This is a genomic window from Paenibacillus sp. W2I17 (assembly GCF_030815985.1).
GTDB lineage: Bacteria > Bacillota > Bacilli > Paenibacillales > Paenibacillaceae > Paenibacillus.
The window spans coordinates 5,532,303-5,589,973 of record NZ_JAUSXM010000001.1; the positions used below are offsets into that span (position 1 = coordinate 5,532,303).

Annotated in this window: 54 protein-coding genes, 1 pseudogene and 1 riboswitch (2 of these 56 cut by a window edge); of the genes and pseudogenes, 37 read left to right on the top strand and 18 right to left on the bottom strand. The window is 45.5% G+C overall.

What is annotated here, in order from left to right; genetic code table 11:
• The 7 genes from QF041_RS24630 to mmuM form a co-directional block, all read left to right on the top strand.
• Window positions 1–366, top strand: the 3' portion of a protein-coding gene (locus tag QF041_RS24630; RefSeq protein WP_307415989.1) for a VOC family protein. Its footprint begins 159 nt before the window's first position; 366 of the gene's 525 nt are visible here — the last part of the coding sequence; its start codon lies beyond the left edge, outside the window; it ends in the stop codon at window positions 364–366.
• A gap of 447 nt (window positions 367–813) precedes the next feature.
• Window positions 814–1,734 (top strand): methyl-accepting chemotaxis protein, encoded by a 921-nt coding sequence (locus QF041_RS24635; protein ID WP_307415990.1) that lies wholly within the window; start codon window positions 814–816, stop codon window positions 1,732–1,734.
• Window positions 1,735–1,882: 148 nt separating this feature from the next.
• Window positions 1,883–3,595, top strand: a complete 1,713-nt coding sequence (locus QF041_RS24640; RefSeq protein ID WP_307415991.1) for a spore germination protein — start codon at window positions 1,883–1,885, stop codon at window positions 3,593–3,595.
• 34 nt (window positions 3,596–3,629) lie between these two features.
• Window positions 3,630–4,730, top strand: a complete 1,101-nt coding sequence (locus QF041_RS24645) for a GerAB/ArcD/ProY family transporter (protein ID WP_307415992.1) — start codon at window positions 3,630–3,632, stop codon at window positions 4,728–4,730.
• Window positions 4,727–5,929: a Ger(x)C family spore germination protein gene (locus tag QF041_RS24650; protein ID WP_307415993.1), complete on the top strand. Its 1,203-nt coding sequence runs from the start codon at window positions 4,727–4,729 to the stop codon at window positions 5,927–5,929. Before QF041_RS24645 ends, QF041_RS24650 begins: the two co-directional genes overlap by 4 nt.
• Window positions 5,930–5,999: 70 nt before the next feature.
• Window positions 6,000–6,101: riboswitch (SAM riboswitch) on the top strand.
• 92 nt (window positions 6,102–6,193) lie between these two features.
• Window positions 6,194–7,606, top strand: coding sequence for an S-methylmethionine permease (gene mmuP / locus QF041_RS24655; protein WP_307415994.1), 1,413 nt, complete (start codon window positions 6,194–6,196; stop codon window positions 7,604–7,606).
• Window positions 7,584–8,651: a homocysteine S-methyltransferase gene (mmuM, locus tag QF041_RS24660; RefSeq protein ID WP_307415995.1), complete on the top strand. Its 1,068-nt coding sequence runs from the start codon at window positions 7,584–7,586 to the stop codon at window positions 8,649–8,651. The genes mmuP and mmuM overlap by 23 nt, the downstream gene beginning before the upstream one ends.
• Window positions 8,652–8,803: 152 nt before the next feature.
• On the opposite strand, the gene QF041_RS24665 is transcribed toward mmuM, so the two are convergent.
• From QF041_RS24665 to QF041_RS24705, 9 genes are all read right to left on the bottom strand, one after another.
• Window positions 8,804–9,955, bottom strand: coding sequence for an outer membrane protein assembly factor BamB family protein (locus tag QF041_RS24665; protein WP_307415996.1), 1,152 nt, complete (start codon window positions 9,953–9,955; stop codon window positions 8,804–8,806).
• Window positions 9,956–9,988: 33 nt separating this feature from the next.
• Window positions 9,989–10,522 (bottom strand): hypothetical protein, encoded by a 534-nt coding sequence (locus QF041_RS24670; RefSeq protein ID WP_307415997.1) that lies wholly within the window; start codon window positions 10,520–10,522, stop codon window positions 9,989–9,991.
• 275 nt (window positions 10,523–10,797) lie between these two features.
• Complete coding sequence (locus tag QF041_RS24675; RefSeq protein ID WP_307415998.1) at window positions 10,798–11,169, bottom strand: hypothetical protein; 372 nt, start codon at window positions 11,167–11,169, stop codon at window positions 10,798–10,800.
• A 35-nt stretch (window positions 11,170–11,204) separates the two neighbouring features.
• Complete coding sequence (locus QF041_RS24680; protein ID WP_307416000.1) at window positions 11,205–11,438, bottom strand: hypothetical protein; 234 nt, start codon at window positions 11,436–11,438, stop codon at window positions 11,205–11,207.
• 139 nt (window positions 11,439–11,577) lie between these two features.
• On the bottom strand, window positions 11,578–13,983 hold the full coding sequence (locus tag QF041_RS24685; RefSeq protein WP_307416002.1) for an ABC transporter permease: 2,406 nt from the start codon (window positions 13,981–13,983) through the stop codon (window positions 11,578–11,580).
• Window positions 13,984–13,985: 2 nt separating this feature from the next.
• Window positions 13,986–14,744, bottom strand: a complete 759-nt coding sequence (locus QF041_RS24690; RefSeq protein ID WP_307416003.1) for an ABC transporter ATP-binding protein — start codon at window positions 14,742–14,744, stop codon at window positions 13,986–13,988.
• Between the two features lie 103 nt (window positions 14,745–14,847).
• Complete coding sequence (locus tag QF041_RS24695) at window positions 14,848–16,290, bottom strand: HAMP domain-containing sensor histidine kinase (RefSeq protein ID WP_307416004.1); 1,443 nt, start codon at window positions 16,288–16,290, stop codon at window positions 14,848–14,850.
• 20 nt (window positions 16,291–16,310) lie between these two features.
• The gene (locus QF041_RS24700; RefSeq protein ID WP_127546675.1) at window positions 16,311–17,012 is read right to left on the bottom strand and encodes a response regulator transcription factor; all 702 of its coding nucleotides are present in this window, start codon (window positions 17,010–17,012) and stop codon (window positions 16,311–16,313) included.
• A gap of 235 nt (window positions 17,013–17,247) precedes the next feature.
• Entirely contained in the window at window positions 17,248–18,078 is an 831-nt protein-coding gene (locus QF041_RS24705) for a helix-turn-helix domain-containing protein (protein ID WP_307416005.1), read from the bottom strand.
• Window positions 18,079–18,491: 413 nt separating this feature from the next.
• Between QF041_RS24705 and QF041_RS24710 the strand changes: the two genes are divergently transcribed.
• Both QF041_RS24710 and QF041_RS24715 read left to right on the top strand, forming a co-directional pair.
• Window positions 18,492–19,268 carry a sugar phosphate isomerase/epimerase family protein gene (locus QF041_RS24710; RefSeq protein ID WP_036606781.1) on the top strand — a complete coding sequence of 259 codons (777 nt, stop codon included), beginning with the start codon at window positions 18,492–18,494 and terminating at the stop codon, window positions 19,266–19,268.
• Between the two features lie 55 nt (window positions 19,269–19,323).
• Entirely contained in the window at window positions 19,324–20,343 is a 1,020-nt protein-coding gene (locus tag QF041_RS24715; protein ID WP_124118195.1) for a Gfo/Idh/MocA family protein, read from the top strand.
• 126 nt (window positions 20,344–20,469) lie between these two features.
• Here QF041_RS24715 and QF041_RS24720 read toward each other — a convergent pair whose 3' ends face one another.
• Window positions 20,470–21,417, bottom strand: coding sequence for an aldo/keto reductase (locus QF041_RS24720; RefSeq protein ID WP_307416006.1), 948 nt, complete (start codon window positions 21,415–21,417; stop codon window positions 20,470–20,472).
• Window positions 21,418–21,437: 20 nt separating this feature from the next.
• Window positions 21,438–22,442, bottom strand: coding sequence for a Gfo/Idh/MocA family protein (locus tag QF041_RS24725; protein WP_307416007.1), 1,005 nt, complete (start codon window positions 22,440–22,442; stop codon window positions 21,438–21,440).
• Window positions 22,443–22,560: 118 nt separating this feature from the next.
• On the opposite strand from QF041_RS24725, the gene QF041_RS24730 reads away from it, so the two are divergent.
• The 6 genes from QF041_RS24730 to QF041_RS24755 all read left to right on the top strand — a co-directional run bounded on the left by QF041_RS24730 (window position 22,561) and on the right by QF041_RS24755 (window position 27,206).
• Window positions 22,561–23,400: an AraC family transcriptional regulator gene (locus tag QF041_RS24730; RefSeq protein ID WP_307416008.1), complete on the top strand. Its 840-nt coding sequence runs from the start codon at window positions 22,561–22,563 to the stop codon at window positions 23,398–23,400.
• A gap of 106 nt (window positions 23,401–23,506) precedes the next feature.
• Window positions 23,507–23,914 carry an RrF2 family transcriptional regulator gene (locus QF041_RS24735; RefSeq protein WP_017692155.1) on the top strand — a complete coding sequence of 136 codons (408 nt, stop codon included), beginning with the start codon at window positions 23,507–23,509 and terminating at the stop codon, window positions 23,912–23,914.
• 165 nt (window positions 23,915–24,079) lie between these two features.
• Complete coding sequence (locus tag QF041_RS24740; protein WP_307416009.1) at window positions 24,080–24,529, top strand: nuclear transport factor 2 family protein; 450 nt, start codon at window positions 24,080–24,082, stop codon at window positions 24,527–24,529.
• 304 nt (window positions 24,530–24,833) lie between these two features.
• Complete coding sequence (locus tag QF041_RS24745; RefSeq protein ID WP_307416011.1) at window positions 24,834–25,280, top strand: LytTR family DNA-binding domain-containing protein; 447 nt, start codon at window positions 24,834–24,836, stop codon at window positions 25,278–25,280.
• 12 nt (window positions 25,281–25,292) lie between these two features.
• The gene (locus QF041_RS24750; RefSeq protein WP_307416012.1) at window positions 25,293–25,721 is read left to right on the top strand and encodes a DUF3021 family protein; all 429 of its coding nucleotides are present in this window, start codon (window positions 25,293–25,295) and stop codon (window positions 25,719–25,721) included.
• Between the two features lie 177 nt (window positions 25,722–25,898).
• Window positions 25,899–27,206 carry an alpha/beta hydrolase family protein gene (locus QF041_RS24755; RefSeq protein WP_307416013.1) on the top strand — a complete coding sequence of 436 codons (1,308 nt, stop codon included), beginning with the start codon at window positions 25,899–25,901 and terminating at the stop codon, window positions 27,204–27,206.
• 497 nt (window positions 27,207–27,703) lie between these two features.
• Here QF041_RS24755 and QF041_RS24760 read toward each other — a convergent pair whose 3' ends face one another.
• Window positions 27,704–29,083 (bottom strand): MFS transporter, encoded by a 1,380-nt coding sequence (locus QF041_RS24760; protein ID WP_289390426.1) that lies wholly within the window; start codon window positions 29,081–29,083, stop codon window positions 27,704–27,706.
• Window positions 29,084–29,288: 205 nt separating this feature from the next.
• Between QF041_RS24760 and QF041_RS24765 the strand changes: the two genes are divergently transcribed.
• The 6 genes from QF041_RS24765 to QF041_RS24790 all read left to right on the top strand — a co-directional run bounded on the left by QF041_RS24765 (window position 29,289) and on the right by QF041_RS24790 (window position 33,631).
• Complete coding sequence (locus QF041_RS24765; RefSeq protein WP_047841634.1) at window positions 29,289–29,612, top strand: ArsR/SmtB family transcription factor; 324 nt, start codon at window positions 29,289–29,291, stop codon at window positions 29,610–29,612.
• A gap of 312 nt (window positions 29,613–29,924) precedes the next feature.
• Entirely contained in the window at window positions 29,925–30,113 is a 189-nt protein-coding gene (locus tag QF041_RS24770) for a hypothetical protein (RefSeq protein WP_074096524.1), read from the top strand.
• An 83-nt stretch (window positions 30,114–30,196) separates the two neighbouring features.
• Window positions 30,197–31,117, top strand: coding sequence for a helix-turn-helix transcriptional regulator (locus QF041_RS24775; protein ID WP_307416014.1), 921 nt, complete (start codon window positions 30,197–30,199; stop codon window positions 31,115–31,117).
• Between the two features lie 28 nt (window positions 31,118–31,145).
• A complete protein-coding gene (locus QF041_RS24780; RefSeq protein WP_307416016.1) occupies window positions 31,146–32,144 on the top strand; it encodes a cysteine peptidase family C39 domain-containing protein in 999 nt (332 codons plus the stop codon).
• Window positions 32,145–32,171: 27 nt separating this feature from the next.
• Complete coding sequence (locus QF041_RS24785) at window positions 32,172–33,191, top strand: hypothetical protein (protein WP_307416018.1); 1,020 nt, start codon at window positions 32,172–32,174, stop codon at window positions 33,189–33,191.
• Between the two features lie 248 nt (window positions 33,192–33,439).
• Window positions 33,440–33,631 carry an aspartyl-phosphate phosphatase Spo0E family protein gene (locus QF041_RS24790; RefSeq protein ID WP_076328857.1) on the top strand — a complete coding sequence of 64 codons (192 nt, stop codon included), beginning with the start codon at window positions 33,440–33,442 and terminating at the stop codon, window positions 33,629–33,631.
• Window positions 33,632–33,676: 45 nt separating this feature from the next.
• Here QF041_RS24790 and QF041_RS24795 read toward each other — a convergent pair whose 3' ends face one another.
• Entirely contained in the window at window positions 33,677–34,555 is an 879-nt protein-coding gene (locus QF041_RS24795) for a carbohydrate ABC transporter permease (RefSeq protein ID WP_017692164.1), read from the bottom strand.
• 12 nt (window positions 34,556–34,567) lie between these two features.
• Window positions 34,568–35,488, bottom strand: a complete 921-nt coding sequence (locus QF041_RS24800) for an ABC transporter permease (RefSeq protein WP_307417047.1) — start codon at window positions 35,486–35,488, stop codon at window positions 34,568–34,570.
• 318 nt (window positions 35,489–35,806) lie between these two features.
• Here QF041_RS24800 and QF041_RS24805 point away from each other — a divergent pair, with 318 nt between their 5' ends.
• From QF041_RS24805 to QF041_RS24815, 3 genes are all read left to right on the top strand, one after another.
• A complete protein-coding gene (locus QF041_RS24805; protein WP_307416019.1) occupies window positions 35,807–37,567 on the top strand; it encodes a sensor histidine kinase in 1,761 nt (586 codons plus the stop codon).
• Window positions 37,542–39,134, top strand: a complete 1,593-nt coding sequence (locus tag QF041_RS24810; protein ID WP_307416021.1) for a response regulator transcription factor — start codon at window positions 37,542–37,544, stop codon at window positions 39,132–39,134. The genes QF041_RS24805 and QF041_RS24810 overlap by 26 nt, the downstream gene beginning before the upstream one ends.
• Window positions 39,135–39,276: 142 nt before the next feature.
• Window positions 39,277–40,929, top strand: a complete 1,653-nt coding sequence (locus QF041_RS24815) for an extracellular solute-binding protein (RefSeq protein WP_307416023.1) — start codon at window positions 39,277–39,279, stop codon at window positions 40,927–40,929.
• Between the two features lie 122 nt (window positions 40,930–41,051).
• On the opposite strand, the gene QF041_RS24820 is transcribed toward QF041_RS24815, so the two are convergent.
• Window positions 41,052–41,294 carry a DUF7662 domain-containing protein gene (locus tag QF041_RS24820; protein ID WP_124118181.1) on the bottom strand — a complete coding sequence of 81 codons (243 nt, stop codon included), beginning with the start codon at window positions 41,292–41,294 and terminating at the stop codon, window positions 41,052–41,054.
• A 299-nt stretch (window positions 41,295–41,593) separates the two neighbouring features.
• Between QF041_RS24820 and QF041_RS24825 the strand changes: the two genes are divergently transcribed.
• From QF041_RS24825 to QF041_RS24835, 3 genes are all read left to right on the top strand, one after another.
• Window positions 41,594–43,309: a DUF6138 family protein gene (locus QF041_RS24825; protein ID WP_307416025.1), complete on the top strand. Its 1,716-nt coding sequence runs from the start codon at window positions 41,594–41,596 to the stop codon at window positions 43,307–43,309.
• 84 nt (window positions 43,310–43,393) lie between these two features.
• Window positions 43,394–44,446 (top strand): hypothetical protein, encoded by a 1,053-nt coding sequence (locus tag QF041_RS24830; RefSeq protein ID WP_307416026.1) that lies wholly within the window; start codon window positions 43,394–43,396, stop codon window positions 44,444–44,446.
• Window positions 44,447–44,481: 35 nt separating this feature from the next.
• Window positions 44,482–45,138: a hypothetical protein gene (locus QF041_RS24835; protein WP_307416027.1), complete on the top strand. Its 657-nt coding sequence runs from the start codon at window positions 44,482–44,484 to the stop codon at window positions 45,136–45,138.
• 122 nt (window positions 45,139–45,260) lie between these two features.
• On the opposite strand, the gene QF041_RS24840 is transcribed toward QF041_RS24835, so the two are convergent.
• Both QF041_RS24840 and QF041_RS24845 read right to left on the bottom strand, forming a co-directional pair.
• Window positions 45,261–46,370 (bottom strand): stalk domain-containing protein, encoded by a 1,110-nt coding sequence (locus tag QF041_RS24840; RefSeq protein ID WP_307416029.1) that lies wholly within the window; start codon window positions 46,368–46,370, stop codon window positions 45,261–45,263.
• Window positions 46,371–46,570: 200 nt separating this feature from the next.
• Window positions 46,571–46,777: a hypothetical protein gene (locus QF041_RS24845; RefSeq protein WP_017692174.1), complete on the bottom strand. Its 207-nt coding sequence runs from the start codon at window positions 46,775–46,777 to the stop codon at window positions 46,571–46,573.
• 335 nt (window positions 46,778–47,112) lie between these two features.
• On the opposite strand from QF041_RS24845, the pseudogene QF041_RS24855 reads away from it, so the two are divergent.
• Window positions 47,113–48,734, top strand: a pseudogene (locus tag QF041_RS24855) (copper amine oxidase N-terminal domain-containing protein).
• A 62-nt stretch (window positions 48,735–48,796) separates the two neighbouring features.
• On the opposite strand, the gene QF041_RS24860 reads toward QF041_RS24855, so the two are convergent.
• Entirely contained in the window at window positions 48,797–49,429 is a 633-nt protein-coding gene (locus QF041_RS24860) for a nitroreductase family protein (RefSeq protein WP_307416034.1), read from the bottom strand.
• 125 nt (window positions 49,430–49,554) lie between these two features.
• On the opposite strand from QF041_RS24860, the gene QF041_RS24865 reads away from it, so the two are divergent.
• From QF041_RS24865 to QF041_RS24905, 9 genes are all read left to right on the top strand, one after another.
• Window positions 49,555–49,905, top strand: a complete 351-nt coding sequence (locus QF041_RS24865; protein WP_307416035.1) for a winged helix-turn-helix transcriptional regulator — start codon at window positions 49,555–49,557, stop codon at window positions 49,903–49,905.
• 126 nt (window positions 49,906–50,031) lie between these two features.
• Window positions 50,032–50,481: a disulfide oxidoreductase gene (locus QF041_RS24870; protein WP_124118173.1), complete on the top strand. Its 450-nt coding sequence runs from the start codon at window positions 50,032–50,034 to the stop codon at window positions 50,479–50,481.
• Window positions 50,482–50,500: 19 nt separating this feature from the next.
• Entirely contained in the window at window positions 50,501–50,944 is a 444-nt protein-coding gene (locus QF041_RS24875) for a FixH family protein (RefSeq protein WP_307416036.1), read from the top strand.
• A 92-nt stretch (window positions 50,945–51,036) separates the two neighbouring features.
• Complete coding sequence (locus QF041_RS24880; RefSeq protein WP_307416037.1) at window positions 51,037–52,017, top strand: LacI family DNA-binding transcriptional regulator; 981 nt, start codon at window positions 51,037–51,039, stop codon at window positions 52,015–52,017.
• A 161-nt stretch (window positions 52,018–52,178) separates the two neighbouring features.
• Window positions 52,179–53,504: an ABC transporter substrate-binding protein gene (locus QF041_RS24885; protein ID WP_307416038.1), complete on the top strand. Its 1,326-nt coding sequence runs from the start codon at window positions 52,179–52,181 to the stop codon at window positions 53,502–53,504.
• Window positions 53,505–53,652: 148 nt separating this feature from the next.
• Entirely contained in the window at window positions 53,653–54,537 is an 885-nt protein-coding gene (locus QF041_RS24890; RefSeq protein ID WP_307416039.1) for a carbohydrate ABC transporter permease, read from the top strand.
• Window positions 54,537–55,364, top strand: a complete 828-nt coding sequence (locus tag QF041_RS24895) for a carbohydrate ABC transporter permease (protein WP_307417049.1) — start codon at window positions 54,537–54,539, stop codon at window positions 55,362–55,364. Before QF041_RS24890 ends, QF041_RS24895 begins: the two co-directional genes overlap by 1 nt.
• Window positions 55,365–55,406: 42 nt before the next feature.
• Complete coding sequence (locus tag QF041_RS24900; RefSeq protein ID WP_307416040.1) at window positions 55,407–56,969, top strand: glycoside hydrolase family 32 protein; 1,563 nt, start codon at window positions 55,407–55,409, stop codon at window positions 56,967–56,969.
• Window positions 56,970–57,053: 84 nt separating this feature from the next.
• A protein-coding gene (locus QF041_RS24905) for an alpha/beta hydrolase family protein (RefSeq protein WP_307416042.1) crosses the window boundary here: on the top strand, window positions 57,054–57,671 show its 5' end (the start). It continues 870 nt past the right edge of the window; 618 of the gene's 1,488 nt are visible here — the first part of the coding sequence; its start codon is at window positions 57,054–57,056; its stop codon lies beyond the right edge, outside the window.

Consider the following 57,671-nt stretch of genomic DNA (forward strand, 5'->3'; position numbering starts at 1 on the left):
CTGCGTTCAGGAGCAAAGGTTATTCATATTCGGATGTTATCGCTTGGGGAGAGCGCCAGTATAGAGCTATTTCAGTACACGAATACAGCACAATCTGAGCCAGTTAGGGCATCGGATTACGGATTGCAGCATATGGCATTGTATGTGGACGATATGCAAGAAGCTGCACGACACTTCAAAGAAGCGGGCGGGGTGTTACTAACAGAGCCTGGGGCGTTGTCCGGTCATATTGAAGGCGGGGAAGGCAATCAGTTTGTGTATGGAAGAGCACCTTGGGGGATGCTGATCGAGCTGATCTCCTACCCTGCGGGCATCCAGTATCCGAATCACAGTGAAGCGAAGCGCTGGACACCACGAAAAAAATAATAAAGATGAGACTGGATAAGAAACAGGACGACGCACGACAAATCGTTCTGTTTTTCTTGTATATAGGGGCTAAACGGTTACTAAAAAAACAGAAATTATGTTACAAATACGTTACAAATACAGAAGTGTATACTGGTTTGCCTTATGTTACGATACGTACAAGTAGATACAGAGATATTTTACGGATAAGATAAGCTATAACGTCTCTTTTCTGGATGATGAACATACTCCGAAAGTATGTTGACGGATGCCTTTTATCCAGGATATTGAAGAAACATTGAAACGAAGATTTTCTTAAAAAAATAAATGACAACAGATGATCCAAAATGCTGCAAATCGGGTATCAATAGTAGAGCCATCTAGAACCTGATGGATACATATGTTGTTATGATCGTTTTTTTGCTAGTTAAAGCTGTCTATTATGGAATGAACTGTGGGGGTTATCATGTGTCTATATTAGATATGGAAAAGAAAGATGTTGTCACCGATGCAATGGTCATCAAGGCGATGGAGAAAAGTCTTGCTATCATTCGATTTGATCTGGATCGCCGGGTAACCTACGTGAATGAAGTCTTTGCCCAGACGATGGGATATACGGTAGATGAGATGTACGGCATGAAACATCAGCAACTATGCTTCGGTCAATTTGCAAATACCCCGGACTATGATGCTTTTTGGAATAGCATATTTAATGGTGTCAGCTTCCAGGACAAGGTTGAACGCAAGGATGCAAAGGGGAATTCCGTATGGCTTGAGGCGACATATATGCCGGTGTACGATGAGACGAATCAGAAGATACTGGGTGTCTCCAAAATCGCCACCAACATTACCAACCGTCAGAACAACATTTCGGTCGTAGTGAATGAGCTGAAAACGATGTCTCATGAACTAAATGGGCAGGCAGATGTAGGCATTGAACGCAGTCAGGAATTGATGTCAAGTATCTCCTATATTTCTGAGGTGTCCACTTCTAACCGTGCAACGTTGACTCATTTGCAGGAACAAGCCGGATCGATTCAGGGGGTGGTACGAACGATACGCGAGATTTCGTCTCAGACGCAACTGCTCGCGTTGAATGCTGCCATTGAGGCTGCACATGCAGGAGAATACGGACGAGGATTCGATATCGTGGCCAAGGAAGTTAAGAAACTATCCGCAATGGTGGAGAGTTCGATTAATGAGATTCGAGATAGCGTGACTGGAATAACCAAGGAAATTGGTAATATTACAGGCGGTACCAAAAAAGTAGAAGAATATGTGGAGCAGAGCCAGAAGCAGATTGAGATCGCATTGAATGATTTTACAGCAATTGCTGCTTCAGCTCACTTGTTGGATGCCAAAGCGGAGCATGTAACAAGAATCGTATAACAATATATAGTAATAGCGGTTCCTTACACAGGAACCGTTTTTTTTGTCGTTCAGTACACAAAAAACGGGAATTATTGTGATCAAACGGGGACACAATACTTGGGAATACCTGCAGCTTCATCATGCAGAGAAATGTTGGGGTGGGAACATGTGGTCAAAAATTGTATCCTACGTACCGGATTGGACTATATGGATTCAGGCATTTTTGGTCCTTATCGTACCAATCGGCATTACAGTAACCATGCGGTGGATCAATGCCGCCATTAAGCGTGGAACCTTCTCTCGTTCCAAAAAAACCTCCATATCCTCGAAAGATATTTCTCCTGCTACCGCGGGTCAGGGACAGGGAACCGAAACGGGCCACTATGCCAATATTAAAATAACCGGCAAGTACAATACGGATCTGATTAGCGTAAGAGAAAGCTTTGGTCAAAATGCTGATGTGCATATTCGGGAGTTTACCATTAGAGGTACCAATACACGGGCAGCTGTCATATATACCGAAGGCCTGGTAGATCAAGACTTAATCGATGATCACCTGATTTCACCGCTAATGTTGGAAGGCGTTCCAGAGCTTAAGCGGGAGGGTTTCCTCCATCCGGATAATGCGCATTTACTGTCGGCCTACCTACAAAATCAATTACTACCTGTCAGTCTGGTTGAGGAGACCAAGTCCCTCCAAGAGGTCGCAGTTGGCGTGCTTTTTGGCAAAAATGCACTGTTGGTCGATGGATTGCCGGGGGCGCTGTTAATTGGAGCTCATAAGATCAAAACACGTGGTGTGAATGAACCGGTGTCAGAGGGGTTGCTCCGTGGCCCCCGAATTGGTTTTACAGAACAGTTAAGTGATAACACAGGTATTTTACGTCGGTATGGTAGTGATCAGAGCCTCTTTATTCAGAAGTATGAAGTAGGTTCACGGATCAAAAAAGATTTGGCTGTTGCCTATATTCAGGATATTGCTGATCCTAATCTCGTGGCGGAAGTCGGAAAGCGAATTGAAGCGATGGATATGGATTCCATGTTGGAATCCGGGTATGTTGAACAGCTCATCGAAGACAATACGCTCAGTCCGTTTCAACAAGTGTTGAATACAGAAAGGCCAGACCGGGTGATGGGTGCTTTGCTGGAAGGGCGAGTGGCTATTTTATTGGATGGGACGCCATTTGTCTTAATTGTGCCAGTGACTTTCAGCATGTTGCTCCAATCTCCCGAGGATTACTATGAACGATGGATTCCTGGAACATTCCTGCGAATGCTGCGCTTTATGTCCGCCATGCTGGCCTTGCTAGCTCCTGCGCTCTATATCTCGTTTATCTCGTTCCATCCGGGACTTATCCCAACCAAGCTGGTATTGACGATCATTGAAACGCGGACGGGAGTGCCGTTTCCTTCAATTATCGAAGTACTGATCATGGAACTTTCAATTGAGATTCTGAGGGAAGCCGGGATTCGTCTACCTAAGCCGATTGCACCAGCGATGGGTATCGTTGGAGGTCTGATTATCGGCCAGGCTGCTGTACAGGCCGGGATTATCAGCCAATTCCTGGTCATCGTTGTTGCAGTTACCGCCATATCCTCCTTTACGATCCCTGTCTATAGTGCCGGCATCACACTGCGAATTCTGCGATTTGCTGCCATGTTTAGCGCGGCTGTACTCGGATTGTTTGGCGTGGTTATGTTCTTTCTCCTTATATGTACCCATCTTGCGAGACTCTCGAGCTTTGGCGTACCTTATGTTGCACCGGCCGTTCCTTATCACTTTGGGGAATGGAAGGATTTCTTTATCCGTGCTCCGCTAAATATGATGAGGAAGCGTCCCGAGATGTCTAGTCCAATAGATAAAGACCGAAAAAAATAAATGAAGTAAATCACGAGGTATGAGGTGGGATGAAGTGAACGGTTCCGAAGGAAATATTAGCACAAGGCAGGCCGTCGTAGTTATTGTTAATTACATGCTTGGCGCTGGGATCCTGACACTCCCTCGAACGACGAGTAAAGCTGTCGGAACGCCAGATGTCTGGATATCCATCATTCTGTCTGGACTGATTATTACGGGTGTCGGAATTATTCTGGTTACCCTGTGTCGCAGATTTCCGGAGAAAACAGTGTTCCAGTTCACTCGTGAAATTACGGGGAGCTGGATTGCTTACATATTGGGATTGTCTATGATTATGTATTTTATGGTGATTGCCGCATTCGAAATCAGGGTCATGGCTGATGTGACAGGAACGTACTTGCTTGAGCGAACACCAACATGGGCCATTGTGATGGTCTTTATGTGGATTGGCATATATTTGATCTCTGGCGGACTTGCTGTCATTGTGCGCGTATTTGAGATCATTTTGCCGATTACACTGATTATATTTGTGATTGAAATCTTGCTTAGTAATCAGTTATTTGAGATCGGCAATCTGAGACCCGTACTCGGAGAGGGTATCATGCCAGTCCTCAAAGGTTTGAAACCTTCGCTGCTGGCTTACACGGGGTACGAAGTCATGTTTGTCATGACTGCTTATATGAAAAACCCTAAAAAGAGCAATGTAGCCATGAGCTGGGGCATCATCATATCGACTCTGATTTATCTGATTACTGTTGTGATGGTTGTAGGCAGTCTGTCACTCGACGGCATCAAAACACGCACTTGGCCCACGCTGGATCTCGTAAGAAGCTTCGAGATTCAAGGTTTGATCTTTGAACGGTTTGAATCCTTGCTACTGGTCATCTGGATTATGCAGATATTCTCCAGCTTCACGATCACACACTATTGTGCTTCGGTAGGGATTCGGGATTTGTTTCGTACGAAGAAGATCAAGGTCATTATGTACGCCCTTCTGCCATTGATATATCTAACGGCATTGATGCCGAAAACCGTGGACGAAACCTTTGCACTGGGTGATATGTTGGGCAACTCATCCGTGATTTTATTTGCCACTTTACCTTTGTTGCTGCTGATTACAAGTCTGATTCGCAAAAAAGGAGGCAAACATGCATGATTCGTTTTTTTATGCTTTTACGTGTAGCCTTTGCTTTGTCGGTCCTTCTGTTAATATCCGGATGCTGGAGCAGTAGGGAGATCGAGGAACTAAGTGTCTATGTTGGTCTCGGGATCGATATCGCTAAAGAAACAGAATTTGAGAAGGACATCGCTGCTCAGGGAGGAACGTATCCAAAGAATAATTATATAACGGCTACCGTGCAGATTGCTCCGGGCAGTTCCAACAGTAAACAGAGCGGACAATCCGGTTCACCTGCTTCTGGAAAGACGTCCTATTCCAATGAACAGCTTACTGGAGATTCCTTGCTGCAAATCTTTCGTCAGTTTGCACTAAGGCGAGATCGTCCACTTATCGGACATCATCTGAAGGTTATCGTTGTCTCCAAGGATATTGCCAAAAAGTATGGTCTGGACCAGCTGCTTGATTTTGTACTTCGGGATAACGATATTCGTCCAAATTGTCTGGTACTGATAAGTCATCATCGTGCCGTGGATGTCCTGACTTCAGATGATCCCTCCCGGATTCCAGCATTTTATCTAACAGGTATTACCGGTAATTCGTACTTGTCCAACAAAATCCTGGATCCCGTTTTGCTCTCCAAATTAGATGCCCAAATGCAATCTGGTTCCAGTTTCTTGCTCCAGAATGTACTGTACTCCAATGGAGAGGGCAAGTTCTCAGGTGGCAGCATATTCGATGGAAAAACAACTAAGTTTATTGGAGAACTAAGTCAAACGGATCTGGAAGGTTTATCGTGGATCAAGCCTAAAGAAAAAGGAGGCGTCTTGAAGACTTACAACAAAGCGGGATTCACCGTTGTATACGAAATGAAGAAGAAGAAAACAAAAGTAATTCCCAAGGTGGTTGGTAATGACATTTCATTCCATGTAAAGGTCGAATCCGAAGGCTGGTTGATGGAAGATTGGCGTTCTCCCGAAAGAGAGGAAAAAGGGGATTATCTTAGAGAACTAGAAAAAGAATTTTCTGAACTGGCCGAACAACAGATTCGACAGGTGTTATACAAACTTCAGCATACCTATAAAGTAGATGTTGCGGATTTTCGGGATAGCTTGCGTATCAAAGAACCCAAAACATGGAAGAAAGTCAAAGATGACTGGGACAACATTTTTAGTACCGTGCCAATCACGTACGATGTGAAGATGACCATTACCAATCCGGGATCTTCCACCGAATAGCGAGGTGTGTCATTTATGATTTAAATGTTGACACATTCATGATAGATCGCTATATTAGTAAAAAATCATTTTCTTATCCAGAGAGGTGGAGGGACTGGCCCTTAGAAACCTCAGCAACAGATCTGAAGGATACTGTGCTAATTCCAGCGGGTGAAAGCCTGATAGATAGGAGCGTTTGTTTTTATTTGTCAGTAACGGCGCACTCTTTAGGCAGAGTGGGTCTTTTTTGTTTTTTCTGGATGAAGAAGTAGGGGAGCAGCAGGTATGGAGAACAACAACGACAAAGGGCATTTCCAGCGGAAAATGCAGGCACGGCATGTGGTCATGCTCTCTCTCGGAGGAGTCATTGGAACGGGATTATTCCTCAGTTCAGGTTACACCATTCAGCAAGCGGGACCACTGGGAACCATTCTGTCCTATCTGATCGGAGCCATTGTTGTATATCTGGTGATGCTCTGTCTTGGTGAACTGTCTGTTCATATGCCAGAGACGGGAGCATTTCATAGTTATGCAGCCAAATATATCGGACCGGCAACAGGCTACACGGTGGCTTGGTTATACTGGTTAACCTGGACTGTTGCGCTTGGCTCCGAATTCACAGCCGCCGGATTGCTGATGCAGCGCTGGTTCCCATCGGTGAACGTATGGATATGGAGCGCCCTCTTTGCACTGATGATCTTTCTGTTTAATGCATTAACGGTGAAATTATTTGCGGAATCCGAGTTCTGGTTCTCATCTGTAAAAGTAGTTACTATCGTAATCTTCATTATCATCGGTGGCGCAGCCATGTTTGGTATCATTCCCATGGCGGATTCGGAACCGGCTCCATTTCTATCGAATATTACCGCATCCGGGTGGTTCCCTCATGGGGCTACAGCGATATTGATGACCATGCTTGCTGTAAACTTTGCCTTCTCAGGCACCGAGTTAATCGGCATTGCCGCCGGTGAGACGGAGAACCCGGAAAAGACGATACCGAAGGCTATTCATACAACGCTGTGGCGTTTGGTTATTTTCTTCATCGGAACGATTATTATCTTGTCGGCCTTGCTGCCCATGTCGGATGCCAGTGTACTGGAAAGTCCGTTTGTAGCGGTAATGGAACGGGTGGGTGTACCCTATGCAGCAGACATTATGAACTTTGTTATTCTGACGGCGATTCTCTCTGCTGCCAATTCAGGCCTATATGCATCTTCACGTATGCTCTGGTCTCTGGCTGACAAAAGAACGATCTCTCCGTGGTTTGCCAAATTGACCAAAAGCGGGGTGCCGCTGAATGCACTTCTGATTAGTATGGTGGGTGGTGCGTTGGCATTGCTGTCCAGTATTATTGCGCCAGGTACGGTGTATATTACGCTGGTTTCCATTTCGGGTCTGGCTGTCGTTGCGGTATGGATGAGTATCAGTGCTTCCCAATACATGTTCCGCAGACAATATATCCGGGAAGGACATGCGGTCAAAGATCTGGTCTACCGCACACCATTCTATCCGGTGGTACCGATTGTTTCATTTATATTATGCCTGGCTTCATGCATAGGTATTGCCTTTGACCCGACACAGCGAATTGCGCTGTATTGTGGGGTTCCGTTTATCGCAGTATGTTACGCTGCTTATTATCTGACAGAACGTGTGAATAAGAAAAGAGGACAAGTACATGACGCAAGCACAACAGACTAACTCCATAGAACAGATCCTGCGTGAACATCCGGTCATGATTCTGGATGGAGCGCTGGCAACGGAACTCGAACAGCATGGATGTAATCTGGATGATCCGCTCTGGTCGGCTCGTGTGTTGCTTGAGAATCCGGATGTTATCGTTCAGGTCCATGCAGATTATTTTCGAGCAGGAGCCGATTGTGCGATTACATCCAGTTATCAGGCGACGGTGGATGGCTTCAGCAAGAGAGGGATTGATGAACAGGCAGCATTGGAGCTGATCCGCAAGACGGTGGAGTTGGCTGCAAAGGCGAGAGATGACGTGTGGACAGAAGTGCAGAGTGATTTAGTAGGGAGAGAAAGCTCGACAGGTCAGCTTGTAGGAGCTCCTTCGGTACTTTCCCAGAACGTGGAGAACGAGGAGAATATAACAGATCGTACAGTAGATCGCGAAGGAGATCGTCTTCGTCCACGTCCAATTATTGCCGGGTCCGTTGGACCGTATGGCGCCTATCTGGCGGATGGTTCAGAGTATGTGGGACATTACGGCGTGTCGGATGAGACGCTTGTCGCATTTCATCGTCCGCGTATGGTGGCGCTACTTGAAGCGGGTGCAGATATTCTGGCGTTTGAGACGATTCCTTCCTTGCAGGAAGCACAGGTGCTGGTTGATTTACTGAAGGAGTTTCCTCATGCGTATGCCTGGTTATCTTTTTCTTTAAAAGACGGGACAAGCATCAGCGAGGGCACACCGCTTGAGGTATGTGCACAGAAGTTTGGCTCCGATCCGCAGATTGCGGCGATTGGCCTGAACTGTGCTCCCATGGAAGTGGTGACGGAAGCAGTGGGTATTTTGAGCCGTACCAGCGATAAACCTGTTATTGTGTATCCGAACTCGGGAGAAGTATACGATGCGGCAACGAAGACGTGGAGCGGACAGGGTACATGTGGCAGCATGAGTGATGCTTCGGAACAGTGGGTTGCTGCGGGCGCGCAAATTATTGGCGGCTGCTGCCGTACTACGCCACATCAGATTGGTGCACTTGCGAAGAAATGGCGGAAATAAAAGACTTGATGTAGGGTTGTACCCGCTAGAGATACAACTAAATATGAAGAAGCCCTCACGATCCATTAACTGGATTGATGAGGGCTTTTTTTAGTGTGATTTAGCGTTAACATCAACATGATGATATTCCTCTTCTGATGCTTCTGATTATGCTATTTAATTAACTGAGTGCTAACTAAGGTACGACCTTCGTCGCTTAGGATGTACAGACCCGTTGTGTTATTGAGAAATAGACGTTCATCATTAAGATCAAATTCGTCATTTTTGTAGGTGTACAAAACGTTCAGGTTGCTTGTGTCCATAATAATTAGTTCTAGTTCATCTTCGTCATTCTTTTCAGATTTAAACATCAAACTTGTGCCATCCAAAGCCATATTGGGATATGATACTGGCAGATATGCCTTCTCAGCAATTAATTTACCTGAAGATGAATATAGCTTGATTCGCTTATTTTTATAATCCACAAATACAAACCGATCTTTCAATGCAAAAAGCTCTGTTGAATATTCCTTATAAGGAAGTTGTTTTGTCCACTTTAGCTGCCCCGTGCTGTTATAGCCTTTAAGCGTTATTGTTTTTTTGTAGATATTATAATATAGTAGTGTGCCGTCAGATAGACTCTTAATCCCATTGTAACCTTTACCACCAGTGATCGTTTTAATTTTTTTTCCGGTTGTCAGGCTAATCAAGTATAAATCGGGATGATTGCCAAACTTACTGCCGACAATCACATCACCATGAATCTGTTGCATAAAATATGGAACCTTGAACTTTCGACTTAAATTTCCATTAGCATCGTAATAGTAGAGTGTACTGCTTTTTAAATCATCAGAGTCTGCAATCACATACAAACTTCCATTTTCGCCTGGACTGCCTGACTCAGCCGAGTATAGTCTCCAATCTTCTGGCGGTCCGGGCAGAGAAGCTGTCCAACGGATCTGGCCCGTAGCTATATGCTTGGCACTGACTTGATTATCGTGGAAAATAAACATATATCCATCATCGGATAGCGTGTACTCGTTGTCCGTTGGAATCGACCAAAGTAGCTCCCCTGTTTTGGCATCCACACTGTCGATATAATAATCATTATTCTTGCCTGCTTTAGTTACGAGCAGACTTTCATTCCCCATGGCGTCCGTAACACTCTTTATTGAATATGAGCTTGTTGCACTCTGTCCGTCGTTGGTAATATCATACCCCCATTGGAATTGCAGCAGATCTTTAGCCAGAGCTGGCTCGGATGGGATCGCAAGAAAGATGAATAGGCTGGCTATAAGCCAATAGTTGATTCGCTTTAAACTCATGATTGGTAGACTCCTTATGTAATGTTCTCTGGATTATGGAAGTAACTGATACTTTCTTATCGTCTGCCCGTCAGGAGGCAGGAAAAATATTTCATTTTGCTTATTAAGGAACAATTCATCTCGATTAAACCTTACAGCGTTCCAATCGTTCTGTGACAGCCGATAGAGCTCTCTCAGATTATTTGAATCTCTAATCACGAGTTCTATTCCCTGTTCGGTGTATTGAATATACATAAAACTCTGTAAATCGATTTCCATTTTTAGATGACTATTTGGCTCACCTTGCATGTAGAAGGGCTTTTCATTAACTCCTGTAATGAATTTTCCATCCGAATTCATAAGCATGATATTGCCTGCGGTTTGTTCCAGATACAGCACACGATCATGGATGATAAATATCTCGGGAGGCCCCTTTTTAAAAGAAAAATCATACTTCCATTTCAAAGCTCCCGTAGGCGAGTACGCCCTCAACTCAAGTTCACGGTTATTGATAAACTTTCGGGTTATTAGGGTTCCATCGTCCGTAACCCTATTCCCGTAGGGCAAGGTTGTTTCATTGGTCAGCACCGTTAACTTCTTACCTGTAGAAAGATCAAAAACGTGAGTATACGGACTTTTGTTGCCCGGTTGACCTAAAATAAAATTGCCTTCTATTGTGTAGTATTGCATGTAGGGGAGAATGAACTTTTTGCTTCGGTTTCCCTTTTCATCATAATAATAAAGAGTTACATATTTGTTTTTGTGATAAGTGAAAGAATAAGCTGTTCCGTTTTTGGTGAAATCTGAAGACTGACCTTCACGAAAGTAAGGGTTTATAGCGGACCATATCGGTTTACCGGTTGTCAGATCCGAGACCTTTCATAGTCATCAGTCTCAGCGGGTTTGAAAGTATACATGTAACCATCCCTAGTTAACCCATAATCAGATTCTGGCTTGGACCATCGGATGTCCCCGGTTTCACCACTAATGTTCACCACATATATGAGGTCTTCATTCACAACCTTTCTCACCAGAATGTTTAGGTTGCCGGACGAATCCAGTCTGAAGTAATGCGGAGTAAATCCATCCCCCCATTGGCCAGAATCGACCTGCTTGACCCATTCAAGCTGTGGCACGGTCTTGGCTTTAGCCGACGCTGAGGGTTTGTCTACTGACGACAATCCTAGACTCAGGATGCTGATCAACAAACAAAATCGAATACAAAACCATTTCAAAATAAACAGCTCCTTAAGAAAGATCCAGGTCAAACTTAATCTGGACCTACCGTTTCATTTTTAATATCCTGCACCAATCGTATGATCTCCGCAACACCCAGTAACAATAGACCTGCTACAATGCCGTTCATCATAACTGGAAGAGTCAAAGACCATTGAAAGCCATTGAACTCATTTTGCCCAACGAGGATACCGGCAATAATGGATAGAATGATGCTAATCCAAGCTATCCACTTCAACAATTTACTCGTTTTATTTTTGTTGTACAAAGAAATTAACTCCTTTACCATAGTATGCCATTAAGTCTATCATATCTATCATTGCTAGGTATATAGGACTATTTTTGTGTCGGATTTAGAGTTTTGTTGAATTTTATTGTCATGTGTTTAAGGGGCTGTCTTCTACATGTTATTCAATAACAAGAATGCGCGGCGATGCCTGACGAATCACCTTGGATGATCTCCATGAGCCAAAAGCTGCTGCAAGGGTACTCAGACAAGAGAATAGTATAATCCCCCACCAATTCAGAACCAACGGGATTTGTACGATACCGTATCCCGAGAGTACCTTTTCAAGCAACAACGGAAGAAGGTACACGCCAGCAATAACGCCAAACATCGAACCGATCAGGGATAACAATACAACTCCCAGTGTAATAGAGGACCGGATACTGCCGGATGTCATACCAATCGATTTGTAGATGCCGTACGTCTTGTTTTCTTTGCGAATGCTGATCCGGCAGGTACTGAAGATGATCATAAACGTAACTATGATGAATAGAAGACCGATCAGGGCCATGGGATATATGAGAATGTTTGCTGCTTCTGTATAAACGGAATCCAGCAGCGTTTTTTGCGTGACAATGGATGCAGAGTATTTGAACTGCTCATTTAACTGGGCTGCAATTGCCCCTGCTTGTGAAGGATCGATGGCATTAATAAATGCAACATCTATATCACTGTAACTCGGATTTACACTTCGGACCGCTTGAACGGTGATTCTCCCGGATAGCGACATGTTGGAGATCGCTTGATAGATACCCGAGATGATGAACGTACGCTTTTCTCCCTCAATGTAGATATCGATAAGGTCTCCCAGATCCTTGTTTAAAATCTTGGCAGCACTGACCCCGATTGAAATCTCATTTTCTCGTTCAGGGTTATTTCCTCTCAACGTCTCGAAGCCGAAATCCTCATAGCTTCCATCTAATACGCCTAGATAAAGGCTAATAGACTGACTGGCTGTATTGCGCGAGGAAACATCTAAGGGAATAACTCCGGTAATGTTTCCTTGCCAACCTACATTGTGGATGCGGGGATCTTCTTCTAGCACGTTTTGCAGCTCTGCTCTGGGAAACGTTGTTTTGTTCACCACTACAGCAGCAATGTTTGCATTGTCATAACCCCATTTAGCGGCAGTCTGATCGATTCCGGTAATGCTGGTCAGCACAACATATCCGAAGACAAGCACCGAAGCAGCTACGGACGTCAGTAATATTATTAAAATAGAGCTTTTGCTGTTTCTGATCAGACTGCGCAGGCCGATTACAAAAGAGATAGGCAGTCGACCAAACGAGGCCACATTTGCGAGGGGTGAATTCATTCGCTTTGCCATGGCTACGTTCTCATCCTCTGACATACCGTAGCGAATGGCCTGAACAGGCTCGATCATACGGGCTTTTTTGGCATAAAATATAACAAATACAATCACAAGGATGAATAACAGCATACCTACAAGTATAGCTGCTCCAACGCCCTCAACCGGAAGATCACTATTGCCTGTTCGCAGGGACGATACGGAGATGTTGATGATGAATTTAGACACCAACACACTCAGCGCAAACCCGGGAAGAACAGCGATGATGGACAGCAGGGAATATTGAATGACATAGGTGCCGATCGTTGCACGGGAAGTGAGTCCCAGCGACTTGAGGATACCTATCGTTTTGTAGTTAGCCAGAATAGCATCAGAGATGGTGAAGCCAATGGTGATGAGTGCAATCATCATCATGACAACTCCTAGGAAAATCATGATAAAACCGACGATCTGGTTAATAATCAGATAAAAGGATGAAATACTTTCGAATTCCATTTTGGTTTCCAGAAACGGAGCACCCGCCTCGTTTGTATAACGGTTCCAGTAACTGGAACTCATACTGTAATCGTCAAAATGGATGCCCATCATGTAATGCTCTTTTCTTGCAAGCGTACTAAAATCATGTTGGTAATCCGTACTGTTCATCCAGATTCTTGCCGTATTGGTGAACGGTGCGCCATAAGGAACATCAACAACAACAGCTGATACAGCGAGGTCAAGCGTGGTTGAGCCGGTTTTGAATTGAATGGTATCGCCAACAACAATGTTATGGCTATTCGCCAGGGACGTAGGAATCCATACGCTACCTTGTGCAGGAGATGAGCTTTCTTTTCCGGCAGCAAATACGAGTTTATCTACATCCCAAGGAGGCGGCGGGGTGTTCATCATATAGAGGTAAATGTTAGGAATATCCGTGCCGTCAAAAGTGATGCCTGATAAAGTTTGGTAAGCAAGTAAAGTCGAGATCTGAACACCATTCTGGGCGGCCCACCAGTCATGTACCGTTTGGGGATCATTCAGCCCTTTGTCGAACGTCAAGATCTGATGTGACCCGTTGGTTCGGCTGTGCATCTCATTGAACTGGTTGCCCGTATTAGCCAAGATGATGATGGAAGTACACACCAGAAGTGTGGACAACAAAATAAGCAGGGTAATAAACAGGTTTTGAACTTTATTTTTACCCAGATACGACAAGCTAAGTTTAGACATGACCGCCATCGTTATTCCTTCCCCGTAACCAAAGCGAAGATAATCGCTTCACGATCCTGAATTTGATGTTCGTCATAGGTGTTGAACTCAAGGATTCCGCCAATCTTGCCGTCCAAAATGTAGATCAGGCGATCTGCCCGACAGGCGGCTTTGATATCATGCGTCACCATAACAACGGACTGTCCTTTCCGGTTGAGATCCGTAAGGATATCGAGAACAGCTGTGCCGTGTTCCATATTTAAGCTTCCGGTCGGTTCATCCGCAAAAATGATATCTGGTGAATTGATCAAAGCCCGTGCAATGGCAGCTCGCTGTTGCTGTCCTCCGGAAGTTTGGGAGGGGAGGCGGTCACGCTGTCCATCAATATCCATGGCATTCATCAGCTCAGCAGCGCGGGATTGGATGTCCTTCGTTTTGTTTCCAGCAATATATCCCGGTAAAGCAATGTTCTCTTTGATGGAAAGGTCCGGGACCAGATTGATACTCTGATAGATATAACCGATCCGGCGGGTGCGGAAGTCGGACATTTGGCGTTCACTGTAAGCGTCAATCCGCTGGTCGCGAAAATAGACCTCACCTGCTGTAATCTGATCCAGTCCGCTTAGCAGATATAAGAGGGTTGATTTGCCAGAGCCAGAGTTACCCATGATGACCGTGAATTCTCCTTCATAGATGTCGAGATCAACATTACGGATGGCATGATATTGTTCACCTCCGCTGTTGTACGTTTTGCACAGATTCTGTGCACGGATAATCACTTTTTTGGACAAGTCGAATCACTCCCGAGTGCAGTATAGGATTCATTCTAGAGGAGGGATGTTGAGGAAGCCTTATCAAATTATGAATAAAGTATTACAGCTGCTGAGTGTGGGCTCAGCAGATCGGCAGATAGAACCGGAAGGTAGTACCTTGCCCTTCTTTACTAGTAAAGGAAATATGACCTCCGTGTGCTTCAATAATGCTTTGGCATATAGAAAGGCCCAGCCCCGTACCTTCCTGAACACGTTGTTCTGCATGACTCGCTTGGCCTCTGAAGTAACGCTGAAAAACAAACGGCATGTCCTGTACACGTATTCCCTGACCCGAATCGGTGATGGTCACATTCAAGTGCCCGGATTCCAGTTCCATATCTATACGTATCGTGTCTCCTGGAGCTGTATGCTTGAGGGCATTGGCGGCAAGATTGGAGATCACCTGTTCAATTCGAGTGGGGTCGATAGCGATTAACACATTGGGGATGTAGTTGGGCCCTTTATAGATAAGCCCCTTTGTTAGGACAACATGTTCAATAGGTTTCAACATCGTCTCCAGTATAGGCCCGCTGTACATTTCACGGGTTTCCACCGAAATTTGCCCCAATTCCTGAAGTGCATGAACCAGCAGATCCTCCACAAGGCGGGCCGTTTTATCCGTATGGGTTCGCATGACTCTCATATATTCCATCAGCGTCTCCTGATCGTTGCATAATCCTTCCTCAATAGCTTCTATGTATGCTTTTATTGTGGTAATTGGTGTTTTAATATCATGAGATATATTGGTGATGAGTTCTTTTTGTGCTTGTTCCTGCTGAATACGCTGCTCGCTCATATGTTTAATCTCCGTGCGCATGAGATCAAACATAGCATATACTTCGAGCAATTCATCGTTCCGGTTGTACTGGATTTTTTCTTCATAATTGCCTTTAAGCATGGATTCCGCATGTTGCTTCAATTGATGGATGGGAGAGAGCAGGTGTTTGTCCAGTTTTTGTTTCATCCAGAATAGAAATAAGCTCAGAATCAGTGACAGGAGCATGAGTGCGCTAATCAATATAACCGGAAAAGTCATCGATTGCTGAACCGTAACCATGGCTTGGGGGATGGAAAAGATGGCATTGCCGATCTGACTTCCCATCGGTCCGTCCATCACGGGAAACGCAATATCAAGCAAATCATTACCGTCCGCGGCCTGCGTGGCATGATGCAGATCATAATGGAGAGCTGAACGCAGATTAACTTGCGTCCCTTCAGAGGTGGGGTCGGAGGACAGAATGACTTTTCCATCCAAGTTTAGATAGGTAAGCAGAACCCCGGTCTCTCTGGCGGTGGAACGTATATCTTCACGAATATTTTGTTCATTAAGATGCTGATGATTTTGCTCCAAAGCGAGTAAGATCGGATTGACCTTGAGTCGAACCTGATTCAGGGACAGATTGGATTCGCCTGAATTTCGATCTTGTAACAGCATCATCGACAGTGCAAGGATACTTGAAACGATAATAATGAGAAGCCCAAGTGTTGTTAACAACCAGCGTTTGGACCAGCTGTTCAATGACATGTGGGTGCCTCCAATCTCACTTATTCGTAATTGAATTTGTAACCGACACCCCATACGGTCTTCAGAACGGTCGGATGCGAGGCATCTGCCTCAATTTTTTCACGCAGTCTGCGAATGTATACGGTTACGGTATTTTCATCGCCGTAGGTTGCATATCCCCAGATGGCGTCGAGCAACTGGGCTTTGGAGAATACCTGATTCTTATGGCTTGCCAAGTAATGAAGTAATTCGAATTCCTTGGCAGACAGAGAAACTTCCAATCCGTTCAATGTAACTTTATAGGCTTTTTTATCAATCACCAGGTTTCCAAGATGCAGTAGATCTGTTCTGTCTCCAACGGATGTCATGCTGTCATAACGCCTGAAGTGGGCATTAATCCGTGCTAACAGTTCGCTCAGCGAGAAGGGCTTGGTCATATAGTCGTCTGCTCCAAAGCCAAGACCAAGTACCTTATCGGTATCACTGCCTCTGGCACTTAGAATGAGGATGGGGATATTATTGCGCCTTCTGATCTCTCGACAGACCTCGATCCCGTCCATGTCCGGAAGCATGATATCTAAAATGATGTAGTCTGGTTGAATAAGCTCCATAATCTGAAGTCCGTCTTGTCCAGTGGCTGCCACGGCGGCTTCATATTGATTTTTGGTTAAATAATCTCGCAGAATGCGCGAAATATCTGATTCATCCTCGATGATGAGGACTTTGCGCTGGTGGGTTAGCATATGTATCGCTCCAGTATGATAGATGTGAATTTAATGGTTATGTATGAATTTGTAAGATGATTGTCTTTATAATTGTACAGTCTTGTTCTGTGGGAGTCACATGAAAAAATATTGAAGTGAACTTCATTCTTATAAAAAACGTTCTGACTTCCAGTCGTACTGAAAGTTGATTACAGTTCAATGTATCAAAATAACCCATGAACTCTTTAAGGTCATGGGTTTCTGATACTGAATATCATACATGTTCCAGGTCATCGATAGGCTCATGCTGTCTGGATTTGAGATACTCCGCCGGAGACACACCGAAGTGTGCCCGGAATACCCGGTGGAAATAGGAGTAACTTGCAAAACCGCAGGATTCGGCAATATGCTCCAGTGTCATCTCACTGTATTTCATTCGTTCCAGCGCCGCATTCAGACGGATCTCAATCGCATATTGAATCATGGTCTGATTGTAGTGCTCCTTAAATAAACGGACTGCACGTGACAGGCTGAGGCCTGCATAACGTGCCGCTTCATCAAGCTTGAACGTAACCGTGGCATGCTCCTCAATAAAACGTTTTAACTTCAGCGCAGAGGAAACTGCCCGATCGGTCTGAATATTCTCTTTAATTGCCCGGTCGATATACAGACATAATCCGCGCAGTAACGCATCCTTTATCTCCGCATTTTCCTCAAGAGGTCCGCGACGTTTCTCAAGTAACATATTTCTCCACAGGCTGATGAGTTTATCATCAAGTCCAATTCGGCTCACGGTAGATCGATGCTGCCTTTTCCACCAGTTCTCGATCCAGCTGCCCTCGCAGAACAGATAATAATCTCCGCTGGACAAGCGTCCTTCCTTATGTGGTTCATCGACCACGAGATGATAGTCGTCACCAGGCTTTAAGAGCAGCAAGTCCCCGCTAGTCATCCTGAATTCTTTATCCTGTACATACACTTTGCACGAGCCTTCGGTCTGCAGACGGAACAGATAGGTTTGCAGCTCGCCCTTCATATTATGAGTGAACGCCTTATAGTGGTATGAGTAGTCACAGATCAGTACAGATGTCTCTAACGTATCCAAAGATAAAATCCCCCAATATGTACATCCTTTTACATCATAAGTTTAACTTAACATTTACACGAAAACGGAGAGGACAGAAAGAACCTGAAGAAACGAAGTTAAAAGCTTTCTGAAAGAAAGCTGCATCGGAAGCATAAACTCGCCTTTATCTCCGGATTTTATCCTTTTGAAAAGGAAATCAAAAAAATCTGGGGATAACAGCGATCGGAAGGTTGTTCTGTCATCGGAGTGCCAGTGTAAATATCTTCAGTTGAAATTAGCTACATTCAATAGATGCAAAATGATGGAAATAAAATTTGATCAGATAGTTCATGTTCTGACTATATTGTATATGTTCATTCTAGCCTGTTTTGCGTTAGGATGATACCAGATAGAGCAATGAAAGCAAATTTGAGAACAGAGGTGTATCCTACATGAAAAAACTTAATATTGGTTTGCAATTGTTTACACTCCGTGATGAAACTGCAGCAGATTTTCGTGGTACGTTGCGTAAGGTAGCGGCCCTTGGATATGAAGGTGTGGAGTTTGCCGGATATGGTGATATTCCAGCTGAGGAAATGAAAGCGCTACTAGATGAACTTGGACTGAAAGGATTCAGCAGCCACGTTTCACTACATGCGATGCGCGAAGACTTGCAAAAACAAATCGATTACCTGAAAACAATTGGTGCACAATATATCATTTGCCCTTACCTGATGCCAGAAGATCGTCCTGAGAATGCAGAAGGTTGGACCAAGCTATTCGCTGAGTTACAACAATATGGAGCTGAAGCAGCGAAACAAGGATTGATCTTCGGATACCATAACCATGATTTTGAATTCCATGGTCAGGTTGGCGATGCTAATGCTTTTGATGCTATGTTCGCTCAAACATCACCGGAAGCGGTAAAAGTGGAAATGGACGTATGTTGGGTACAATTTGCGGGACAAAATCCGATCGAGTATATTAATAAATATGCGGGTCGCTTGCCGCTGCTTCATCTGAAGGACTTCAGCAAAGACGAACAGGGCCAGATGAAAACACTGGAATTGGGACAAGGTTCGGTTGACCTGCCAGCTGTTATTGAAGGGGCTACGAATGCAGGCGTGGAATGGCTGATCGTGGAACAAGACGTATGTCAGAACCCTCCGCTTGAGAGCGTATCCAATAGCTACAACTGGTTGAAAGAAAACTACCTGAACCAATTCTAATGGACCATCGAACCATGAAAAAAGCTAATCTATTTGTCAAAGGAGACTTATGTACATGAGTAAAATTAAAGTTGCTGTATTCGGCTGTGGAGCCATTGCCGAGCGCAGACATATTCCAGAGTACGCTGCCAATGAGAACGTAGAACTTGTCGCTTTTGCCGATCCGATTGTGGAGCGTGCGGAGAAGATGGCCGAGACTTACGGCGGTAAAGCGTACTCCAGTTACGAAGAATTGCTTGCAAACGAAACGGTTGATGCCGTTAGTGTGTGTACACCAAACTATCTGCATGCGCCAATGGCGATTGCTGCTGCAAATGCAGGCAAGCATGTATTGGTTGAGAAACCAATGGCAGTATCCACTGAAGAAGGCGAGCAAATGATCGAAGCTGCCAAGAAAAATGGCGTGTATTTGATGGTTGGACACAACCAGCGTCTGATGCCTCCTCACGTAAAAGCAAAAGAAATTCTCGACTCCGGCAAACTCGGTAAAGTCCTGAATTTCCGTACATCATTTGGTCACCCGGGTCCGGAAGGTTGGAGTGTGGACGGAGCTGAAAGCTGGTTCTTCCGTAAAGAAGAAGCTATTATGGGCGCTATGGGCGACCTGGGCGTGCACAAATCAGACTTCATCCGTTATTTGCTGAATGATGAAGTATCTGAAGTGGCTGGTTTCATCAGCACACTGCACAAGGAAGGCACTAAAGTTGATGATAACGCAACTTGTTTGCTGCGTATGAAGAGTGGAGCGATCGGAACGCTCGTAGCAAGCTGGACACAATACAGAGCTGGAGACAACAGTACAGTGCTGTGGTGCGAGAATGGTGTTATGAAGATCGGAACAGTGGAAGGCGATGAAGTTATCGTTGAGCTGACCAATGGTACAGTTGAGACGTACAAAGTTGGTGCCATGGCTACCAACGAGAAACAAGTGCCGAGTGGTGTAATTGACGCATTTGTAGAGTCGATTGTAACCCAAACACCTCCAGCGATTTCCGGGGAAGAGGGCTTGCGTTCCCTGCAAGTGATCTTGGCAGCTTTCGAATCCGAGAAAACAGGTCAGATCGTTAAACTGTAATCCATACAAAGGATAGTGCAATTTCTAACATTCTATATGGCTTAATCTATGATATAAAGGACTTACCTTCAGAGATGTGCTCTGGGGTAAGTCCTTCTGTATTTGTTGATGAATGATTAACTTTCTTTAGATGCCAGCCGGTACATCACTGCCCAGATCCAGCCATGTTATTTCAGCGGGAGTCAGCGTGATGCGGGAACCTTCGTCACAGGACAGCAGCTCCGCCTGATTCTGGGCACCGATCAGCGCACAGGTTGGGAACGTCTGATTCAATACATAAGCGAGTGCAATTTGAATGGGTGATGTTTTCTTCGAATTAGCCAATTGTTCAGCCCGATGCAACCGTTCCCAGTTATCATCACTGTAGAATACACGCACCAGATCTTCGTTATCCCGAACTTCAGGTGTGAATCTTCCAGTGAAGAAACCACGCGCTTGAGAGGACCAGGATAGCAATGGTAGTTTGGTTTGCTCATGCCATGCCAGCGTTTCTGCATCTGCTGACACACAGCCTTCCCAGAACGGTTCGTTTGCTTTGGCGAGACTGAGATTTGGACTACTGAAGGTGAAGCCCTTCAGGCCACTTGCCGCAGCGTACGCATTGGCTTCCTCGAGCCGCTGCCAAGTCCAGTTGGAGGCGCCAATTGCGCCGATTTTACCGGATTCAATATGTTCGTTTAGTGCTTCAAGAATGACACTGACAGGGGTATTGGGATCATCCCGGTGCAAGGCATACATCTCTACGTGATCTGTCTGAAGACGCTCCAGACTTTCCATCAAGTCACTGCGGATGGCATCAGCGTTCACACGTGGTCCATTCTGGTCATGATGCGCGCCTTTGGTGAGAATGACGATCTGGTCGCGGTTACCACGTTCTTTCATGTAACGACCAAGGACTTCTTCACTCTGTCCACCACAATAGATATGAGCTGTATCTACAGTGTTACCGCCAATCGACAGAAAAGCATCCATGTTCGTAGCTGCTTTATCGTAGGCATTATGCACGAAATAATCGGTTCCTTTAATCAATCGGGAGACACGTTTACCTGCACCAGCAATTTCGATATATTCCATAAGTCAGTTCATCCTCTCAATTATAGTGTAATTCGTGTACGTTCTTCCGCTGAACGAAGGCAAGCTTCCAGTACTTTCATATTAGCTACCGCATCGGAAGGGGCGAAGCGCAGATCCTTGCCCTGAAGTACAGCACGTGCCATATCATCTCCCTGTAGAGAGTAGTGGTTCACTTTCGGGACTTCAATCTCTCTGCGTTCACCACCAGCCGTTACATAGAAGTTGGAACTGCGGTCCTGTCCGCTGATAAATGCCGAAGGGACTTCAATAATCCCGTCGGATCCCAATACCTCCAGCGTGTTGCGGAATGCTGCCCACATGCTGCTGTCAAACGTCACGCCAACGTGATTATCGAATTCCAGCAGTCCGGAAGCCATCATATCAACTTGATCATGTTGTGGGGAGAACATGCCAATAACGGTAACTGCACTTGGTTCTTGACCAAGCAGCAGACGTGCTACGCTGATGGAATAACATCCGATATCATACAGTGCACCTCCGCCCCAATCCCGCCGAAAGCGGACATTGCCGGATGCATTGGAGTTATTAAATGAAAATGTGCTGTGCATACCACGAATCTCACCAATCTCACCGCTGGCAATGATATCTCGGATCTGCTCATATCTTGGATGATGGCGGTACATGAATGCTTCAGCCAGATGCACACCTGCATCTGCACAAGCTTGAACCATCTCCTGAGCTTCCTGTTCTGTCAGAGCCAGTGGTTTTTCGCACAAAATATGTTTGCCTGCTTCAGCAGCCCGGATCGTCCATTCCCGATGAAGATGATTCGGCAGTGGGATATATACGGCATCAATGGAATCATCAGCGAGCAAAGCTTCATAACTGCCATAAGCCTTGTCGATCCCAAGTTGTTCGGCAGTCTGTTTGGCTTTATCTTCGTCTCGACTGGCAATCGCGGTTACTTCATTCAACTCGGATTGCTGCAGGCCTGGAATGACGGATTCCACAGCAATGCTAGCGCTACCAAGAATGCCCCAACGCAATTTTTGAACTGAATTCATGTGTTGTATCCTCCTGTGTATGAATGTATATTGTGATTATAAAGAATAGACCAATGAATTAAAATGATAATATATTGAGGTTAGTTAACACAATATTGTTGATCAAGGAGAACCGGCTATGATGAGACAAACCGTATTGCTTACCCTGCAGGATATTCCATATTTTTGTTATCCCGAGTCCGTTGGACATTATATGGACCACGTCCAGCATTCCGTATTGCGTGAGGCTGGCGCACTGAACAACTTTAATATTCACTACGTCGCTTCAGGCAAGGGATATGTGGAAGTGGGCGGGGTAGTGCATGAGCTTCGCGCAGGTCAGGCGTTTCTCTATTTCCCGCAGCAGCGGCAGCATTATTATAGTAGTGAAGATGATCCATGGGATGTACGATGGGTTCATTTTTACGGTGAACGTCTGCATGATTATATGATCGAGCGGGGGTTACATCGCAATCTATTGTGGACACTGCGGCAACGCAGCTCTTGGGAAGAGGCTCATCTGGCCTTGCTCACTGAAGCGGAACAGAACACCATGCTGCGTCCGGCTCAGCTATCCACACTGACCTATGCCGTACTCGCCGAGTTCGTGCAGCATGCAGTACCTTTAAAGAGTACACGTACCACAAGTAAGGCGGAGAGTCGGGTTCTTGCACTTCTCCCACAGATGCAGCAGGAGGCCTGTCAACCTTTCCTGTTACAGGACTGGGCGGATCTCGCAGGTGTGAGTTCGTATTACTTTTGCAAAATGTTTAAGAGTGCTGTGGAGATGACGCCCATGGAATTTATCACTCGTTCACGACTACAGATGGCGAAGCAATGGTTACTCGAACGGCCTACGGCCAACATTGGACAAATCGCGGAGGAAGCAGGGTATCCCAATGCCAGTTATTTTAATCGCCAGTTTATGGCCCATGAGGGGATGACACCTACGGATTACCGCGGATTGTATCACAATTAACCCGTATCCTTTCGATGTTGCCAGCGCTTAAAGAGTAATGGTTTGACAGAGAGCTCAATCAAGTCTATTATGGATAAATTAAATCCGTGTATAATGAGGTGCCCTCATGAAATATTCAAAAGCGACAAATTATGCTTTGCATACGATGCTTCATCTTGTAAGCACTGCCCCCGAACAGCTGGTTAGTGTACACCAACTTGCAGAATTGCAGAAGGTATCACCAACGTATCTGTCCAAAATTTTGACCAAATTGGTTAAGGCGGGCATGATCGAATCGACTTCTGGCGCCAATGGCGGCTACCGGCTTAGTCGTAAAAATCCGGATCCTTCTTTTCTGGAGATCATTCATGCGATTGAAGGTCAGGCGTCCCTGTTCGAATGTTCCCAGAATCATAACGCAGGCTGTTTGATCCAGCAGGTGATGGTGCAGGCGGAAGAAGAGATGGAAAGTTTTTTGAACAATAAAAAAATGTCAGAACTGGCTTCCCAGATGAAGGGTGCACATTCCCTGTAACTTGCACTAGAAGTGATCTTTCCCCAACCTCGCGAGAGGTAAGGAAAGATTTTTTTGTATCGTTGTACCTAATAGAAGGCGAATGGTACAATAAGGAAGGTATAGTATGCATACATACATGATCCTAATATTACATCACATTTTACATCTCTGGAGGGACAACACATGAGCCAAACAACGATCACAGGACTGGAACAATTGCTCGCGCTTGAAAACATTAGGAACACCAAGGCGCGTTATTGCCGTTATATTGATACGAAGCAGTGGGATACCTTGGGTGATGTGTTTGCTCCGGATGCAGTGGCCGATTTCAGCACAGAGGGCAATCCAATTCCGGTATTAACAGGCCGTGATACGATCGTACAAGTATTCCGTGATCTGGTGGATGTTGCCGTAACTGTGCATCATGTACATAGCGCCGAAGTTGAATTTGTATCTGAGAACGAAGCAAAGGTCATCTCCCCAATGGAAGATTGGGTCACGTTCCCGGAGGGCAATGAGAACAAATCCTTCCACGGATTTGGGCACTACCACGAGACTTTTGTTAAAATCGATGGCCAATGGTATATCAAACATACGAGCCTGAAGCGTCTTCGTCTGGACTTGTTTGAATAGTAAATAAATTACTAGAGAAGAAAAAAATTATCACTAATAGAAGCCCTAAGGAGCACGATGATGCGCCCTTGGGGTTGTTTTGTTTTTTGCGTCTGTGTGAAAGGTTAGTGGAATGATTACAAAGGCGACGAGCCCTAGAATGCAGGCTCTCAGAGCGGTTCTCGACCAATTGGCCTTCGTAGTCCGTCATCTTTCACTGGGAAATGTCCTATGTATGGAATTAAGTTTTAAGTAGAAGCTTACGCGTTTTCGTTATATGATTCACGTTATAAATGTTAACAAGTTTTAATTCGAATTTTCGAGGGTGATATTTATAAAAATTTTCATTGAAGTAATAGACCACACAGAAGAAGAGGAGATCCTCATCAGGTGTCACCAAGTAGACGAAAAAATACATGAGCTCGTTAATAAAGTAAAAACCGAAACGCTCATGATACTTGGCTATCATGAAGATAAGATTAGCCGCATCAAAATTAGTGATATTTATTATTTTGAAGCTGTTGATGGAAAAGTGTTTGCGTATTGTAAGAACACCGTTCATGAGGTCAAACAAAAGCTTTATGAACTGGAGGAACTTTGCCAAGAGAAACATTGTTTTCGGGCCTCCAAATCCACCATTCTAAATATAGCTAAGATTTCCAGTGTTCATCCGTCCATCAGTGGCCGTTTTCAAGCAATATTGGATAATGGGGAGAAGGTAGTCATATCACGGCAGTATGTGCCAACGCTTAAACACATACTTGGATTATAAAAGGGGACCTATATGAAGTATTCCGAGCTCATAAAAGAAATGATTAGAGATTTCTTAATTATATTCGCTTCTATAATGATAATCATCGCTATTTTACGGCAAATCTATGCTCCTGATGCAAGTTTCGAATTACAGACTATTTTTACAATTATGGCTTTCTCTTTTCTGGGTACTTTGACCGGAATTATTTTATATACGCCGCATGCCATTAGCGAGAATAAAATGCGCCTCCGAGTGATTTTACATTTCTTTTTTCTGGAAGCCCTATTAATTTCTCTGGCTGTCATATTGAATCTTGTAAACGGTACTTTCAGTATACTTTTATTGGCTTTGCAAATTGCCACAGTATACGCTATCGTTCGCCTACTAACGTATAAGAATGACAAAAAGGAAGCTGAAAAGATCAATGAAAGACTACAAACATTTAAAAATAAGGTTTAGAAGATATACACAAACTGCTCCTAAATAAAGTCGTATTTGCAGCGTAAGTACACTTCATTGCGTTGTTTTTACAACTTATTGGCTCTCAGCTACAGCTTATCGTTTATGCGTATACACCTGCTCTTGCATTTATTATGATGAACTCATAAAAAGTTGGAGGAGGAGTAGAGAAGCCTTATGGAGATTTTAATACTTGTCGTTACTTTGGTCTCTGAGCTGGCAATTGCGGTTTATTCCATTGCAACCAAGCAAAGCCGCAGCAAGATAAAGAGTTGGACGAGAATCGCAATGTTTATAGGATTCATGATGCTAAGCTTGGGGAAGGTTGTCGTATGGGAGTACACTTGGGGGCTGTTTGCATGCTTGCTCTTTATATTAGCGTTCAAGGAAATGGTTGCACTTCTGCGAAAACAAACACACACTTCGCGTTACAAAGCGTTCTCTACGATATGGAAGTTCCTTCTGTTAACACTGACCGTAGTTGTTACCCTAGTTCCTGTTTTACTTTTTCCACAGTTTAGGTTGCCGCTAGTGACAGGTCCGTATGTAGTGACTACTGCCACATACAGCTATACAGACAAGAATCGAATCGAAGAATTTACGGATCAGGAAGACAATCGGTCTGTTAACGTGGAATTTTGGTATCCTGAACAGGCAGACGGAACCTATCCTTTGCTTGTGTTCTCCCATGGAGCATTCGGTATTAAAGCAAGCAACACTTCTACCTTTACAGAACTTGCGAGCCACGGATATTTCGTCGTTTCGATTGACCATCCCTATCATTCATTTTATACCGTTTCCGAGGATGGAGAAGTCGTGACGATTAATCCCGAGTACATGCAAGAAGTCAACAATGCAAATAAAGATGGGGTTTATTCACTTGGTGAGTTTTACGAGCTTACTCAAAAATGGATGAAATTGAGAACGGATGATATGAGTTTTGTCATGGATACGATTCTGGAACAAGCCGAGCAAAAGAAAGATTCAGTATATGAACGCATCGATACACAGAAAATAGGTGTCTTCGGTCATTCTATGGGGGGTGCAGCAAGCGTGGCACTGAGCAGAGAACGCGATGACATTAACGCCGTAGTAAATATAGATGCTCCGTTCTTTAGCGAGCTTGTGTATGATAAGGTTACGAACGAAATAACTGCAAAATCCGAAGCTTTCACCATCCCGCTTCTAAACGTTTATTCGGATGATGTGTGGATACAGCTCTACAGCAGTTCTCCGTATATTGCGAATCGTATTTCGAATGAAAATTTTAAAGATGCATACAACGTTCATTTTAAAGGCGCAAAACATTTAAGTTTAACTGATCTACCTTTATTCTCGCCTATATTGGCCAACCTGTTGCATGAAGGCAGAAAAGCAGATATCGATAAATATTACGCGATTGAAACTCAAAATGAACTCATCCTTCGTTTTTTTGACTATGCTCTAAAGAATCAAGGTCATTTTGCACCAAAAGCGACGTATTGAGTACCTGTTCTACGTGCAGGAAGGAAAATGTGGAATTTTGCAATTTGTGTAACCGAATCCACAATATATTTTGAGTGTGAAAAGAGCGTTGAGTCATTTGGTGAAATAATCACTTTCAAAGTAGATTGAAAAAAAATAAAAAGACCCAAACAGAAATAACGTATCCTTGCTTGCGAGTCAATGTATATGAGGTAAAAGTGGGAAAGAAAAGAACTTGTGAAAGCGGAATAAATTATGCCAATGACAAAGACGGCAGTGTAGTCTTATCTGCTGGATAATTGAGCTAACGGGAAAAAAAAGCTCAATAAAAGACAAGAAGGAAGCCGGTCAGATTGATTAGCAGAGCTGCTCTCAACTAGAGGAGTGACACTACGGATTGTTGCAGAAATGCTGACGATCCTTCTTGATATACATTGAAAAACCAGGTTTGGACTGAAGTGGCCCTCACCTGGTTTCTTTGAGATAAATACGACGATGTAACGAGTTATTATGAGATATTAAATCCGGTTACTTGTTTCCGTGACTTTCCGTGACTGCATTCTCAAATACACCTGAGAGAAAATAACGGATGCCAGTGCGACCACAGTCATGCCCCAGAAAATATTGGTGTACGCTGAGGAGAGTGGCATGTTCTGCATCGCAGTCAATGCTACGCCAGTAACAGCAACGCTGAAGGCACCACTGAAGAACTGACTAAGTTGGAACAGTCCCATACCTGCGCCCACCTGATCCATGGTCAGATTGCCAGACAATTCATTGGACACGCTGGTGGTTAGGGAAGAGAAGCCAACGCTGAGCAGGACATACACGGCCATAATGGCGTAGATGTTATTGTCTGCAAATAAGGCGAATAACCCGGCAGCTGCCAGTAGCAGCCATGGTGCAAATTTCAACAGCAACGTATTGCCGTGTCGGTCAATCATGCGGCCGATCCGGTTGGACAGCAGCATGGACACGACTGCACCCGGGAAGATGACAAGCCCGGATTGAGCAGGTGTCAGTCCATATAGATGTGCCAAAATTTGCGGTAACAGGAACAACGTTGAGAAGTTATTAATGTACGATACAATCCCCAGCGAGCTGAGCATCATATATTTTTTGTCTTTGAACAAAGCAGGTTGAACAAATGGATCTGCCGCGCGCCGAATTCGGAGCCAGAACAGAAGCAGTGCCGCAGCACCGATAACAAGCGTGTACCACTGACGGGAAGTCAGGAATAACAGCACACCCGTAGTACCGATGGCAAGAAGCACGGCACCCAGCAGGTCAAATGAACCTTTTTGCGGTGTTTCCCGCGGGAGCAGTTTGAAGAATACAGGAATCAAGAATAACGTTAATCCCGTAACGATAAACAGATCATGCCATCCCAGAAACTGAGTAATACTTCCGCCAATGACGGGACCAAGTCCAAGCCCCAGTGAACTGGCAGACATGATGACAGCCATCGATTTACCCCGGCGATCATGTGGAATGTACCGGGTAATCAGCACAATGGCGAGCCCCGGAACCGAAGCAGCACCTGCAGCCTGAATCAGACGTGCAATGAGCAAAATAATGAAATGATTACTGAAGAACCCGAGAACGGATGCCGCACCAAGTAACGTAAGCCCGGTCGTGAATAATGTACGAATAGGTATGAAATCCGATAGACGTGAGAACGTAATCGAGGAAATGGCAAATACAATGGAATACCCTGTAACAATCCATGAAGAAGCGACGGATGTAAGCATAAATTCAGCTGCAATTTTGGGCAGGGCCAGATTAAACATCATTGTATTCATAACAACGAGTACAACGGTGAAGCCAAGCAAGCTTACAATTAATCCTTCCTGTATTCCGGTCCGTTCCCCTGATGATGCGGTTGCGGTGTTGTTCATAAAAACCTCCTAAAGTGATGTGTATTTCGCAACATTTCAGAAACGGTGTGTAACATTTGCAAAATGTAATATGATGTCAATCCCGTGCCTAACAGCAGGGGTTACATAACGAAATCATTAAAGTTCGATTGGTGTCGAACATTAGAAATATATCATGGATGTGTGTTAAAATACAATGGATAGTCTGAGAAAAGGAGACTACAGTATGAAAATTTTGCATCATCCACAGGTGTCAGATATTGAACTTTCTTCCGTATTGTATGCGTTAAGCGACCCGACCCGTCTTGGGATTGTTGCGGAAGCAGCGAGAAGCGGGGAGCAGCCATGCAGTCATTTTCATGCACCTGTTGTGAAGTCAACGATGTCGCACCACATTCGCACCCTGCGGGAAGCCGGAGTTATTCGGGTCAGAGTGCAGGGCACACAGCATTTTCTCACCCTGCGATCCGATGATCTGGAAACGCGCTTTCCGGGACTCCTGCAACCGTTATTGCAGGCCGCAGCTCAGACGAGCACAGATCTTTCCTAAATGTTGTCCTTTCTTCAGGTCGAAGAGGGGACATTTTTATTTTTTAAACTCGGTTCAAAAAATCAACGATTCAGCACCGAGAAGGTTGCGAGAACCTGAAGGAGGAGGAGCGGAGTGTAGGCAAACATACATGAGCACCGGACTCCGAAGGTGAACGCAAGATTCGATGTCGAGTTCGCTTCGTGGTCTACTTCGTGATCAATTGGGGACTTTTTGAAATACTTCTAATACTGCTGCGACATTCTGTGTCGTACCATGCCCTCTATAATAACGGTGAACACACAAACCATATCGAAAAGAGGTTCACAACCATTGGCAAAAACTAAAAGAGGACGCGTCTTGTGGAGTCTTCCTTCCAGGGGCCGGGGAACATGCCCGGTGTGTAGCAGTACCCGAATTAAATTGTTGTATACGCAAACAAAAACAGACGGTACAAGTCTGAAAGTATGCAAGAAATGTTTCAAAGCCGTGCAATCCAGAGTGGATAAGGCACATGTATAACATAACTGGCCTGTTCTTCGGAACGGGCCATGTCTTTTGATATAATCGAATATATTAGGAATGGATGAGATGGGGGCGGGAAGATGAGTAACATGCATCGGATTCACTGGTTTGACGAACAGATTCGGGGTGGACGTTTTCCGAATAGCAGCTGGCTTGCCCGTGAATTTGAAATCTCCCGTCGTCAGGCTCAGCGTGATATTGAATATATGGCAAGTTCCTTGCGAGCCCCTTTGGTGTATATGGCAAAATATCGGGGCTACTGTTATGAGGATCAGACTTTTCGATTGCCCCATTTGTATATGACCGAAGAAGAGCAGCGTGTGCTGAAATATCTGGCGCATCGATATCGACATTACGATTATGATCAAGCAGACGCAGTGAAACGTGTAGCACATTTGCTGGAGCGTTTTACGTTGGAGGAACAACCGATGGGAAGTAGTGAGCTTCCGGTATTTTCGGTGCAACCGAAACAACTGCAATTCTTTGAATTATTGTCCCATGCCATAACTGACTTGCGCAGAGTACATATTCATTACAGGGATCACGATGGAGAACGGCAGTTTTCCTTGTGTCCATTAAAGATGATATCCCAGTTTAACGCCGATTACGTGGTGGGTTATGAAGCAGACCCTGTACAGCAAGTGGCCATTCGCTTGGAGGGCATTGTTCATGTATCGATCTTGGATGAGAGATTTGAGTACAGGTCAGATGCGCTCCTAGGTGGATGGGAAGAACCACTGCCTGTGCGTAAACCGTTTGTAGCTGAGATTCGCTTGAAAGAATTGCAGCAAATGGACCTATGGCAAGGATATCGTATCCAGTCTAGGCAAGATCAGATTTATTCAATTGAATTTTATGACACGGACGCTTTCTTGCAGCATTTGTTTATTAGTGAATGGGAGGAACTATTGTCTCCTGGGTGGCTTAGACGCAAGCTTCAGCAAAGCGCAGAAGGATTAATTGACAGACTCTCGATACAACGTAAGCAAAACGTGGAATAAAGCAGCATAGAGAGGAGAAGATCCGTCCTTGGCTGAGAATATTTTAGATAACCTCATCATGAAGCGGGAGTCCAAATCGTACGTCGATAGTCTACATGCGATACTAACCCATTCGGGCCAGTTTCAAGGTTCCAAGGTTGTACTTGCCGGATTTACGGGCATGGCTTTCAAGCTGTCGGTGCATCGCAGACTACTTCCCATGTCGGTTACAGCGTATGGGCAATGGGGGGAAGCACATCGTCCCGGAGTTGATAACCTGGGGATATTCACGATCTGGGATGGGGGACGTACACGTCATTCCACGTTCGGTTATTACCAGCAGGATGCAGTGAACTGGGTGAGACGGAGTATTGATGAAGGCACTGGTGTGATTTACTGGATTCCTGAGTTCGGTGTTATTCATGGATATGATGACAGTGACCGCATCTTTTATGTGCAAGACGGATGGAGCAAGGAACCGCAGATTTTGTTGTATGACAATTTCGGCTTAAACTTTACCGGATTTTGGTATTGTCAGGTGTTTGGTGATCAGGTCCGCATTCCTGAACAACAGATGCTGCTGGAATCCCTGCGACTGGCGATTGAGGATTGGGATATTCCCTATCGTCTGTTACCTGATCAGAATATTGCTTCAGGTAAAAAGGCATATGATGTGTGGGTGGAGGCCCTGCGGAGTAGGGATTTCGATGAATCCGGTGCAGGTTATATTTTGGAATCCTTCTGCCATTCGCGAACCGAAATAAGGATGTATTTGCAGGGTGTTCGAGGGATATGGAACGAACTGGACCAGGCTTGTGCATGTTATGAACAGCTTGGGACGTTAATTGACCAAATGAAAGGATATATGGATCAGCAGGAGGTTAGACGTGTCTTGCGACCAGATACCACAGAAGATCTAGCACAGGTACTCGTGAAGGCGAAAGCACTGGAAGAGCAGGCCATTGATTATTTTCGAGTGATATCCAGGAAGTATCCTGACCGTAAAAGGTCCACTATACCACGGTGGGGAGCACATTCCGCACGATAGGATGAGAGAGGAAGGGAGTGAAGGATAATGGCGACAAAAGTAGTATTGCAGGACTGGATTCAATCCCCGCAATCTGTGAATTCTGCTGATGAATGTAGATCATGGAGCGGTGTGAGCGCGTATACAGATGCGTTGTTTCGCATTTTATTACATAAACAGTGGACGGTTTTCCCACACCACATGATTGCAGGCATGACGGCAAGTGCATTCCGATTAGTAGTGGATCGGCGTCTGACGTCAGAATCAATTTCGACATACAATTGGATGGCAGAGAACTTTGTCGCAGCTGACTTCATTGGTGTGACGGCGAGCCAGGCAGCGGGCTTTTCGTTCGAACCAACCTTTCCGCTCTATCAGAAACAGGCTCTGCTGGATATCAAAGCTTCCATTGACCGGGGCGTAGGTGCGATTCTCTGGCACGATCAATTTGTCATTGTTACTGGATATGATGATGCGGAACGGGTGTTATTCATCTGTAAAAGTAAAGGTGATGAAATCATTCGTCTGCCCTATGATTCGTTTGGGAGGAACAGTACACCCTACTGGTATTATCAGATTCTGGAAGCCTTTGCACCTATCGATTTATGGGAAGTCTGCAAGGAATCGTTAATCCAGGCCGTGTACAAATGGGAAACCCATGACTATATGCTGCCGCCCCAAGATTATGCCTGTGGGGCGGCTGCGTATGATGCTATTGCTGCTGTATTGCAGTCAGGAACATATGAAGCAGAACAAGTGGCAACTGTACTTCGCTATTATGCCAAATCAAGATTGGATATTGCCTCTTATGTTGCAGGACTTAAGCATCTGTCCATTCAAATGGACCAGGTCATAGACGAGTATGAGCTACTCGCAAACCTGTACACAATGATCATTGAGGAAATAGACAACTCCATCTCTTGGGATTCGAGAGAGCCAGATTGTGTGCAAAGGGTAATTGAGCTTATCCGGAAGGCAGGGGCTACGGAACAACGTGCCATTGATGCGATTAAACGTGCCTTTCCAGAGACGATAGGCAATCGTTTTAAGGATGTTGGATTAAGATAATTGGAGCATGATAGAGAAAATTGAAAAACTCAGCAGGAATAAAACCGGACAGGCCGCAGCCGATCCGGTTTATTTGTATTGAACATATATGTACATCAACTCATGTGATCCACGCTAATCATAACTTTTACAAGAAAAAATAACCAAAATTTTAATTTTGGGGTAATCCAAATCCCCTCTTGTTCCGAATATTATATTAGATGGTCTTTTTTGGATGATGATATTCAAGGACAACAGGGGGCGGGAGTATGGTACATAATCCGGAAACCATTCAGGAATGTATCGAACATGCACGGCAAAGGCTCTACCAGATTGCAGCTCAATACCCGGAACTATGGCATCCGGAGGTTATTCGCCAATCCATGGTGCTGGATGAGTTAATTAATGAATATAACAACGCAACTCGCGGGAGAAAGATCTCGAATCAACTGAAATCATGATCTTTCTGAACAAAGAATTCCAAGAAGGGATTCCATGTGTTTGCCTTACTCTTTTACCGCCCCGAGCACAATCCCCTTGACGAAGAAACGCTGCAAGAACGGATATACGAGCAGAATCGGCAGAGCGCCAATAAAGATCTGAGCCGCGTTCACCGTACGTTGAGACATATTCTGGAGCTGCGTTGCATCCACGTTCATGTTGGAAAAATCTTGCTGTACGATTATGGTCTGCATTAACGTGGCGAGTGGATATTTGGAAGCATCATTCATATAGATCAGCCCGTCGAACCAGGAATTCCATTGACCTACCATGGTGAATAAGGAGATCGTGGCAATGGCGGGCATGGAAACAGGCAGATAGATTTTGAACAGGGTTGTGATATGGTTGGCTCCATCAATGAATGCAGCTTCTTCCAACTCTTTTGGCACGTTACGGAAAAAGTTCATCATCAGAATCAGATTCCAGACAGCCACCGCGCCTGGCAAAATGAGAGCCCACATCGTATTAATCAGTCCAAGCTTCTGGATCAAAATATAGGACGGAATCAATCCCCCGCTAAACAGCATCGTGAAGATGAAAAACCACGCATATAACGAACGTCCTTTAAAGTGCAGACTTTCCTTGGATAACGGATAAGCCGTCAGGAAAACAAGTGTCATGCTGAGCAGTGTGCCAAGAACGGTACGTTGAACTGAAATCCAAAGCGCGCTGAGAAAGTTACTGTTACCAAATGTTTTGGTGTAGGCATCCACCGTAAAATCAATGGGCCAAAGTGTCACCAGATTGGCGGATGCTGCCGCTTTACCACTGAAGGAAACCGCCAGAATGTGGACCAGCGGCAGGATGCACAGGATCGAGACGGCCGCGATGAATATCAGGTTAAAGCCATTGAATATACGGTACCCGGTTGTTTTGTGATACACCTTGATTCCTCCTTAAAAAATACGGTAATTGGCGATTTTGTACGCCATCCGGTACGCAGAGATGACCAGGAACATCGCGACAAATGATTTGAATAGTCCAACAGCGGTCGCAAAGCTCATTTTGCCATTCAGAATTCCCATCCGATAGACAAAGGTATCGATAATATCACCTTTCTCATATACCAGCGGATTGTACAGGTTAAAGATCTGGTCAAAGCCTGCATTCAGGATATTGCCCAGCGATAATGTACCTACCACGATAATCATCGGCACGAGTGCAGGCAGGGTAATATGCAGTGTCTGTCTGAGTCGTGTTGCCCCATCCACCTCTGAAGCCTCATACAATGCCGGGTTAATGCCCGCAAGTGCTGCCAGAAATACAATTATCCCGAATCCAAACTCCTTCCACACATCACTGACAACTACCGTTACACGGAACCAGTCGCCATCTCCCAGAAAGAAGATCGGTTCAACACCAGCCGCGGCCAGGACCTGGTTTACCAGCCCACCTTCCGGTGATAACATATCGAGCAGAATGCCGCCCAGGACAACCCAGGACAGGAAATGTGGCAGATACACCAAGGTCTGTGAGAAACGTTTGAACGTAGAGTTCCGAATCTCGTTTAGCAAAATGGCGAACACTACGGGGGCCACAAGTCCGGCCACAATTTTCATCGAAGCAATTAGCACCGTGTTCCAGATGACCTGAACGCTGTCGGGATATTCGAACATGAACCGGAAGTTATCCCAGCCTACCCATTTGGAGCCAGTGAATCCCAGCCACGGTTTGAAGTCTTGAAAAGCAATAATAATGCCGCCCATGGGCACATAGGCGAACAGTAAAGTGAGCAGTACAGCAGGCAGCAGCATCAGATGCAGCGGCCATGTACGTTTGAAATTCCAGCGGGTACGTTTGCGTGGATGGGGTGTCATTTTTCGCACCGGCGTATTGGTTGTTAACGGTTGTTCGATAGCCATCAGGGTCCCTCCTTTATCTCGTCCAGCCCAGGCAACATGAGGCGAGCAAGCCTCAGCACAGAGTGGAGCAACTGAATTATAGCAACGGAGAAGGGTCGACTATAGAACAACATTTCAATGCGGATGTTGAAATATTAACTTGTTGATGGAAACAGAGGATTTCAAGTCACAGGAAAGCGAGGGAACATAAAATCATATAGAAATGTAAGGGTTTTCAATATAAAATAGGACTTCGGTGTAGAACGACTTCAAATTCAGGAACAGGGTGAAACGATGAAATTCACAGTATTTGCGAAGACGGTCATTCTTTTAATCTGCCTGCTGGTACCCATTCTGCTGCTCTATACATACGCGAACCAGGCAAATGTGGACATGGTCGTTGAAGAGAAACAACAGTCGAGTCTGAACCAGTTCAATTATTTCAGTTCCCAGGTGGATAAAAATATCGAGCAGCTCTCGCTGTATGGTCTGACATTGCTGCGAGATCCGAGTATCCTGCACTACCGTTACATGACGGACTCCACCAGTCAATATGAGAAAAACAGCATCTATCTGGATATTCTCGACAAATTATCATTGTACCAGTCCACCAGCCGCTGGAAGAACGATATTACCATTGTCCTGCCACAAGCGGAACTTGTGTTATCCACCATGTCCAGCCGGACAGTCTACGATGAGAAGATGTTGACGTTCCCACAACCAGGTCAATGGCAGCTGGAGCAGGGGAGTTTCACCTACTTTTTCACGGATAACTACGAGTGGAATGAAAAACCAATGAACACAGGCGTGCGAACGGTGATGGAAATTAATTTTGATCCGATGAACGTGGTTGCCATGTTGGATGATTTCAAAGAAACGCAGGGAGGAGATCCCTTCTTGCTAGTACCAGGTAACGATCCGTTGCTGAATCGTACGGCGGACCCCGAACTGGTCGAAGCGATTATGCGTGATATGCCTTTTAACAGGCCGGAGAGGGAAGGCAATCATCAATTGGAGGTGGGCGGTAAACAATATTTGGTCAGTTACGTGCACTCCAAACAACTGCAAGCGGTATACGTGAACCCGGTGGTGTTGGATGATTTGTTAACCCCGATGGACAAGAGCCGAAATATGTTTATTACCTCCATTTTGTTACTGCTCGTGCTGAGTATCGGGGCTGCACTGCTTTTGTATCGAAAAGTTCAGGTGCCAATCCATCGTTTGATGAGAGGGCTACAGCAGATTCGCAAAGGGCAGCTGTCCACACGGATTCCGGTCGATCACTCCCGTGATGAATTCGCGTATCTCACCCAGAGCTTCAACCATATGGCGGAGCAGATTCAGGAACTGATCGAGAAGGTATACGAGGAACGTATCCGTTCACGGGAAGCCACATTGAAACATCTGCAATCACAGATCAATCCGCATTTCCTGTACAACTGCCTGTTTTATATTAAAAATATGACCCAGCTCGGCAACCGTGAAGCGGTTATTGCCATGTCGCTAAGTCTGGGAGACTACTATCGCTACATTACGCGGGGCGAGAATGACATGACGACAGTGGAAGAAGAGATCCGGCTGCTGGACCATTATCTGTCCATTCAACAGATGCGGACCAACCGGCTGACCTACGAGATTGCCGTACCGCAGCAACTGCTGCAGCTCCACATTCCGCGGCTGCTCATTCAGCCAATCGTAGAGAATGCGGTGATCCACGGCATCGAACCGATGGAAGGCAGTGGGCATGTCGTCGTAACGGGGATGGCGGTACCCGAACATATTGAGGGTCGGAAATATACAAGATATAGCCTGTTTGTTGACAATGACGGTGTCACGCTAACAGCGGAAGAGATTGCCGAATTGGAACGGGAGATCAATGAACCGATGGGTGAGGAGATTGGAACAGGGACGTGGAATGTGCACCAGCGTCTCGTTACGCGATATGGGCTGTCGTCTGGGCTTCATTTTGGAGCGATTCCCTATGGTGGACTTAGTGTAGAAATTCGATGGTTTGAGGAGGAACAACCGCATGATGAATCTGATGGTCGTGGATGATGAACATTCGGCAGTAGAGTCGATCGCTGTCTCCATACCGTGGAGAGAACACGGGATTGGTCAAGTATTCAAAGCCTATTCAGTCAAAGAAGCCCTGGAACATATGGCATCACATCAGGTCCATATTATTATCACGGATATCCGCATGCCAGGTCTGTCCGGTCTGGATCTGGTCAGTCACATCCGGCAAAAGTGGGAACAGACAAAATGTATTATTTTATCGGGGCATGCTTCCTTCGATTATGCAAAGCAGGCGCTCAAACATGGGACGGTTAGTTATCTGCTCAAACCAGTCCGGGATGAAGAACTGATCGAATCCGTGCAGCAGGCTGCAGTTCAGATTCGCCTAGAGGGTGAGAAACAATTGCTGCATCAGCGGGCCATGTATTCGGTAAGGGAACATTTGCCTGAGAAGCGAGCGGAGCTGATGAAGGATGTACTTTTAGGGCATAAATTTGCGGATGCTGAACTCGAAGGCAAGCTGGAGCAATTGGAGATCGGGTTCCGTCCACAGGATAAAATGCAACTGTTGCTCATCCGATATGATGACCATCAACCTACACATAAAGCGTTTCGATTGATGAAGTACGCCATCTCCAATGTGGTGGAAGAGATCTACGGGAGTACCTATCATCTCTGCCATACGGATGACGCCTATGATGATCTGGTCTTCATGGCGAGTCCCAAACAAACCCAAGCCGAACCTGAAATGCTAATGGGAAGGCTTGGAGAACGGTTAATCCACAGTGTGAGGCAGTATCTGAACGCGACCATTTCCCTATCCGTTAGTCGTATGGGACGTTTTCCAGATCAGGTGCCACAGTTATATCATCAAGCCGTCAGTGCGCTTCGCAAGCAAGCCGAGGCGGGCAAAGGATTACATCTGAATGCGGCGGCGGGAACCAATGGGGCCACGTTGAAGTCTCTTGCAGCGCTGTATGAACCACCGGGTCTAACGACGTTACTGGAAGCCGGGCGCATGGAGGATGCACACCGTAAGATTAAACAGATCTTTACCGAACTGTCGAACAGTGTGTTCCCGGAACATGTGTATGTGGCCTTTCATTATTTGGCGGCAGCATTCTCATATATGGCTCATCGGGAAGGAAGACAGTTAGCCGATGTGCTTGGGGAGCAGTACCAGCAGCTGCTTAAGGATGGTTATGGTATCTCGCTGCGTAGTCTGGAAACGTGGACCAGAAGTGTGATGCAGCAGTGGGAAGAGAGTACAAGCGATGCGGGACAGGATGCCGGATCAACGCTGATTCGGCAGGTGCAGCAATGGATTGACCATCATCTGGGCGAGGATCTATCGTTACAAGTCATTGCAGGAGAGGTGCATTTGCACCCCGTATATCTGTCGAAAATGTACAAACAATCCACAGGTGAAGGCATTAGTGATTATATTATCCGTTCCAGAATGGAACGTGCGGTTCATTTGCTGAAGCATACGGCGATGAAGATCTATGAAGTCGGTCAGGAAGTGGGGTACAATAACACGCCTTATTTCATTCAGGTGTTCCGCAAACATTATGGACTGACCCCGCAGGATTTTCGGAACGGTTAACAAATCAATATGAACATTGAAATTGTGATATATGTTTGCCTCCCCGGCTGCACTATCCTTTTCATGTAAGGTGCATAATGCCACATGCAGAGGTGCATTTGGCACATAAGGGTATCCAAGTTACCTGAGGAGGGGTTAGTTCATGTATAGAAAAATGATGACGGCATTGCTTGCAATCACGATGTTTGCCGTAACGGCATGTAGTTCGGGGGCCAAGGAAGAACCGGCGAAGGAAGCCGCTGCACCACTTGCTCTGCAAGACGGGAAGTATGAACCAGCGGTACAGATGAGTTATTTGCGGGCCTGGAATGATGACACGAAGTTTAAGAACGGGGAAACGGCACAGAACAATGTGCATACGAAATGGGCCAAGGAACGACTTGGCATCGATCTGACCACACCGTGGGCTGTATCGGTGACCAATGATGCATTTTACACGAAATTACGCTTGTCTCTGTCCGCTAACGAAGAACTGCCTGATATTGTCTCCATTCGGGGGGACTACAATCTGGTACGGGAATTAATTGAGTCCGGCAAATTTGCGAATGCAGGCGAGCTGTTTGACAAGTATGCTTCGGACACATGGAAACAGGCATCTGAATCGGCACCCGAGGAATGGTATCCGTACATGTATGAGGGCGAGCGTTATGGCATTCCAATCTTCGATTATGCCTACAACGGCGATTCGGTCATGTTCATTCGGGAAGACTGGCTGAAAAAACTGGGGCTGGAAGAACCAAAAACCATGGATGAACTGGTTACGGTCATGGATGCTTTTACGAATCAGGACCCCGATGGGAACGGTAAGAAAGATACGTATGGTCTGACCGTGGGCATGAAAAATGCGCTCAATACGTGGATGACGGAATCCGGCTGGATCTTCGGCATGTACAACACGATGCCTGGACAGTGGAATGATGCTGGAGACGGCACACTGCAATATGGCTCCATCCAGCCAGGTGTGAAGGAAGGCCTAGCAACGATGAAAGATTGGTTGTCCAAAGGTTACCTGCCCAAAGAAGCAGGCGTCTATGACGAGATCAAGGCAGCAGAATTGTTCACCGCAGGTAAAGCAGGCATTATCGTGGGACCACACTGGATGCCAAACTGGCCGATTGATGATGTGAAGAAAAATGTGGACGGTGCCACGTACAAGGCCATTGCCTTACCTACAGGACCAACAGGTGAGAGCCACCAACATGGTTCTGGTGCGAGCAATGGGGTGTTGCTGATTAACAAAGACATGGCGAACCCGGAGATTTTCTTCACGTATCAGAATTATCTGTTCGACAACTTCGCCAACCCGGAAGTGGGCAGCGAGTTCGAACATGGCTTCGCGCAAGGATATGACTATGACATCGTGGATGGCAAAGTTGTTGGTGAAGCCGAAGTGAAGGACGGCGTATCACCACTCAAATATACAATTACGTATGATGGTGCACGGATTCCAAATCTCATGATGGATACGCTGGCGGAACTTGCGAAGGGCAAGGAACCGGAGACTCCTTTTGAGAAAAATACGAAAATTGCCAACAAACCGGAAGTGTTTGTAGCCGCTGAGGTGGTTGTTGCGAATAAAGATAACGCCATTAAGAATAAGTTCACCGGGGCACCAACCGAGACGATGAAAATGAAGAAGGACGCGATCGACAAGTTGGAGAAAGATACGTTCAGCAAGATCATCTATGGTCAGGTAGGCATTGAGGAATTTGATGCGTTTGTAACGAAGTGGAAGTCCATGGGTGGCGAGGATATTACCGCCGAAGTAAACGAGTGGTATAAGACAGTTAATTAATTTACAAAGCAGGGGAGAACTGATGAATTCATCAGTCTACCCTGCTTTTTTGTTTCCTATAACGTTTATGGAAAAATAGAGCTCTTGGAGTTATAACTATTAATCTATATCGTACAGATCGATTATGACTCGCAGCGCACAAAAGTTACTTGTTTTCCTAAAATCACATTTTCCACCTTCCATCCGGCATTCAACCAGGATAGTGCCTGTGTATGATTCATGGAATTATTCACCCACCATTGTTCGCGATTATACGCTGTAGGGGGTAACGTAAATCCGAGAATCTCCTCAAGCTCTGCATATGTAAGGGTGATTGAAACTTGATTCAAATAGTTTTCCAAGGGGAAGTATTTGCTGTAGCTCATTCTGTCAGACCTCCTGAAAAGGAATACAATGATTATACAACGTGGGGATGACGATAGCGAGGGCATACCGAGAGCGTACATAGTTATGAAAAAAAAAGGAATCCGTAGATCTCTCTTACTAGCAAGCAACCGTGCGTAAGCCTTATTGTTCCGAGTGAGCTTGAGAGAGTAAAATAATAGGTAATATACGAACATCAATACGTATTTATAACATAGATGCCTCGGATTGATCCGGGATTTATAGAGGTTCAAGTGTGGTTGATGAACATCATAAGATGCATGGGGAGGCAGGAGATTAGATGAGTACACTTTATGACCAGGCGATGGAAGAGATGATCACGACGATCCATGAATGGTTTGATGAACAGGAAAAGCGGGATGACTTGGAAAGTGTTGTGAAGCGAACCACGCTGCAAATGGGTATTTTTAATGATATTGTACTGGATTACAGACCTGGACGGACCACGGTAGACAGCCTGGATCTGGGTTTGGATGATGATGTGAAATCAAAGCAGGCAGGAGCCTTTACCGAGGAACAGGTACGTAACGAGATCAGGCCTAAGCTTGTAGAGGTTGTTCAGGGAAGATTGGACAAGCTGGCAGATACTCCGTTGATTGACTACCGCTTCACCTTGCGAGGGAAATTTCCAACAACCGAAGGCAAGCTGCAACTGACTTTATTGGAATGGATAAACGAAGAGAAAAGACAGCTGCTCCTTGAGCGTATTCATACCTATGTAGACAAGAATCTGGAGAACAGTACATATCCAACGAAGCCATTGGAATCCTTCTTTTTGACGAGTCATCTGCTCGATCCAAAGCTGTTCCCGGAGTTGGATGTAGCATGGACGATCAGGCAGTATGACCGGATTCAAGAGTTGAATCAGGCGCGTCCGGATGCACTGGCGGAACATCGTGGTGAGATTACTCGTGCGGTGACGGCATGGGCGGAGAATCAGTTTTTGTCACAGTATTATGATGTACAGTCTTCGCCTTACCGTACCAATGAATATTCACTTAAGCCCGGAGCAACGCTTCAATCGAACATTGAAACACAGACAGGCCAACATTCGGACGAGCATGGGGAGCAGCAAACATCCGGGACTCAACCAATCGATCTGCTGTTATATGCGGCGGTCATGATTCTACGTTTTGAGCCGAGTTATAGCAAACCCAAAGGTGTGACTTTTTTGGAACTCGCGAAGCAACTCGGTAGCCGTCGTGCAGCACGTATGATGATAGAAGGTAGCGGGACGTATGCGAAGGACGATATTCATGTGAAAACGGAAGAAGTGGAATGCAAAGCAAATGATGTATTTGCTCTGATGACCATCCACATTCGTAAGGAAGAGCCAAGTGCCTATCAACAGGCACTTACCTTTATCACTCATTTATTGAAACAGGGCTTTCCGAAAGGTTATAAGATCAAGCTCAAGTCCAGCGTAAAGCAGTATTTGCCGATCAAAGGACTCGCGAAGTCGGATACCCACCGATTCTTTGCCAATGCACTGGAGTACCCGGAGCTGCATCCACTCCTGGAAGAGTATGCGCGTGAGGCTATCCAGGAGTTTGAGTTCTACGAGGATGCCGAGGGAGAGAAAAGCTGTATGCCAGGCAGTTATGCAACCTTTGGGCTGGGGCTCGTGGATGAGCGGTATTTCCCGCTGGTTGAATATTACATGGGCGAAGTGGATGATGAGCATCAGTTGATTCAGGATAAGTTCATTGCGGCATTTGTAGAACAACAGGGTGTAACGGCTCAAGCCATACCTGCGTTAGTCGCCAGTTTGCGTCGTTCGACCGATAGTCTGAAGCTGAAGATTCAGCCCGAGCTGGAGAATGAGGAGATACTCGAACTGTTGGTTAGACAGATTCAAGAACTTGAGCATTTTGAAGCGGAACGTGTACTCTATCCGATCTTTGGCAAGGTGGAGAAGCTAACAACGCTCGCTCGCAAAGCGGAGGGAAGACGGAAGGAATTATTGCTGGAACTGTTGCAGGCCGCGGGGAAATAAAAATGTAAACAAGACAAGTGAGATTGCTGTGTAAGTAAAGCATTTTAGAGAAGTAAAAGTGCATAAGGAAGGGTGGGTGAAGTCGTGGAAGCATTGAGTCGAGACATGTGGCAGGCGTTGAATGCTCAGGACAAAGAGGCATGGATGCGTAAGCTTGTCCGTCCGTTACCAGATGATATGGTATATGAGGGTCTCGAGACATTTGAACGATTTGGTCAGCGGATGGAGACGGGTGTATTCACGAAGCATGGGCTAAGATTTGTGTTTGTGCCTGGGGATCGGGTAACGCTCGGCTGGGATCGTTGGCAGCATGGTATGAACGAAGAGACCTCAGCCGACCTGCATGAAACGGTCAGTGAGTATGGTGTGGAGGACGTGGATTCGTTTCTGGCGAGTCAAATGTCACCTGTAAGAACGGTCAACATTGCGCCGCTGCTTGTTGAATGCGAACTGATCTCACTTGGCTGGATTGAAGTGTCCGAGGAGGAAGCATTTGCACAGGAAAATCCTGATTTCCCGTCAGCACTGGAGCAGTTTAAGCAATCGGAAATACGTGAATATGAATTGCATCAACAATTTCGTCTGATTCGCCAAAGTGAGAATGAAGTCCGAATCCTGTGGTTCAACGAAGGAATAGAGTCGGAAGACGTTGTGAGGGAGGAAGCCGCGGCGGGTTTTGGTTTGCTGACCGAAGACGAATGGGAGTATATCTATGGCGGCGGTTGTCGCACGTTATTTCCCTGGGGAGACAGCTTCGACTATACGATGAGATTGAAGCACTTTGGTAGTCTGGAAGGCGTGGATGAGATTGTGGATGAATCGACAGAACCTGCCTCTTCACGGGTGGAAGAAAAGGATGATCGTCCTTATGATCTGGAACTGCCGAATTTCTTCGGAGTGAAATTTGCCGGTGATCCCTACAAGTATGAGCTTACACTGGATTCGGGTGGAGACGTAATGCCCAAAGGCGGAGACGGCGGTAGCCTGATATGTGGTGGTACAGGGCCGCTGGTTGGTTTCTTGCCTGCTGCTGCGGTCTATTATCGAGACGTTAATGCCAGTGAACTCGACTGGGAGGATTTGATGGATGCGATGGTGTATCGCAGGGTTGTTCGTTTGGCTGAACTGGCATTGTAGTCATGACGAAACGAATCTATCAAGGAAGAGTTATAATGGCGAACAATAAACGTTCAAAACCGTATGATGATTCACCTTATGTTATCTATGCGGTAGATGGTATTCGGCTGAGTGCAGGCATACTTGTCCTGTTTTTTCTTAACGTATTTCTGCTTATTCCCGTGTTCAGTGTCCCGTTCCAATCGCTGTATGCGTATATTCTCTTGCCACCGCTAGCCTTTATGAATATATGGGCTATTGCCCTGATTGCTGCCCCACGCAGACTCCAACTGAATTATGTATTGTTCCGAGGCGTATTTGGCATTGTTTGTTCTGTGGGATTTATGGTGATTATACAGAAGTTTGCCTACGGGACACTTGGTCTGTCGACACCTTGGTACGCCATTGGATCATTTGTGGTATATGGTTTTGCCTTGTTCCAGTACGTGAAGTTTCATTTGCGTAAGCTGAAGCAGCCCCCTCAGCGTAAAAAAGGGGATAAAAGCACGGGTGTGCCTGTTGCCACAATTACGATGATTACGGGCGGGGCATATCTTCTGGCCAATATTTCACTGGCCTTTGTTACACAGCAGACTGTGGCTGTTGTGCTAATGTGTGTATACATTATGCTGGCTTTTGTGGTATTTCATTTTATCATGGACTTGCATCGGTATTACTGGCTTCGCCAGGTCATGAATAAGGCAGAGAGTTAATTGCAGGATAGGGACAGACGAACAGGAAGAGGTCTTTGTAGCAGAGCTTGAGCATACAAAACACACATCAAATCAGCCCCAGCTCATGGAGCGGGACCGAAATGATGTGTGTTTATTTTTGTTTATTTCACTTTTTGTACAGATACCGCCATTTGCTCCAGTTGAGTGTGAGTCAATTGATTATTCGGTGAGCTGATAGTTACATAACGATCATCCAGCTTGAACGTGAGCATATCCGTTTGGTCTGGTGTATACCATTTGGCTGATACGCCATTAGGCAGTTTTACCGTTTTGCCATCATAGCTGAACGAGTAATCTTTAGGGGATACCGTTACATTCATACGATTAAAAACAAAGTTTACACCATCACCGCCTGCACCTACGCTTTTGAACGTATCTCCAGCAACCATATGTTGTGGGGCATAGGCTGTTGTGAACCCGTCAAACTTCGCAAATGCTTTGCGAATGTTATCCAATTGTTGTTTGCTATAGTTCACATCTGCGAATGCAGTGATCCCTTGATCATTGTTGCTGTTGGCTTTTTGAACAGAGACAGCGACTTGTTGCAACTGAGCTTGGCTCAGCTTATGATCCGGGGAGCTAAGGGTAACGTAGCGATCATCCAGTTGGAATGTGAGCATGCCCGTTTGATCTGGTGTGTACCATTTGGCAATAACACCATTGGACAGTTTCACGTCTTTGCTCGTATAACCGTCCGAATAATCTCTTGGAGACACATCCACTTTCATATGGTTGAAAACAAAACTGACGCCGTCGCCACCCGCACCTACACTTTTGAACGTGTCACCTGCGATCATCTGCTGAGGGGCATAAGCGGTCTCGAACCCATCGAATTGTGCAAAAGCTTTTTGAATCGCCTCTTTTTGTGCTGCGCTGTACGTTACATTCGTCAAAGCTGATGGATTGCTGGTAGCTTGGCCGATAATGACCTGTCCTTTTTTGCCGTCATAGGATACGGGTACATGCAGTGCATCGGCAAGCGCACGTACAGGCAGATAAGTGGAGTTGTTATAAGTAATTGGCGCAAGTTTGTTGCCATTGCCATCCGTTGGTGAGTAAGCCGCGCCATCGACATTAAAGCTGATTCCATGGTTAAGGTATGCAGAGATTTTCTCCAGTTGTGTTCCGGCGAATACGCCCGTTGCTCCTGTTAAAGTCATGCCCAGTACCATCATCGTTGCTACGGATTTCTTCATGTTTTTTTTCATCATATATCTCTCCTTCAAGTTGGGGGTTAGTTTTGTTTAATGGGCTCGCTGTCCCTTATGGCTTTATATTAAACCCCGAACATATCCAGAATAATTCTGAATTATCTCCAACTTGTAAACATGTGTATATATACGGAGAATGTAGAACGAAAACGGAAGCTGCTTGGCGTGTTTGAACGTATTCTTTGCCGAATCGAATAATTTCAGTTAAAAAGATAGAGGATTAGTCCGCCAAAACCAAGTACAATCGCACCAACGTACACATAGGAAAGTTTACTGAGGTTTTGCTTTGTGCGGCGGTCATATTCGGGGTTGCTGGTCTGATTGGCTTTGGAATTTCCGATGATCATGGTAGCAATACCTCCAAACAAGGCGATACCCACAATTAAAACATAAGGCAACCAGGTCATGAATGGACCTCCTTCGCGAATAATATGATATGTCTTTATTGTACTTCAGGATAACCTTTGATGTAAGCTTTAGTTGAGAAAATAAGGTAAATGAAGTATCTGTCTTACAGTATGTATGTAGTCTTGGATCGGAAAGATCACTATAATTTTATATTTTTTTAATTCAAAAAAACCTTGATACAACAGGCGTTTGCAGCTTTCTTCACTGAAGGCTGCGATTTTTTTTGCCCACAGAGTGATCCAGAATAGAGAACCCTGCGTTACACCCTATGAAGACGACGACGAGGAAAGAAATTATACACAAAACATAATCGAGGAGTGAACACGTAATGAAAATGAAGATGAAGAAGTTTATCGCACCTGTACTTAGCTTGACACTGTTGATGCCGGGGATCGCTGGAGCAGCTTCCGCACCACAGACACCAATGACCATGATGAAAGCATCCGTGAACACACCTGCGGCTGACCTGAGAGCAAACCTGGACCACCTGTTGTCCGAGCACTTTGCACTCGCAGTAACGGCAATGGCCAAAGCATATGACGGAGCAAAAGATGCAGATGCAGCCTACAAAGCACTCGACCAGAATGCACTGGATATGCAACCGGCAATCGCTTCCCTATACGGTGAGGCAGGTGCCAAAGAGTTCGAACGCATCTTCCGTGTCATAACAAATACACAGATGATCTGGTGAAAGCAACCAAAATGGGCAACCAGGCTGGAATCAAACAAGCACAGGCAAACATCAACGGTTTCGTGGATGAGTTCTCTACATTCCTGAGCACAGCAACCGAAGGCAAGTTGCCAAAAGCAGCAGCCAAACAGGCTCTGCAAGTGCATGAAGATCTCGTGCAAAAAGTATTTGATGAGTATGTAGCTGGAGATTACGCTGATGCATACAAGGCTTACCGTGAAGGTTTCAAAGAAATGTTCGATGTAAGTAAAGCACTCTCCACGGCGATTACCACACAAATGCCTGAGAAATTTAAGAACACCAAAGCGGATACCAAAGCAGCTGATCTGAGATCTGCACTCAACCACTTGGCTTCCGAACACTTTGCGCTTTCGGCTCTGCAAATGCAAGAGCAATTTGATGGACGTACAGCCGCTTCCAATGCACTGATTACAACTGAAGCTGGAAACACAGCTGACTTCAAAGCAGCAATTGCTTCCGTTTACGGTAACGATGGTGCCAATGCTTTCGAGAAAATTTGGGTAACGAACCACGTTAACGCACAAAGCGACTATGTAAAAGCCGTTAAAAACAACGATGCTACTGCTCGTGCAGCAGTAGAGAAACGTATTGCTGGATTCACAACAGAGTTCGCTACATTCCTGGATTCTGCAACAGCTGGCAATCTGCCAAAAGCAGCAGGACAACAAGCACTGACAACACATGAAAATCAAGTACAAAACGTATTGAATCAATATGCAGCAGGTAACTATGATGCTTCGTACACAACAAATCGTGAAGGCTTCAAAGTGATGTTTGGTGTAGGTCAAGCCCTGGGTAACGCGATCGTGACTCAATTCAATGACAAATTCCAAGAGCCAGCAACACCTGCACCAGCGCCAGAAATGACAACGGTGTGGATGCAACTGAACAGCAAAATGCTGAAAATTAACGACAAAACAACCAACATGGATACCACACCAGTGCTTTGGAAAAACACAACATACATTCCATTGCGTTTCCTGAGTGAAGGTATTGGTGCAACGGTGAAATGGGACAAAAAAGCACAACAAGTAACCGTAATGGCTGGCGATGATACCCTTGAATTCTGGGTGAACAACAACGTTATGGAAGTAAACGGCGTGAAGAAAAATGTGGGTGCAACTGTATTTGTAAACAAAGATGGACGTACGCAAGTACCTCTGCGCTTCATTGCTGAACTTCTGAACTGGGACGTGAAATGGGCACAAAAAGATGGTTCCATTACGCTGACTAAATCGATGTAATACAACGTTTGAATAAGATTAAAACAAAAAGAGCTGCCTCATACGGCAGCTCTTTTTGTTCATCATAAGGAGGTCATTGTGTTTCGATACATAATTTGATGAACAGGATGACGTACCGTTTGATGTCCATTTTTCGTAGCTTTACCAACAGCGATCAGCATGACATCCAAGTATCTTTCAGAAATATTCAAGCTGGCTTTTAATTGAGCGGAATCATAACCTGACATTGTGATGGTTTCGAAACCAGCCTCATTAGCGAGCAGGATGAATGACATGGATGCTAGGCTTACATCTCGGGTTAACTCCAACTTGAGCTCTTCATCCGATTTATTTGCATAGTATTGTAGTGCCGCATTCGCCAGATAATCTCGGAGTGATGCATCAAAAAAGCCCGACTGAAAGCCTTCTTCGTGAATTCTGATGATGTTATCCGCTTCAAATGCTTGATAATCCCCTAACATGACGATCAAAGCGGAAGCATCGATCACCTGTTGCTGATTGTAAGCAATAGGTAGTAATGCGCTCCGGAGATCAGGGTCATCAATTATAAAATACCGGGTCGCTTGAATATTATTCCCATTGGGTGACTTGCTTGCAGATTCAATGAATGAAGTGAGAATCTCCGGGTGTATCGTATAACTTGAATCAAAATGTCGAACGGAACGCCTATGTTCCAAAACGGATTGTACACTCATGAGATCATCTCCATCGTTGTTATTTAGGACTCCCTTGAATTATAGTAGGCATTAACAAATGAGAAAATAACGCACAAAAAAGTGGGATAGCCACTTTAAAGTATCTATTGAGGAGGGACGGCACATTGGTTAAATATAATACCGGAATAAATATTTTCATGGATATCGCTGGCGGGAAATGGAAGTGCCTTATCCTTTTTTTTCTGAGCCAACAATCGGTGCGAACCAAGGAATTCTATGAACTGATACCTGGAATTACACAAAAGGTCTTAACCGACCAATTGAAACAGTTGGAGAGTGATGGCCTCGTACATAGGGAAATATTCAAGGAAGTCCCGCCAAAAGTAGAATATAGTTTAACTGATCTCGGACGATCCTTCGTTCCGGTCTTGAACACGATGTGCGACTGGGGCAATACGTACGCAAGGTCCAAAGGTATGGATCAGGATGAACATATTCAATGTGATCATGAATGAACCCAAAAGTTCCAAATATTTGGTATAATCATCGAGTAATGACCTACATAACGCTTGAATAGCCGATGAAGTCTAGAATGATGTATGATAATTTGGTATAAGCAAAATGAAGAGGGGGACAGAGGAATGAGTACATCATCAAAATCGGAGCGCCCAGCGAGAAATGTGGATACCCGGTTATTTGTTGCTTGGGCCGTTTCCGTTATTGCAACAGGGGGGAGCCTCTATTTCAGTGAGATCAAGGGATATCTTCCATGTGATCTATGCTGGTACCAGCGTATATTCATGTATCCACTAACCATCTTGCTGGGCATTGCCTACTTTAAGGATGACGTGGGCATCACCAAATACGTACTCCCACTTAGTTTCGTCGGTGGCGGCATTTCGTTGTATCATGTAACAATCCAGCGTATTTTTTCGGCTACAGGTAATGCCGTCGCTTGCGGTAAGGTTCCATGTTATACCGACTATTTGAACTGGTTTGGTTTCATCACGATTCCATTACTGGCACTGATCGCCTTTATTATCATCATCGTGATGTTGTGGGGTATCGGCAAAACACCAAAATCTTCTTAATAAGAAAGGATAGATGGTGATGAGCGGACAAGCTCGTTGGTTCATGCCCTTTATTATTCTGCTCCTCCTGACCGTGGGATGCTCTTATGAGGAACAGTCACAATCAGGCGAGATACCAGAGATGATCAAGGTGAAACTTGACGTTCCAGAGAAAGCTTCTCTTCATAAACCAACACGGTTGCAGGTGAAGCTTACACAGGGAGATGCACCGTTAAGTCATGCTGACCATGTGCAATTCCAGATCTGGAATGAGCTTGATGATCCGCCTACTGTATCTCCGGAACAAGGTATGATGACAGCGGACGAACTGGAGAATCAAGGGGCTATTACTGCCAATGAGTCAGAGGAAGGGCTGTATGAAATCCAGCATACCTTTGAAGAACCAGGTACGTATGTGGTACAGGTCCATGTTACGCACGGAGCTATGCATAGCATGCCGAGAGCGAGAATTGTAGCGGAATGAAGCAACGGGCGGGTACCAAGGGTTTGGTTCAGGGTTAGCAATAGGTTTATAATGTTAAAGGTATGAAGAATGTTGTAGGAAAAGAGGGTGTTATGGCAACTATTCATGATGTTGCACTCAGGGCAGGAGTTTCTGTAACTACCGTCTCGCGTGTATTAAACAACCGGGGATATATCAGTCAGAAGACTCGGGACAAAGTCTATCAAACCATGGACCAACTGAACTATCGACCCAATGAAATTGCCCGTTCTCTTCTGCGTAAGCAATCAAATGTAATAGGCTTGATTATTCCCGATGTATCCCATCCGTTTTTTGGAGAACTGGCTAGCTATGTTGAGTATCATGCTTACCAGAATGGATTTAAAATTATGTTATGCAATTCCCACATGGACCCTTCAAAAGAGCGTGAATATGTGGAAATGCTTAAGGGTAATCGCGTGGATGGCATTATTATGGGAAGTCATACACTGGAAGTTGATGAGTATATGAATCTGCATTCCCCAATCGTGACCTTTGATCGTAAGATCGGTGAAGACATCCCGTTTATCTCATCTGATAACTATCAGGGAGGGGTTATGGCTGCTGAATTGCTGCTCGCGAAGAACAGACGGCATTTGGCACATATCTGCGGTAATTTGGAATTGCAAATGCTGTCCAATCGCCGGACGACAGGTTTCGTTGATACACTGCAGGCTCATGGAGTCAAACCGGTCATGATTCATGAAACCGATCTGAATGTGTTTGATCAGCATCAGTATACAGAATTGGTGGATAAGCTGCTTGCACAGCACCCGGAGGTGGACGGGCTCTTTGTTACGAGTGATCTGATGGCGGTGCATGCGCTGAAGCAGATCGTGTTAGGTGGGCGCAAGGTACCCGACGATATCGCTATTATAGGTTATGATGACAGTCGTGCGGCAGCGTATACGGTGCCTGGCATTACAACGATCAGGCAGCCGGTGGAGGCCATGGCTAAGCTGGCGATTGATCTGATTCGGCGCCAACTCGCGGAAGAGAAGATCGAAATGGAGCATATTTTGCCGGTTACCATCGTGGAGAGAGAGACGACCTGATACAGGTCGTTTTTTCATATTCGTCCTTTTGCAACGGAAAAATAAAGGCACGATATTTTTTTTAAAATGATATGTCAAACGATTGACATGTCAAACCTTTGACATTATAATTCGATTTGTAAGCGTTTCCTTTTAAACTATTGATCGGGGGCCATAACAAGATGAAAAGAGAACAGAGATGGATGAAATTATCGGTATTGTCATTGATTATGATGCTTGTATTGTCGGCATGTGGAAGTAAAGCAGCAACGGAGTCCAACTCCTCTTCAGAGGGTAGCAGCAGTGAGAGTGTCAAAATCACCTTGCTTAATTCCAAGTCGGAAATTAACAGTCAGTTGGAACAAGCGGCTAAAGAATTCCATGCCGAAAATCCAAATATCACACTTGAAATTGTACCCGTAGGCAGTGGACAGTCTCCGTTTGAAAAAGCGTCCGCCTTGTATGCCTCCGGCAGCCCTACAACGATGATGATGCTGGATACAGGGGATGTCGAGAAATTCAAGGATCGTGTTCTGGATCTCACATCCGAGTCTTGGATGAAGGATGCTGTGGAGAACAGCACAGCGGCTACAACGTTTGATGGCAGAAATTATGCCTTTCCGTTCTCTATTGAGGGATATGGATTCATCTATAACCAGAATGTCTTGGATCAGGCGGTAGGTGGGACATTTGATCCAAAGTCTGTACAGACCACTGCACAGCTTGATGAGCTGTTCCAAAAGATCGCCGCTACTGGAAAATCACCTTTGATTGTATCTCCGATGGATTGGTCGCTTGGTGCGCATTATCTTGGGCTTGCATATGGTGGGCAGTCGCCGGACCGTGCGAAGGTGGATCAATTCATTACCGATCTGAAGGCTGGTCAAGTGGACCTCGCTTCCAACGCCGTATTTAATGGCTTGTTAGATACATTTGATCTGATGAAAACTTACAATATTGACAAGGCTTCTCCACTGTCTGGAACCTATGAGCGTGGACCTGAGGTGCTTGGCAAGGGTGAGGTTGGCATCTGGTTCCAGGGCAACTGGGCATGGCCACAAATTTCAAGCTTTGATACAGCAGATGGAAAATATGGCTTCCTCCCGGTACCTGTGAGCAATAATCCAGATGATTTTGGTAATACGCAAATCTCTGCTGCCGTATCCAAACGAATATTGCTGGATAAGGAAAAGAGCACACCAGCGCAGCAGGAAGCAGCGAAGAAATTTTTGGACTGGATCGTTTATAACGAAAAAGGTCAGGATTTCCTGGTGAATCAAGCCAGTATTATTCCGGCATTCAGCAACATTACATTGGAGCCAACCGATCCACTTGGCAAATCCATTAGTGAATACATCAAGGCAGGAAAAATCGAGGAATCAATGAGTACACTTCCTGCGGATCACTGGTCCAAACTGGGTGCGTCCATGCAGAAATATTTGGCTGACGTCATTGACCGTGCCGGACTTGCCAGCGAAATTCAGGCATACTGGAGCAACGTGAAATAAAGGAATTTATTCTTAGCCCTGTGCAGCACATAGAGAGAGACTTGCGGTACGCCGGAGATGATGAACGTACAGCTTCCACATGAGGTCTGTTCGACTTGTTTCCGGCATAACCGTTAGGCTAATCATTTGGATAGAGTGGAGGTTGACAATGCTGACCGAAAAAGGATTATGGACACGTCTGCGTACCCGCCTGATCTTTACTGGCCCGACATTATTTGCGTTTGCTACAGTGATGATTATTCCATTTTTGTATGGTATTTATTTGACGTTTACGAACTGGGATGGCATTGCCATCGATCAAAACTTTGTTGGCTGGGATAATTACATCGGTGTGTTCAAGGACACCGTGTTCTGGAAATCATTCGGGATGACGCTGGAGTACGTATTTATTACCGTTGTGCTGACCAATGCGGTTGCCTTCCTGCTCGCTTACGCTGTAACCCGGGGAATGAAGGCACAGGGCTGGTTTCGGGCTGGATTTTTCCTGCCAAATCTGGTGGGCGGGATTGTGCTAGGTTTCATCTGGCAGTTTATTTTTAATCAGGTACTCGTCTTTGCAGGACAAAAAATGAATCTCACGCTGTTCTCCACCTCTTGGTTGGCTGATCCGGATAAAGCGTTCTGGGCTCTCGTTGTGGTGACCGTTTGGCAGTATGCCGGTTATATGATGGTTATCTACATTGCAGGACTGATGAATGTGCCGAAGGATGTTATGGAGGCAGCCAGCATTGATGGGGCAAGTAATCGCAAAATGCTGGCGCGCATTGTATTGCCACTGATGGTTCCTTCGTTTATTGTATGCATCTTTTTGTCACTGCAACGGGGATTCATGGTGTATGATCTGAACGTCTCCTTGACCAGTGGCGGGCCCTTCAAGAGCACAGAGATGGTATCCATGCATGTTTATGAGCAGGCCTTTCTTGCTCGTGACTACGGATTGGGTCAGGCAGAAGCCTTTGTTCTGTTTATCCTTGTAGCCGCCATTACATTGCTCCAGGTCTATTTCAGCAAAAAACTGGAGGTCGAGGCATGATGGCTGGACAATCGCGCATTCTCAACTGGATGAAGTTTATTGCATTAATCATTGTCATGATTTTGTTTGTATTTCCTTTTGTGCTTCTAATCGTCAATTCGTTCAAGGCTAATCAGGCAATTACCTCCGATCCGCTGGGCCTGCCAAGCTCCTTTCAATTCGATAATTACGTCAATGCGTTTGACAAGATGGGATATGTATCCGCCTTCAGCAATTCGTTGCTCATTACCATTGCAGGTGTATTACTGATTGCTCTTTTTGCGGCGATGACAGCACATTACTTTGTTCGTCACAAAAGCAAGCTGAATCAGTATCTCTTTTTCCTGATGGTAGCTGCGATGATTATTCCGTTCCAGGCCATTATGATTCCACTGGTTAAAATATACGGATCGCTCAGCCTGCTGGACAACAAGTGGTCGCTGATCTACATGTATATTGGCTTTGGCAGTCCGCTCGCCGTATTTATCTACCATGGCTTCATCAAAAGTATTCCCCTGGAGCTTGAAGAAGTGGCTTTAATGGATGGCTGCGGCAGAGTGCAGACCTTTTTCCGTATCGTACTGCCGGTGTTACTGCCAACAACCGTAACGATTAGCGTACTGAATGTATTGTGGATATGGAATGATTTTTTGCTGCCTTCCCTGGTGCTGACTTCATCCGAGCAGCGAACGCTGCCGCTGTCCACGTTTTATTTTTATGGGACATACACAGTGGATTACGGTCCATTGATGGCTGGTCTGGTGTTGACCCTGCTGCCTGTCCTGATCGTTTATCTGTTTGCGCAGAAGTACATTATTCAGGGGGTCATGCAAGGGGCTATCAAATAAGTTCAGTTGGGTGATAGAGAGAGAGACAGGAGTGAAGGACATATGAATCAGGAACGATACGAGAAGCAGGGAATGGACACAAGGCAAGAGACAGACCCTGGACTGACGAGTTCTTCGGCTCAAACGAAGGAGCGTTATACACTCGCCCGGGCCAACGCATATATCAAGGCGCATCGACATCAGGTTGATCCAACCTATCGAATGGCCTATCATTTGATGCCAGAGGTGGGCTGGATGAATGATCCCAATGGTTTCATATACTTCAATGGGATGTATCATATGTTCTATCAGCATTATCCCTACGAACCAGTATGGGGGCCGATGCACTGGGGCCATGCGGTGAGCCGTGATTTGGTTACATGGTCTTATCTGCCTCTTGCACTGGCACCTGATCAGAGCTACGACAGTGGAGGCTGTTTCTCCGGCAGTGCAATCGTGCAGGATGGCAAGTTGGTGCTGATGTACACGGGACATGTCGTGACTGGCCCCGATAAGGATAACGATTACTTGCAGACACAGAATATCGCTGTCTCGGACAATGGGATTGATTTTGTCAAAAGCGCGATGAATCCGGTCATTCGGCTGGATCAAATCCCAGAGCATACCAGTCCGAAGGACTTCCGTGATCCGAAAGTGTTTGAACGAAACGGTGTGTACTATTGCGTCCTTGGATCAAATGATGCTGCTGGCAAAGGTGTCATTTTGTTATACCGCTCAACGGACTTGCTGAATTGGAGTTATGTCAACGTTATGGCCCAGAGTGACGGGACGCTTGGCGACAATTGGGAATGTCCAGATCTGTTCACACTGGATGGCCGAGATGTGCTGATCATGTCTCCGCAGCGCATGCCTGCACAGGGAGATAACTACCGCAACTTGCATTCGACCGTTTATATGATGGGAACGCTGGATGAAGACCAGGGTGTGCTGAAGTACGAGCAGTACGTTCCGCTGGACTGTGGCTTCGACTTTTACGCACCTCAGACGATGGAGGATGCACAGGGACGACGAATCATGGTGGCCTGGATGGATACATGGGAAACGGAAATCCCGACACAACAGTCCCATGCGTGGGCTGGAGCGATGACTTTGCCGAGACAACTAATTCGTAAGGGAGAACGCTTGATATTCCAGCCGCTTCCCGAACTTATACAGTACAGGTCGGAAGGCAACGAGCAGTATGGTATACATTTAAGTGGTGAAGGACATGATCTTGATCTTGGAATCAGTGGAGACCGTTACGAACTGTATGCTGTATTTGAAGCGGAACAGGCACAACACTTCGGGTTGAAGCTGCGCACGGGTGAAGATGAAGAAACCGTGATTTCCTATGATGTAGAGCAACGTCGTTTATGCTTGAATCGCGAGCAGGCCGGACAAGGGCCGGGGGGCGAACGAGCTGCGACAGTGGAACTGCTTGATGGGAAACTGGAACTTCATATTTTTATGGATGTCAGCTCCGTTGAGGTGTTCATTCAGCAGGGAGAACAAGTCATGACAGGGCGGATCTATCCAGGGCGGAACTCAACAGGTATCAAGGCTTTCTCGTCTGGAACGTGTACGTTGACCGAACTTCGCAAATGGGATTTACGAATTCCCCGATAAAATTCTATCTAAAATTCAGCCTTGACCTTGAAGTATACTTCAAGGTTTATTCTTTTTTTATCAAGAAATATTGGAGGCTGAATAATGAGAATTTTGGAATGGATTTTGGTATTGGTAACCGTAGCTGCTACGGTACTCATGCTGGTGTTTCCGAAGCGCCGGGCAATGACAATGGGGACACTCACAGCTCTGATTCTGACAGTGCTTCTGCATGGCTTGATCAATTCATTTCGCGTGCAGATGATACCAACCTATATCGTCACACTTGTATTATTCATTACATTAATCATTCAAGTCATGAAATCATACTGCGGTGATCGTTATGTTCAGAGCGTGCGGAGACCCGACCGTCTTTCAAGAATAAAGATGACGCTGGTATCGATCCTGGTTCTGGCCTTCAGTGCAGGTTCAATCATACTGACCTGGCTATTACCTGCTTTTACGATGCCTGAACCAACCGGCACATATGCCATTGGCACGTTCTCACAACACTTGGTGGATGAATCTCGCGAAGAGACCAAAACACCCGAGGCAGGAGATAAACGGGAACTTATGATTAATGTGTGGTACCCGGTGGATCGGAAGTCCGCCCAAGGACTGGCGTTAGAACATTACCCTGCTGAATTGGGGGAAGCGATCAGTTTGGTGTTTGGCATTCCGTCTCAGGTGTTCAGTTATCTGGATACCATTCCAACACATGTG

What these genes read in the sequence shown, in the direction of transcription:
- QF041_RS24875 (WP_307416036.1), top strand. Translation starts at nt 50,501, where the DNA reads ATGAGCGGACAAGCTCGTTGGTTCATGCCCTTTATTATTCTGCTCCTC.
- QF041_RS24755 (WP_307416013.1), top strand. Translation starts at nt 25,899, where the DNA reads ATGGAGATTTTAATACTTGTCGTTACTTTGGTCTCTGAGCTGGCAATT.
- QF041_RS24775 (WP_307416014.1), top strand. Translation starts at nt 30,197, where the DNA reads ATGAGTAACATGCATCGGATTCACTGGTTTGACGAACAGATTCGGGGT.
- QF041_RS24895 (WP_307417049.1), top strand. Translation starts at nt 54,537, where the DNA reads ATGGCTGGACAATCGCGCATTCTCAACTGGATGAAGTTTATTGCATTA.
- QF041_RS24845 (WP_017692174.1), bottom strand. Translation starts at nt 46,777, where the DNA reads ATGACCTGGTTGCCTTATGTTTTAATTGTGGGTATCGCCTTGTTTGGA.
- QF041_RS24695 (WP_307416004.1), bottom strand. Translation starts at nt 16,290, where the DNA reads ATGTCATTGAACAGCTGGTCCAAACGCTGGTTGTTAACAACACTTGGG.
- QF041_RS24885 (WP_307416038.1), top strand. Translation starts at nt 52,179, where the DNA reads ATGAAAAGAGAACAGAGATGGATGAAATTATCGGTATTGTCATTGATT.
- QF041_RS24665 (WP_307415996.1), bottom strand. Translation starts at nt 9,955, where the DNA reads ATGAGTTTAAAGCGAATCAACTATTGGCTTATAGCCAGCCTATTCATC.
- QF041_RS24730 (WP_307416008.1), top strand. Translation starts at nt 22,561, where the DNA reads ATGATGAGACAAACCGTATTGCTTACCCTGCAGGATATTCCATATTTT.
- QF041_RS24890 (WP_307416039.1), top strand. Translation starts at nt 53,653, where the DNA reads ATGCTGACCGAAAAAGGATTATGGACACGTCTGCGTACCCGCCTGATC.
- mmuP (WP_307415994.1), top strand. Translation starts at nt 6,194, where the DNA reads ATGGAGAACAACAACGACAAAGGGCATTTCCAGCGGAAAATGCAGGCA.
- QF041_RS24650 (WP_307415993.1), top strand. Translation starts at nt 4,727, where the DNA reads ATGATTCGTTTTTTTATGCTTTTACGTGTAGCCTTTGCTTTGTCGGTC.
- QF041_RS24765 (WP_047841634.1), top strand. Translation starts at nt 29,289, where the DNA reads ATGAAAATTTTGCATCATCCACAGGTGTCAGATATTGAACTTTCTTCC.
- QF041_RS24760 (WP_289390426.1), bottom strand. Translation starts at nt 29,083, where the DNA reads ATGAACAACACCGCAACCGCATCATCAGGGGAACGGACCGGAATACAG.
- QF041_RS24725 (WP_307416007.1), bottom strand. Translation starts at nt 22,442, where the DNA reads ATGAATTCAGTTCAAAAATTGCGTTGGGGCATTCTTGGTAGCGCTAGC.
- QF041_RS24790 (WP_076328857.1), top strand. Translation starts at nt 33,440, where the DNA reads ATGGTACATAATCCGGAAACCATTCAGGAATGTATCGAACATGCACGG.
- QF041_RS24720 (WP_307416006.1), bottom strand. Translation starts at nt 21,417, where the DNA reads ATGGAATATATCGAAATTGCTGGTGCAGGTAAACGTGTCTCCCGATTG.
- QF041_RS24710 (WP_036606781.1), top strand. Translation starts at nt 18,492, where the DNA reads ATGAAAAAACTTAATATTGGTTTGCAATTGTTTACACTCCGTGATGAA.
- QF041_RS24715 (WP_124118195.1), top strand. Translation starts at nt 19,324, where the DNA reads ATGAGTAAAATTAAAGTTGCTGTATTCGGCTGTGGAGCCATTGCCGAG.
- QF041_RS24685 (WP_307416002.1), bottom strand. Translation starts at nt 13,983, where the DNA reads ATGGCGGTCATGTCTAAACTTAGCTTGTCGTATCTGGGTAAAAATAAA.
- QF041_RS24825 (WP_307416025.1), top strand. Translation starts at nt 41,594, where the DNA reads ATGAGTACACTTTATGACCAGGCGATGGAAGAGATGATCACGACGATC.
- QF041_RS24900 (WP_307416040.1), top strand. Translation starts at nt 55,407, where the DNA reads ATGAATCAGGAACGATACGAGAAGCAGGGAATGGACACAAGGCAAGAG.
- QF041_RS24880 (WP_307416037.1), top strand. Translation starts at nt 51,037, where the DNA reads ATGGCAACTATTCATGATGTTGCACTCAGGGCAGGAGTTTCTGTAACT.
- QF041_RS24800 (WP_307417047.1), bottom strand. Translation starts at nt 35,488, where the DNA reads ATGACACCCCATCCACGCAAACGTACCCGCTGGAATTTCAAACGTACA.
- QF041_RS24805 (WP_307416019.1), top strand. Translation starts at nt 35,807, where the DNA reads ATGAAATTCACAGTATTTGCGAAGACGGTCATTCTTTTAATCTGCCTG.
- QF041_RS24835 (WP_307416027.1), top strand. Translation starts at nt 44,482, where the DNA reads ATGGCGAACAATAAACGTTCAAAACCGTATGATGATTCACCTTATGTT.
- QF041_RS24750 (WP_307416012.1), top strand. Translation starts at nt 25,293, where the DNA reads ATGAAGTATTCCGAGCTCATAAAAGAAATGATTAGAGATTTCTTAATT.
- QF041_RS24700 (WP_127546675.1), bottom strand. Translation starts at nt 17,012, where the DNA reads ATGCTAACCCACCAGCGCAAAGTCCTCATCATCGAGGATGAATCAGAT.
- QF041_RS24785 (WP_307416018.1), top strand. Translation starts at nt 32,172, where the DNA reads ATGGCGACAAAAGTAGTATTGCAGGACTGGATTCAATCCCCGCAATCT.
- QF041_RS24870 (WP_124118173.1), top strand. Translation starts at nt 50,032, where the DNA reads ATGAGTACATCATCAAAATCGGAGCGCCCAGCGAGAAATGTGGATACC.
- QF041_RS24810 (WP_307416021.1), top strand. Translation starts at nt 37,542, where the DNA reads ATGATGAATCTGATGGTCGTGGATGATGAACATTCGGCAGTAGAGTCG.
- QF041_RS24640 (WP_307415991.1), top strand. Translation starts at nt 1,883, where the DNA reads ATGTGGTCAAAAATTGTATCCTACGTACCGGATTGGACTATATGGATT.
- QF041_RS24815 (WP_307416023.1), top strand. Translation starts at nt 39,277, where the DNA reads ATGTATAGAAAAATGATGACGGCATTGCTTGCAATCACGATGTTTGCC.
- QF041_RS24740 (WP_307416009.1), top strand. Translation starts at nt 24,080, where the DNA reads ATGAGCCAAACAACGATCACAGGACTGGAACAATTGCTCGCGCTTGAA.
- mmuM (WP_307415995.1), top strand. Translation starts at nt 7,584, where the DNA reads ATGACGCAAGCACAACAGACTAACTCCATAGAACAGATCCTGCGTGAA.
- QF041_RS24820 (WP_124118181.1), bottom strand. Translation starts at nt 41,294, where the DNA reads ATGAGCTACAGCAAATACTTCCCCTTGGAAAACTATTTGAATCAAGTT.
- QF041_RS24735 (WP_017692155.1), top strand. Translation starts at nt 23,507, where the DNA reads ATGAAATATTCAAAAGCGACAAATTATGCTTTGCATACGATGCTTCAT.
- QF041_RS24840 (WP_307416029.1), bottom strand. Translation starts at nt 46,370, where the DNA reads ATGATGAAAAAAAACATGAAGAAATCCGTAGCAACGATGATGGTACTG.
- QF041_RS24860 (WP_307416034.1), bottom strand. Translation starts at nt 49,429, where the DNA reads ATGAGTGTACAATCCGTTTTGGAACATAGGCGTTCCGTTCGACATTTT.